The sequence below is a fragment of the Prevotella sp. C0026C3 genome (genome assembly GCF_056590795.1).
The window spans coordinates 1-44,800 of sequence record NZ_JBWPWW010000018.1 but is presented as its reverse complement, the minus strand read 5'-3'; the positions used below and the strand labels follow the sequence as shown (position 1 = coordinate 44,800).

30 protein-coding genes and 1 tRNA gene are annotated in these 44,800 nt (G+C 43.1%); 12 read left to right on the top strand and 19 right to left on the bottom strand.

Annotated elements, in window-relative coordinates; all coding sequences use genetic code 11:
- Positions 1–455: 455 nt before the first annotated feature.
- From AC1EK4_RS10230 to AC1EK4_RS10185, 10 genes are all read right to left on the bottom strand, one after another.
- Complete coding sequence (locus tag AC1EK4_RS10230) at positions 456–1,259, bottom strand: gluconate 5-dehydrogenase (protein WP_036897328.1); 804 nt, start codon at positions 1,257–1,259, stop codon at positions 456–458.
- Positions 1,260–1,299: 40 nt separating this feature from the next.
- Positions 1,300–2,211: a 5-dehydro-4-deoxy-D-glucuronate isomerase gene (kduI, locus tag AC1EK4_RS10225; RefSeq protein WP_036897324.1), complete on the bottom strand. Its 912-nt coding sequence runs from the start codon at positions 2,209–2,211 to the stop codon at positions 1,300–1,302.
- Between the two features lie 14 nt (positions 2,212–2,225).
- A complete protein-coding gene (locus AC1EK4_RS10220) occupies positions 2,226–3,611 on the bottom strand; it encodes a PTS galactitol transporter subunit IIC (RefSeq protein WP_036897322.1) in 1,386 nt (461 codons plus the stop codon).
- Positions 3,612–3,629: 18 nt separating this feature from the next.
- Positions 3,630–4,424: a hypothetical protein gene (locus AC1EK4_RS10215; RefSeq protein WP_156431022.1), complete on the bottom strand. Its 795-nt coding sequence runs from the start codon at positions 4,422–4,424 to the stop codon at positions 3,630–3,632.
- Between the two features lie 61 nt (positions 4,425–4,485).
- Entirely contained in the window at positions 4,486–6,432 is a 1,947-nt protein-coding gene (locus AC1EK4_RS10210; protein WP_480358164.1) for a heparinase II/III domain-containing protein, read from the bottom strand.
- Between the two features lie 50 nt (positions 6,433–6,482).
- A complete protein-coding gene (locus AC1EK4_RS10205) occupies positions 6,483–8,294 on the bottom strand; it encodes a DUF4955 domain-containing protein (RefSeq protein WP_480358162.1) in 1,812 nt (603 codons plus the stop codon).
- Between the two features lie 17 nt (positions 8,295–8,311).
- Entirely contained in the window at positions 8,312–9,523 is a 1,212-nt protein-coding gene (locus AC1EK4_RS10200) for a glycoside hydrolase family 88 protein (RefSeq protein WP_480358161.1), read from the bottom strand.
- Between the two features lie 14 nt (positions 9,524–9,537).
- A complete protein-coding gene (locus AC1EK4_RS10195; protein WP_480358159.1) occupies positions 9,538–12,555 on the bottom strand; it encodes a chondroitinase family polysaccharide lyase in 3,018 nt (1,005 codons plus the stop codon).
- Between the two features lie 210 nt (positions 12,556–12,765).
- Positions 12,766–16,749: a hybrid sensor histidine kinase/response regulator gene (locus tag AC1EK4_RS10190; protein ID WP_480358157.1), complete on the bottom strand. Its 3,984-nt coding sequence runs from the start codon at positions 16,747–16,749 to the stop codon at positions 12,766–12,768.
- A 16-nt stretch (positions 16,750–16,765) separates the two neighbouring features.
- The gene (locus AC1EK4_RS10185; protein ID WP_062432983.1) at positions 16,766–17,986 is read right to left on the bottom strand and encodes a DUF4861 domain-containing protein; all 1,221 of its coding nucleotides are present in this window, start codon (positions 17,984–17,986) and stop codon (positions 16,766–16,768) included.
- A gap of 296 nt (positions 17,987–18,282) precedes the next feature.
- Between AC1EK4_RS10185 and AC1EK4_RS10180 the strand changes: the two genes are divergently transcribed.
- Positions 18,283–18,353, top strand: a tRNA-Gln gene (locus AC1EK4_RS10180).
- A gap of 121 nt (positions 18,354–18,474) precedes the next feature.
- Here the strand turns inward: AC1EK4_RS10180 and AC1EK4_RS10175 are convergent.
- The 3 genes from AC1EK4_RS10175 to AC1EK4_RS10165 are packed head-to-tail and all read right to left on the bottom strand — an operon-like array spanning position 18,475 to position 25,934.
- Positions 18,475–19,344 (bottom strand): 4-hydroxy-3-methylbut-2-enyl diphosphate reductase, encoded by an 870-nt coding sequence (locus tag AC1EK4_RS10175; protein WP_480358155.1) that lies wholly within the window; start codon positions 19,342–19,344, stop codon positions 18,475–18,477.
- 11 nt (positions 19,345–19,355) lie between these two features.
- The gene (locus AC1EK4_RS10170) at positions 19,356–20,423 is read right to left on the bottom strand and encodes a DUF1573 domain-containing protein (RefSeq protein ID WP_480358153.1); all 1,068 of its coding nucleotides are present in this window, start codon (positions 20,421–20,423) and stop codon (positions 19,356–19,358) included.
- 12 nt (positions 20,424–20,435) lie between these two features.
- Complete coding sequence (locus tag AC1EK4_RS10165) at positions 20,436–25,934, bottom strand: alpha-2-macroglobulin family protein (protein WP_480358151.1); 5,499 nt, start codon at positions 25,932–25,934, stop codon at positions 20,436–20,438.
- Positions 25,935–26,191: 257 nt separating this feature from the next.
- Here AC1EK4_RS10165 and AC1EK4_RS10160 point away from each other — a divergent pair, with 257 nt between their 5' ends.
- From AC1EK4_RS10160 to AC1EK4_RS10140, 5 genes are all read left to right on the top strand, one after another.
- A complete protein-coding gene (locus tag AC1EK4_RS10160; RefSeq protein ID WP_156431021.1) occupies positions 26,192–26,986 on the top strand; it encodes a hypothetical protein in 795 nt (264 codons plus the stop codon).
- 465 nt (positions 26,987–27,451) lie between these two features.
- On the top strand, positions 27,452–28,468 hold the full coding sequence (locus tag AC1EK4_RS10155; protein ID WP_036897293.1) for a branched-chain amino acid aminotransferase: 1,017 nt from the start codon (positions 27,452–27,454) through the stop codon (positions 28,466–28,468).
- A 74-nt stretch (positions 28,469–28,542) separates the two neighbouring features.
- On the top strand, positions 28,543–29,175 hold the full coding sequence (locus AC1EK4_RS10150; RefSeq protein ID WP_082721672.1) for a DUF975 family protein: 633 nt from the start codon (positions 28,543–28,545) through the stop codon (positions 29,173–29,175).
- A 103-nt stretch (positions 29,176–29,278) separates the two neighbouring features.
- Entirely contained in the window at positions 29,279–30,049 is a 771-nt protein-coding gene (trmB, locus tag AC1EK4_RS10145) for a tRNA (guanosine(46)-N7)-methyltransferase TrmB (RefSeq protein ID WP_036897286.1), read from the top strand.
- Between the two features lie 17 nt (positions 30,050–30,066).
- Entirely contained in the window at positions 30,067–31,164 is a 1,098-nt protein-coding gene (locus AC1EK4_RS10140) for an Mrp/NBP35 family ATP-binding protein (protein WP_062432968.1), read from the top strand.
- 258 nt (positions 31,165–31,422) lie between these two features.
- Here the strand turns inward: AC1EK4_RS10140 and AC1EK4_RS10135 are convergent, their stop codons facing one another.
- The 6 genes from AC1EK4_RS10135 to AC1EK4_RS10110 form a co-directional block, all read right to left on the bottom strand.
- Entirely contained in the window at positions 31,423–31,899 is a 477-nt protein-coding gene (locus AC1EK4_RS10135) for a MarR family winged helix-turn-helix transcriptional regulator (RefSeq protein WP_036897279.1), read from the bottom strand.
- A gap of 108 nt (positions 31,900–32,007) precedes the next feature.
- Complete coding sequence (locus AC1EK4_RS10130) at positions 32,008–33,108, bottom strand: metallophosphoesterase (RefSeq protein WP_036897276.1); 1,101 nt, start codon at positions 33,106–33,108, stop codon at positions 32,008–32,010.
- A gap of 573 nt (positions 33,109–33,681) precedes the next feature.
- Entirely contained in the window at positions 33,682–34,365 is a 684-nt protein-coding gene (locus AC1EK4_RS10125; protein ID WP_036897376.1) for a peptidylprolyl isomerase, read from the bottom strand.
- Between the two features lie 141 nt (positions 34,366–34,506).
- Positions 34,507–35,649: a cytochrome d ubiquinol oxidase subunit II gene (locus tag AC1EK4_RS10120; protein ID WP_036897274.1), complete on the bottom strand. Its 1,143-nt coding sequence runs from the start codon at positions 35,647–35,649 to the stop codon at positions 34,507–34,509.
- A gap of 11 nt (positions 35,650–35,660) precedes the next feature.
- On the bottom strand, positions 35,661–37,238 hold the full coding sequence (locus AC1EK4_RS10115) for a cytochrome ubiquinol oxidase subunit I (RefSeq protein ID WP_036897272.1): 1,578 nt from the start codon (positions 37,236–37,238) through the stop codon (positions 35,661–35,663).
- A 28-nt stretch (positions 37,239–37,266) separates the two neighbouring features.
- A complete protein-coding gene (locus AC1EK4_RS10110) occupies positions 37,267–37,488 on the bottom strand; it encodes a DUF4492 domain-containing protein (protein ID WP_036897268.1) in 222 nt (73 codons plus the stop codon).
- A 238-nt stretch (positions 37,489–37,726) separates the two neighbouring features.
- On the opposite strand from AC1EK4_RS10110, the gene AC1EK4_RS10105 reads away from it, so the two are divergent.
- Genes AC1EK4_RS10105 through AC1EK4_RS10080 form a run of 6 tightly spaced genes read left to right on the top strand, consistent with a single transcriptional unit; the run spans position 37,727 to position 44,530 of the window.
- Positions 37,727–38,596: a hypothetical protein gene (locus tag AC1EK4_RS10105; RefSeq protein WP_062432965.1), complete on the top strand. Its 870-nt coding sequence runs from the start codon at positions 37,727–37,729 to the stop codon at positions 38,594–38,596.
- Positions 38,596–40,083, top strand: a complete 1,488-nt coding sequence (locus AC1EK4_RS10100) for a TolC family protein (protein ID WP_036897264.1) — start codon at positions 38,596–38,598, stop codon at positions 40,081–40,083. Before AC1EK4_RS10105 ends, AC1EK4_RS10100 begins: the two co-directional genes overlap by 1 nt.
- A gap of 14 nt (positions 40,084–40,097) precedes the next feature.
- Positions 40,098–41,084: an HlyD family secretion protein gene (locus tag AC1EK4_RS10095; RefSeq protein WP_036897261.1), complete on the top strand. Its 987-nt coding sequence runs from the start codon at positions 40,098–40,100 to the stop codon at positions 41,082–41,084.
- A gap of 40 nt (positions 41,085–41,124) precedes the next feature.
- Complete coding sequence (locus AC1EK4_RS10090; RefSeq protein WP_480358145.1) at positions 41,125–42,294, top strand: ABC transporter permease; 1,170 nt, start codon at positions 41,125–41,127, stop codon at positions 42,292–42,294.
- 5 nt (positions 42,295–42,299) lie between these two features.
- A complete protein-coding gene (locus AC1EK4_RS10085; protein ID WP_036897254.1) occupies positions 42,300–43,553 on the top strand; it encodes an ABC transporter permease in 1,254 nt (417 codons plus the stop codon).
- A 38-nt stretch (positions 43,554–43,591) separates the two neighbouring features.
- A complete protein-coding gene (locus AC1EK4_RS10080) occupies positions 43,592–44,530 on the top strand; it encodes a cation diffusion facilitator family transporter (protein WP_036897251.1) in 939 nt (312 codons plus the stop codon).
- Positions 44,531–44,800 lie beyond the last annotated feature (270 nt).

Below are 44,800 nucleotides of genomic sequence, written 5' to 3'. Positions count from 1 at the left end.
AAAGAATGCGGAATTACCTGTATAAAGGCAATTCCGCAAGGATTTATAGGCTATTTAAGTTTTACCAGACAGCAATAATATTTAATATATGGTATCATCTTGATATGGGGAGTCTTTCAGACTCAGACATGTATTTTGTCCTTTTTCCGGAGGTTTATGCTATCGCTTTAACCACCGGCTATGTATGGGTTGTCCTTCGGACAGATCTTGATTGTAGGGATACACATGTCGGATTCACAAGCAAATCGTATTCTTGATACATGATGATGAGTCGATGGTTGAGGCGGAGTGTATAGCCAACAGGAAAAAGCGAGGAAAAGAGATATTAGATGGCAATCGGGCTTTTTGATACCATTGTCTTAGGAGACCGGAAAATAATAAGGGCTGACTCTATATCACATAGAATCAGCCCTCTCAATTGTATACCTAATCTTAAAAAAACGTTGATGACAATTTTATGGTTGCTTACCGATGTAAGCGAGGATGCCACCGTCTACATACAAAATGTGTCCATTGACGAAGTCGCTGGCGTTGGATGCAAGGAAGACAGCGGGACCCATGAGGTCTTCGGGAGTTCCCCAGCGTGCAGCCGGAGTCTTACTGATGATAAAACTATCAAAAGGATGACGGCTTCCATCAGCTTGGCGTTCGCGCAAAGGTGCTGTCTGTTGGGTGGCGATATAGCCCGGACCGATACCGTTGCATTGGATATTGTGCTCTCCGAACTCCGAACAGATATTGCGGGTAAGCATCTTTAATCCGCCTTTGGCAGCTGCGTAAGCCGATACGGTCTCTCGTCCAAGCTCGCTCATCATTGAACAAATATTGATAATCTTGCCTGCACCTTTCTTCTTCATGCCCGGAATGACGGCTTTACTCACGATGAATGGAGCATTGAGATCGATGTCTACCACTTGTCGGAAGTCTTCTACCGACATCTCTTCCATAGGGATGCGCTTGATGATACCGGCATTGTTGACCAATATATCGATGGTTCCTAGCTCATGTTCAACGTTTGCTACGAGTTCACGTACCTGCTTTTCGTCGGTCACGTCGGCGATATATCCTTTTACTTCGATGCCTTTGGCTGCATAATCGGCCAATGCACGGTCTAGATGTTCTTGACTGCGGCAGTTGAAAGCGATCTTAGCTCCTGCCTTATAATATGCTTCAGCAATGGCAAATCCTATTCCGTAGGCTGCTCCTGTAATCAAAGCTACTTTCCCCTCAAGGGAGAAGTTTTTTGAAAATGTGTCCATATAACGATTGATTGTTAGGTTTCAAATTCTGATAAAACATTTATTTCAGGTCGTTCGTCTTGATTACCTGCATGTCGCCATAGTCAAGATTCTCACCAGCCATACCCCAGATGAAGCTGTAATTACTTGTTCCGGCAGCACAGTGGATACTCCATTGCGGAGAAATAACGGCCTGTTCGTTGCTCAGCCACATAGGACGTGTTTCCTGTGGTTCACCCATGAGATGGCAAATCATTTGGTCTTGAGGTACTTGGAAATACAAGTAGGTCTCCATACGGCGCAAGTGTGTGTGGGCAGGCATGGTGTTCCAAACTGATCCGGTCTTCAATTCTGTGAGTCCCATCTGCAACTGGCAGGTGCGAACTCCGGCTACACCGTCGATAATTAATTGATTGATGACACGGTCGTTTGAACCGGCCAAAGAACCGGCTTTGATAATCTTGGCTTCTTTCAACGTCACTTTACGCACGGGATAAGCTGTGTGGGCAGGTGCACTGTTGATATAGAACTTAGCCGGAGAGGCTGCATTCTTAGAAGTGAGGGTTATTTCTTGAGCGCCACGACCGATATATAGTGCCTCTTTGAAGCCTAGCTGATAGGCCTTTCCGTCGACTGTGACGGTACCTTCGCCACCAATATTGATGATACCCATTTCGCGATTGTCGAGGAAGTGTTGCGTGCGGAGTGGGGCGATAGATTCTAGTTTCAGTGGAGTAGCAGTGGGCTCAGCTCCACCAATAAGGAATCTGTCGTACATAGAGTACACCCAGTTCACCTCGCCGGGAGCAAAAACCTTTTGTATAAGGAACTCCTTGCGTAGGCGTTGAGTATCATAATGCTTGGCATCTTCTGGATGATTGGCATATCTTACCTCATAGTGGGTATAGCTATTTTGCGCCATCAGGGTGATAGCCATGAAAGCGAACGAGAGTAATAGGAATGTTTTCTTCATAATTTTATAATTGATTAATTGGATTTACTGACTGATTCTTTCTCTTCTTGTAGGATTCTACGTCTGTTGATAAACATCAAAACGACAGCAATAATAACTAATATTGCTGCCCCGATATAGGCTGTATGGCATGTAAGTTTGTAGATACACCAGCCAAATAGCGAAGAAGCGAAGTCGAGAGCACCGCCTGCAAAGCCTTCTGGAATTTTGGCTGCGGCATCTTGTGTGGCAGCATATACGGCATTGGCTGCGATGGTGAAGTCGGGTGCCATGTCGGTAACGAAGTATAGACCGACGGTGAGTGCCACCAAACCAATGATGAATGTTTTGACAACATTACCTTTAGTAATAGGTAGAACCATTGGGAATAAGTAGAACATACCGGCTAATGACGCCAAGGGAAGGAATTGATTGCCGGGTAAAATGACTGCGAGGAAGAGTACGGTAGGGATGAGGAGCAAGCTTACAACGAGGGTTGTGGGATGTCCGATGACCAATGCCGGACTCATACCGATATTTACTTGTCTGCCGTTGAACTTCTTTTCTACGAGCGTTTTGGTTTTCTCAGAGATAGGTAAGAGACCATCTATGAACAAGCGAGTGATGCGTGGAATCAACTCCATTACCGCTCCCATGATGATACCTAGTGTGAGGATGCCTTTTACATCGGATTGTGCGAGGTAGCCGATGAGTACTCCGACGATGACTCCGAGTACAAGTGGTTCTCCCAACACACCAAACTTCTTCTTCAATCCCTCGGCATCAATGTCGAGGCGGCTGAATCCCGGTATCTTGTCTAAGAGTTTGTTGATAACCAATGCAAAGGGTACAAAACTCTGACAGAAAGGTTGTGGGATGGAGATACCATCGAGATTGCCATAATACTTTTGGAAGTTATTGGCTGTCAAATCTGCCATAACCATGGTGATGATATAGCAGATGATGGCGGCAAAGTAGCCCCACAACAAGCTCTCGCCCATGACAAAGTAGACCACAGCACCAATAAATGCAAAGTGCCAATAGTTCCAAAGGTCGATATTAACGGTACGGGTGGTCTTAGTGAGTAGCATTAAGAGATTAACGCCTAGGCATACAGGGATGACGAGAGCTCCCACTGCGGTGTTGTAAGCCACGCTGGCTGCTGCCGGCCAACCCATATCGAAGACACCTAACTGGAGGTTGTAGATACTGGCAATCGATTTCAATGGAACGTCGAAATTACTGGTGAGCAGTCCGGTAACGATACCAAGACCAACAAATCCGACTCCCACATAGAGGCCGGATTGTAGAGATTTTCCCGGACGCAAACCGATACAGATGCCTATAATCGTGAAAAGAATAGGCATCATGACGCTTGCGCCAAGGCTGATGATGTAGCTGGAAATTTGTTCGAGAATCATATTGATGATACTTAATAATTATTTTTTAATGACTTTCTTGCCGTATTGTATATATACACCTTGAGGAAGTTTATTTAAATCTGTTCCAACAAACTGTCCATTTAGATTGTAGATATTTTCCGGTCGACCAATTACGGAAGTGCGTAATTGGCTGATGTCGGTTGTAGGTTTCTTGACTTCAACGCTCAACAAAATACTGGTCTTTCCTATAGAGCCAATTAAAACGTTACCATTAACTTTGGAAACACCCTTGTTGAGGACATTATTAGGTTCTATAGTAGATTCAAAACCACTTAAAATCGTAAGGTTTTCTGATGTTAGTCCACGACCATCTTTACCACCGGGACGGCTTACGACGATGACAGTATCGCCCACTGCGACGTTTGGAATAACGAAGAATGCACCTGGCATTTGTGGGTAAATGCCGTAGCCTTTTTTCCCTTTGTAAATACGGAAAGCTTTGTTATTATTTCCTTGGAAGCGTCTACTACCCTCATTTGCAAATCCAAATTTCAATCCTTTAGTCATTTCGAGTTCTACACCGTTAGCTTCGACAGTGCTAGAATATTTGGCTGCAGAATCTGCTACATTGAAGTATGGACTATAGTCTTTACCCTTTTTTGAATAGCGGCCTACGTATATGCCCTTTCCACTAGTGCTTGTGTTATAATAATAGGGATCGGAAAATGACCAATCTGCAGTGAGGTTCGCTTCATCATTTGCTGATAATGTGAGAAAATCCCATTTCTGTTGAGCCATGCTGGCCATACAGATGGATAACAATGTTAGTGTTAACAGGTAGATTTTTTTCATAAGATAGATATATTAAAGATTTGTATAATTGTCATTCATTGTATCAATAAGGTATGATTTATTATTGAGTAATGGTGAAATTATATTTTCCTTTATTCATAACCGTTTTTGCTTTGAGTGTCACTCTAAATATTTCGTTGCCCCAAACATTAGAGAGTCGCTTGTCGGTAAGGGTAACGGTCTCTATTGATGGGCTGAAAATATTGGCATCATAATGCAGAAAAGCCTTTTGTCCTTTGACAGAAACACTTACGATACCGGCTTTAGAAATGTTTACCTGTCCCCATGTCATGAAGTTGATTTCATTAGCTACGGTTGCATTTGACAGCTCAAAAGCATCGGTGATGATTACTTTATCCTTCAGAAGTTTATACGTGCGGTTCCAAGTTTTAACGCCTGCTGTAGCTGGATAAGCTTTAGCAATATCTATATTGAACTGCATTTGTTTGGCATTGAAGACTGTGTTTGTTGCTTTGTATTGAGTGCCATTATGTTGAGGAACACCATTAATCAACGGGAGATTATGGTAGTTGCTCTGCATAGTCCAAATATTGTAGCGCTCGCTACTGAAAGTCTGTTTGGTATAGGTACCCACTCCGGCATCAATAAAAATTGGAGTAGAGTTGATATAGAAAGAGAATGTACCTACATCATTGTGGTTATGACTCTCGTTGTTAAAGCCACCTTTCATGGCAAGGAACATCTTGTTCTTGTTTGTTAGGTAGCAAAATTCGGTTTCGGGATACCACGTATAGGCTGGATGGTTGAGTGTTCCCTCAGTAGCTTTCAACTCTTCCTTGATGGAAAGTGTAGCCAACATGCGGTAAACATCGGTGCCTGAAGAAAGGTAGCGACCTTGTTCTTCGGTCTTTGTGCTCTTCTTATCAAGGTAAGCTGCGAACTTTTCCATGAGCTGGCTGCCTACACCTTTACCATAGCGGAAGGCTGTTGGAATGTAAGCTAAGTCGGCTTTGGCTGATGCATCGGCAAAGTTGACGACATAATCATTACCTACGTAGCTTCGAACGATATACTCGCCCATGTTACGCACCATTGGTTCGTGCGTCACATCTAGCTTTCCACCGGTACTCATACGGAGTAGTTCGATGTAATCAAAGAACTTTCCGGAAGCATGCCCCCAATAAGATGGGCCTTCTTCACAGGCTCCGTCTTGTTTGATATAGTTGAGGAATTTGTCTACAGACTCTATTGTTAAGTATACAGCATTGGCCAGTTTGTCACGGTCGTTTTCTATTAACATGTAGCTTTGGAGCACATTGAAGTTGCACCAAGGGGTCCAATTGTTGAGTAGGCTTCCTTTCTTATAATTACGAGCCATCCACCATAAGTCGTTATTGTGGATGAATGGAAGCAATTGGCGTTGTATAATCTCATACTTCAAGCGTGGGGCTATCGTCTTATCCACCTTATCAAACTCGCTGTGGAAGAAGTGATAAATCCACGACATCATGGCTCCTACCTCGCCACTACCAAGGTCTATAATTTCTTCATCGATGGATGGAAGAGGAGAATGTGACTTTTGTAGACTGCTCAAATGGGCTGAAAGTACCCACGAAGCCCGTTCGCAGGTGAAGTATACACCATTGATGAGTTGGGGTATGAAGCGACCCTTGCCCTCAGCAAGTTCTGCTATCATCAAAGCGGAGATAGCAGAGTTATTGCTAGTGTTTGGTTCTTGCATAGCGCTACGGTTGCCTGTCTTGCTGTATTCTAGGTAATCGGTTGCCTTTATAACTCGCCATTCATAATTGAGATAGCGTTTGCCGCGCTTGATGGCAGCCTCTTTGGATGCACCGAAGAGTTTATCCCATCCTGCTCTATCACTATAAGTTGGATAAGGAACCCACTTTTGGTTCATTACAAGTGCTTCTTTCAATGCTTCTTTAGAGATTTGACGCTCTAGCAAATTCCTTTCTGTATAAGCTTTGCTTGATATACTACAGAGTAGCATCAAGGTAAGAAGCGAATATTTAATAATATTTTTCATGTCAGTTCTTGATTGTTAGAATCATGTATTTATGTAATGCTACACGATTATTAGTGAATTAAGGTCTTCTTTCCATTGATGATATAGATACCCTGTGGTAGTTGTTTGGCATCTACATTCAGTTTTTCTCCCTTCAGTGTGTAGATACCTTTATTCAACTCTTCGGTTGGTCTGAATATTTGAGGTGTCTCTATACCAGTGGTGATTTGCTTCATCCATACGTTGTCTTTACCTAGACGGCGCTCCAATTGAGCTAAGTATAGCGAGCGAGGATTGACAGCTGTGCCATAGCTTTCGTTACATTTCATTTGGTCTTCAGCAAAGGTGATAAGATGTCCATGGAATCCAACGACCATTGGCGGCATTACTTTTACCCATGTTTTACCATAGTTCCACCAATTAAAGGTACCAAAATCCTTGGTCTGAGTTTCCTTTGATTCAAAGTTCCAAATCACTAAATCGTCTAAGTGATTAGGCAATTGGGTCTTATCTCCTCCCATTCTTCTAGGCATAAATCCACCTTTACATACATCAATAAGGGTAGCGCGAGGCTGTGTGGCATGGCTTTCAAAGCAAGCATCTTTACCCCAATCGCAGTTCCAAATTACACATCCAATGCTTTGTTTAGATACGCCGCATGCATGATATTGACCTAAACCATCGTAATGCGTCTGATAATCTTGCTCTACATAATAACCATCAGAGTGGTCATATACGTTTCCTATGAATGCACGTGTACTGTTTTGTGCGCGTACCGCAGAGTGTCCACGATTACCGGAAATCTCAATCTCGTAAGCACTTGTATTGGCACATTGTTCAAAAGTGAGTGCTTCGCTGACACTCTCAAATCTAACTCGTCTTACCCAAGAATCTGTCAAGCGCATCAAATTAAGGGGTTTATAGGCTCCATCGTCCTCCCAAGAGCCATGATGTTTAAACTTATCACGAGCATGTCCAATGAATGTAAGATCCTCAATACCCACTTCTTCATAATGTGGATATTCTTGTAATATCCATCCCCAATTTTCTTTTACCTCGTGCATAATGGGTTCTTTGAACGTTACAACATTGCCGTTGACAGATTCAACAACATGGTATTCATTTACTTGAACACCTATATCGATAAGGTTTTTCATTGAAGGCTCACGCTGGCAGGGATGTAATTCCTCATCAATGACATCATCATTATTATTCACAAGTTTGAGCCAGACCCATTGATTAGGCTTTATTTGACTTACATCGTCTAGAGTAATCGAATGTGACCCTTTCTTTGAATCAGCTATAACATCACCGTATTTAATAATGTCATTATCTTTTTTACCATTGTTTTTTACCTGCAACATCATTTTAGAACTATACATGACTTTTTCGTTTTCAGGTAAATTTGGATCTTTCATCTCAATGAAAGTTTGATCCTTACCATCTCCTCGGATAACAAAACCGCCCATATTTATTATAATAGGTTTGGAATGCATCTTACCAACTTTCTTAAAGTTATCATCTTTATCATGCAGTATATAATGTCCTTTAGGAAAGTAGATGATAACTTTAGCTAGATTTTTTTTCCCAAGTTTCTTGATAAGTGCTTCAAAAGCTGTGCGATCCGACTTCCCATCATCGGGTATTAATCCCTCTTTGGTGACGTCATATTCTGTATATCCTTGGGCTTTGAGTTCTGCAATTGTAGGAGGAACTTTCTCTCCACGTTTATAGCCAGCATAAGAATAGTCCAAGATAGCACTACTTGTAGGATTGGCTTTGAATTCAGTCCAATAGTGATTGTCGTCTTGTGCATAAGCACTAAGCGACAGCCCTAATCCGATAAAGATAGATATATGGTGTTTCAATGAATGGTAATGCATATTGAATAGATTATAAGTTAATGCTTCATGTTATTGCTTGTAGCTTCTACTTTTCTGCTTAATGCTTCCAAGAAGTAGTAATCAGCATAGTTCAAAGGCACATCGATTTCGTTGTTATGAGGTATACTACCAACAGAATGCATCAGTAAGAAGCATCCATTTGCTCCTATGGCAGAGCGATAAGCCGGTGTAGAAAGGCTTTTCATCATCTTATCGGCAATCTTAGCATACCCTTTGTTAGGTGCATATTGCTCCATCTCGTAAAGAGCTGAAGCTATACAAGCGGCTGCAGAGACATCTCTCGGTTCGTTAGGAATCTCCGGAGCATTATAATCCCAGTATGGAATCAAGTCTTTCGGCATGTGCTTATCGTGCAGAACGAAGTTGAGTGTACGCTCTGCTAAGTCGAGATAACGACTGTCTTTGGTGTATCGATAGCAAACGGTGAAACCATAAATGGCCCATGCCTGTCCGCGAGCCCATGCTGATTCGTCGGCATATCCTTGTGCGGTTACACGACGACGCACCTTTCCCGTAGCATCATCATAGTCAACGACATGGTAGCAACTCGCATTCTTACGGAAGTGATTTTTCAATGTTGTATTGGCGTGAGATACGGCAATATTCCAAAAAGTAGAGTCTCCAGATAGTTTGGTAGCTTCGAATAGGAGTTCCAAATTCATCATGTTGTCGATGATGACAGGGCATTTCCAACCGCGTTGTGACTGCCATCCGCGGTCTGTATTCCATGATTGAATGACGCCGGCTTTAGGTCTGAATCTAGTACAAAGCGACTTTGCTGTTTGTACTATGACATCTTTATATTCCTTATGGCCTCCGAGGCGATAGCCATTGAGATAACTTGACCCGATCATGAAGCCCACATCGTGGTGCCATGTCAGATATTTGATGGAGTCAAGGATGAGTGTATACTGTTCTGCGTGGTTCTTCCAACTTGTTTTGTTGGTAAGATTGTACAGATACCACATACATCCTGCTGGGAATCCGGAGCACCAATCGTCGGTAGGAATATACACGACTTGCTGCTTAGAGTAATTATATGTCTTTGGTAGAGCGAGTGGTTGAACCTTTGAAATGTTGTCTACCATGAGTCCATATTGCTTGTCGGCAAATAGAATGTCTTTTTTAATCCACGTGTTATTTGCCTCTCCTGAGAAGACAGAGAGGGAAAAGAAGACTGTTAGTCCAAGTGATAGTAATTTTTGCATGGTTGATTAACTATTTATTGTTTGATGAATTCTAAATCATAGCTTGCACCATCTTGCGTTTCAATAAGAATCGTTGTAGTGTTTTGCTGTATCGTTGTTTTAACTTTGTTCAAAGGTTTTTGAAGTGCCCATTTTCCATTGATGGTTAGTGTTACAGGCACTATTTGGCTTTTGTTTTTTGGCCATGAACGCGAATAGACACTACGTTCTATCCATTTTCCATGTTCATCATATTGCTCATCGCTCTTGCCACGATATAAAGCCAAGTCGGGTTGTGCGATGGTAAGGGTCAGTTGACTAGGCTTTTGAGTGTTGGTCATGAGCAAACATGGGGTGTCAACACTGCGAACCAAGTCTCCCGGAAGTGGGGTAGTAGTCGCTTTCCAAATGACATATGAGTCTGTATGCTGTGCTTTAGAACGAACAATATGGGCAATACTATCTTGCTTCAGCATCTCATAAGTGGGCGCTTTGGCAAAGGTCTCTAGCTTTTGGGGTGTCGTGTTTGGCAATATCACATATTGGTATTGTGCATTCTGTGGTGCCATGCCATGCTCAATAACGAGTGATACCCAGTCGCCTTTCGTCTCCTCGTCTGTATCTTCTGTGCGTGATAGCTGTGGAAAATTCTTTCGTAGGCTTACACTGTTGGGACAATAGTAGCCTGTTGACAAAGCATCAAGATAAGTATGGCCTGCTGTAGAGACTTGATTCCAATAGTCATGTTGGGCAGCTGTAGTTGCGACTTGCTGAAATATAGTGGTCTCTGTTGGATATTCCGCAACCTTATTCTTGATATTTGACCCTACACAGACTATCATTCCGTCAATAAAGTGGAAAGATTTATGAGCCCACAATGTACCATTATACTTCTCATTCTCATGTAGTATCATCCCAAAGTTACCATTTCGCCCTTGTTGTGAGAGTCCGCCTGCGAAGCTTTGGTCGGATAGTAACATCTCTTCTAAGCCTGAGAATCTATCTACATTGTATATTTTGGCTTTCAATAAGTCTAGTGGTAAGATAGTAGTCGTAGTTCCGGGAATATGCGCCCAGTCGAATCCCGCTTCTTGCCAACCACTTGTTGTTGGAGTCACATCGCCTTCTTTACTTGTCAATAGTTGTAGGCTTCCATGCGCCAAATAGCGTCCATAAAGATTCTCTTTGTTGTAATGTTCGGCTGCCCAAAGGTATCTTGAATGGCCTACAGCTACAGCCGCCCATTCTCCTCTGCGATGGATGGAAGCACAAGCGTATGGCATCGACCAGTTGCCTTGTGGAGCTTGTTCTGCTTTGAAGCCTTTAGCTTGAAGTGTTTTCCATATTTGCTTTTCTAAATATGATTTTTTTGGCTGAGTTAATCTCAGATAGGCAGCAGCCATAGTCGTGTCTATTTTTTCGTCGTTCTCAGGATTTCCAACCATTGCCATAAGGGCATAGTGTTCCGGAATCAACTCTCCCAATCCGTCAGGATGGCGACCAGACATGGTTAAAGGAAAGTGACGCTTATTGCAATAGAATCGCATGGCCAGTAGGGCTTGGCGTACGGTGCGATGTGCTTCTGCCCCCATTTTGAACGAGGTTTGTTTCAATATGTAGGCCATTTGAGTAATTCCACTCAATCCACCGATAGCGTATGCGGGATAATGGTGGCAGTGATGATAGGCACTGCCATCTACTTTAAACGCATCTCTTAATCCGTCTGCCGGCAGACAACCATTGCTCAACCAACTACTGAAGGCCTGTAGACGCCCTACTTTCTCCGGACAGTCTTCCATCATCAGTATGCTTGCCATGCAACCAATGGCTTCTGTATTAAATGTATCCATGTCCGAACCGGGGGCTGTAGGTATGTCATAGAGCGAATTGGTCTGTGCATACCATAGCAAAGTTTGCTCGGCTTCATGCGAACGGCCACTTTCTCTGAGTACACCTCTCATGAGATAATAGGCCGGGAACATTTGTCGTAGGCTGTAACCATAATGATGGATGTTTCCCCAACAACTACCATACACAACTCCTTGGTCAGTAATATGGTCGTACATATTGAGGAACATGCCTTTTAATTCGTCTTTTTGTTCTGCTGAAGTGGCATGATGGTAAGCTGTTGCAATCTGATTCATCAACTTGAAATAGTTTCCCATTTCTACTCCGGCTTTGATGAATAGGTTTTTATCCCATTGGGGGAGCAAGCGCTCGTAGGCTTCCGAGTGGCGTACAAAGTAGATAGGTGTACCTACTATATGACCGTTTCTGCGTTCAATGTGGTATTTCTCATATTGTTTCCGCATATGCTCCATAGACTTGGAAGATAGTTTTCCGGGACTGTAGATAATATCCAAGAAACGTTTTTCCATCATTCTAATGTCATTCACTTGCGATGAGGTGAGTGTTGAAAATGATGTTTGAGGCTTTTTGAGAGAGTTATTGTATATCTGTAACCAATGGTTTTTCGTATCCTTATTGACAAAAGGTACTTGTATGTCGGCAGTTTGCTGACGAGCATCTACCTTGGTTGCCAATATCATGTGATCGAAATATAAGTCGCCGGCAGTCTTTGGAGCTTCTACACGTAGTTCGTTCATCCCTATTTGAGGAGTTCCTTCCATATCGCGTTCGTAGCATACCCATACACCACGCCATCCCTTAAAATTGATGTTCATAGGAAAAGAACAACATGACTTACCTTCTTTCAGAAATGAAAAGCGAATCAGTGTATTCTGTGGTTTCTCATTATAAACCCATACAATGAATGCCGAGAGGTAGGTGTCTTTGCCGGTTACGTCCTTAGGTTGAAACTCGATATTCTTTGAGAGGCTCAGTACACCATTCGCTTTAAACTTCCAGTGCATGGAGTTAGCACCATGCTTGAAGTGGTTAGATGAAATTTCGACCTTTGATTTTGAGGTTTGAATATCACTTAAGTCTTTCTTGTTCTCAAACGACAATAATTGTCTCACCTCCACATCCTTTGCCATAGACGGGGTGGAATTGATAATGAATGCCAACAAGATAATTAGACTCCGAATCATTACAGAATGATATTTTGATACGATTATTTGATAGTGGTAGGTTATCAATCCTCGTATTAGGTTTTAATATTTTTAAGACATAGCCTATATATTGGCTAGAATCTATGCGTGAAGTTATTATGGTTATCGCAAATTTACTTCTTTATTCGCGCGTATCAAAAAATATCTGTGACGAAAAAGTACAAAAAGACTCAAAATTAATACAATTGCCTAATTATCAGTATCTTCTGTTCTATACTTCGAAGGCATAATGTGGTAGAAGTCTTTGAAGCATTTACAGAAATAACGAGCAGATGAAAAGCCGTTTTTATCGCTTACTTCTGCAATGGAAAGGTTGGATCTTGTCTTCAACATGTTGGCGGCTTTCTTCAGGCGGTAAGACTGTATGAAACTCATCGGAGTGTCTGAGGTAAGGCTTTTCCACTTGTTGAATAAGGCTGTTCTCGACATACCAATCTCGCGTGCAAATTTGTCTACATTGAAACTTGGATCGGTGTAGTTTTCCTCTATCAACTTGAGTGCACGCTCTAATAGCTGCTTATCTATTTCGTTGGTGGCTAGCATATCGGGCTGTTGTTCTGCTGATTTAGAGAAGCGTTGCTGTAACATTCTACGATTATTGATGAGATTATTGCATCGCGCCAATAAGATACTAGCTACGAAAGGTTTGGTGATATAGTCATCGGCGCCTATCTTGAGGCTCTCTACTTGGTTGTCGACAGATGTACGAGCCGTTAACAGCACCACAGGGATATGGCATATCTCCGGATTACGCTTGATAGAGCGACAAAGTTCGGTACCCAGCATTTTGGGCATGACCAAATCTGTCAATACAATATCAGGCATCGTCTCTTTGACTGCGACTAATCCTTGTTCGCCATCTTGTGCCGTCACCACTTTATAATAAGGACGGAATAAGTCTAGAAGCATTGTGAGGAGAGTTTCGTTGTCTTCAACAATAAGGATAGTGGCAGTCTCTTCGGGCTTTTCTACGATTTGCTCTACTTCCTTATCGGCTATCATGGTGGTCTCTACAGGGAGTGTCTGAACCATTAATTGCTGTTGTCCGGTAACCTCTCCTTTTGGAATTTCTATGATAAAAGAGGTACCGTTGGCTTTGTCACTTGTTACATGTATCTTTCCTTGATGCAATTCTACGATACCTTTGACAAGTGCCAGTCCGATACCGGTGCCTAGTTCGCGTGATGATAATTCCAATTGTTCTACCTGATAGAAACGGTCGAATATCTTTTCTATTTGTTCGGTAGGAATAGGATTGCCCGGATTATTCACAGATAGGGTGAAAGTTGTTTCGTTGGCAGATAGTGCTATCGACACCTCTCCGCCTTGTGGAGTGTGCTTGATGGCGTTGGCCAACAGATTGTTGATTACTTTTTTCATTTGTAGCAAGTCGAGCTTAGCAATAATATGTTCCGCATCGCATTGCAATTTCACTTCGATACCCTTGGCTACGCCATATTCCCGATAGATGAGGAAGGTCTCGTAAATAAGTGAGGTTAAGTCCAATTCCACGGGATGTATCACCATCTTGCCTTGTTCCTGCTTTCTGAAGTCGAGCAATTCCGTGATAAAGTCTCTTAGTTGCATGCTACTTTTGTGTATGCTGAGGAGTTTTGAATACACTCTAGGACTGAACGTGTCCATACCAAGCATACTTTCCGACAACCCGATAATGACCGTAAGCGGGTTTCGTATCTCGTGTGAGATGTTCGTAAAGAATCGCAGTTTTGACTGATTCATCTCTTCTATGTCCGACGCTCGTTTACGTTCGTACTTCAAAGAGGCGTATAGCTTGACACGTTCTAGATAGTTGCTGGTGAGATACCAGATGATAAAAAAGAGAATAAATGAATATGCCAAATAGGCCCACCATGTCTTATACCATGGCGGTAGAATACGAATCTCAAGTTTTGCCGCTTGTATCTCCGGTCTCGACGATTTACAGATTAAGGTATAGCTGCCCGGATTCAAGTTGGTGAAGCTTACTACCGATTGTCCCTCATGCAGTTCATTCCATGTCTTAGAGTAACCTTCTAGCTGATAGACTAGCCGTGCACGGTTGTCTTCTATGTGGTTTGAATTGGCTATCTCGATAGCGAACATTTTCACATTATTCTTCAGTATAAGTTTAGAAGTGTATTCCAATGCATGCTCTAACAATCCTGTTTCGTCTTGAGGGCTCACCTCTTTGCCATTGACGAAGAGTTTGCCAAATTCTATATTGTATTTTTTTGAAATATTGTGCAACAGTTTCTCGTTGAAGAATAGCATTCCATTGACACCACCCAAGAATACTTGGCCGTCTCTACTTACATAGAGTGCACGCTCATTGACGGCCGATAAGGGGAATCCGTTATCTCTTCCGAAGTTTTGGAAATGTTTTTCTTTGAGATTGAGTTCGGAGTAACCTTGATTGGTAATGACCAACATCTTGTTGGTGGATACCGACGATTCGCAGATGGAATAGACACAATCACTTGCCAATCCGTTCTTATTAGAATCATAATTTTCAAAGTTGTTGGTCTGCGCAATGTATCTGTCTATACCTGTACCTGATGTGCATATCCACACGTTTCCCTGTCGGTCGGTGTAGATTTTATTGATGTTGTTGCTACTGAGCGAATGTTGATTATGCTCATTGTGTCGATACCAATACAACATTTGCTTCCTCATGTCATAGCAGAACACACCGTCTCGTTCTGTTCCTATCCAAAGTTGCTGCTTCTTATCAATGGTAATACACGGTATAACCGATATATGCTTACTGAATTTATTTCGTTTCAGCAGTGGTGTACACTTGCCAGTCTCCGGCGTAAAGAGGCAAACTCCATTCTGTGTGGCGAGTATCAGCTTGTTGCCATAGGGCACGATGTCTCTTACGATGTTAGAGGGTAGGGAGTGAGAGTCACCCTCTCGGCGACTATAGTTGGTTATTTTGCCTGAATTCAAGTCCATTCTGTTAAGACCGCCCAAGTGTGTTCCTGTCCACAGGCATTGTCTTTTTCTGTCGTAGTATATGGATTTGAGGTTATTATGTGCAATGTTATTGGGGGTAGAAGGTAGCGAGAACCATTTTATCTTTCCGGTATTTCGATCGTACATGTTAAGACCGCCACCTTCCGTACATATCCATATGTGGTTTTGGTCATCTTCTGTCATACTTCCTACGATAGGACTACTTAGTCCGTCAGCAGGGCTTTTGCCCTCTCTGAAGTAGTTGTATATTTCATATTCCGGGTTGAAATAGTTCACTCCACCGAAGTATGTACCCATCCATAGTGTACCTTGTGAGTCTTTGGCTATACTCCAAATAGAAGCATTTGTCAGGCTCCCGGCCTTGTCATCGGCATTATAGAGTAGGAAAGTACCATTGCCTTTATCAAATCGCTGTAGTCCCCTGAATGTACCAATCCATACATATCCTAAGTTATCTTGGCAGAATGTACGTACAAAATTGCTCTGCAAGCCGGTATGGTCTTCTGCTCTTATATTTCTGATGCGCCCGTCAGCGCTTATCCGATACATGCCGTCGGCCCAACTACCAATCCACGTCTCACGTTCTTTGTCGGTATAAATATCAATGATACTTCCCCTTTGGATGATGTGTTCTAGCTTTCCACGCTTTGTTCTGCGGTATACCCCTCTGTTTTTTGTGCCAATCAGCATATTGCCTTGGCCGTCGAATCCGATGTTGCTGATGGTGGTATTATCGGGAAGAACGGTAAATATAGTATGCTGGAGATCATGATCATAGGTATAGACGGTATTCTCTATGCCTACATATAATTGTTTGTTGAATTTGATAGCACTTACAGGTGCGTGATTGATGGTCTTAAATCGTCGGGTAGAAATGTCCATCATGGCCAGTCCTTCGGTACATTGCAGATATAGTCTTCTGTGTCCGTCGGATATAACCCGGCTTACGGTGTTACAAAAAAGCGAATGTGGCTCCCCTTTCTTTTTGCGATATACGGTGATGGTCTTACCATTATAGTAATTCAATCCCTCGCGTGTTGCAATCCATATCATGCCCAATGAGTCTACACAGACACTATTTACAGATACTTGCGACAAACCGTTCTCAGGCATCAAATGCTTGAAAGTGATGTTTTGAGCTGATAGCGATGTTGCTAATAGGAGTATTGATAGGAATAGGAGAGAGAGTCTTTTCATGTAGTGAACTGCGTAATTAGTGAATGACAACCTTGAGTGGGCTCTTTAAAGCGGCCATATATTCCTCACTTCTGAGTTGCCATTCGGTTTGTGTACGGACATCGTAGTTACTCCATGCACTACCGAAATAGTAGGTATAACGTGCATTGTTCTGCAATTTCTTCACGATACCTACTACATGGCCTTCATATCCTTTGTCGCTATTGGTCTTGGGGAGATACTTTGTTTGGGCACTTTGAGGGAACAGGATGCCTGTATAGATCTGGAAGTTATGCTTCTCCGGTGCATCCGTAGGGTCTACATATAATAGGTAGTCCTTACCTAACATCATGTCGTGTTTGTCGGTAGAGTGCACTACAATGCCGGCTGCCATGTCCATAGGCTTTTGTAGACCGTCGTACCACACTGTCATCTTATTATAGTTGGAGCCCTTGTCAAGGCTGATGATGCGATGTTCGGTCACTTGGTCGTTGTCACCGATCTTCTTGGTCTCGTATGTGAGAGCCAGTGTAAAGCGCAATGGACCGTTGTCTAGTATATCGTAGTCTTTGAAACAATAGGGGAAGATGAGTTCGCCTTTGCTCATAAGAGCCGGGGTGCCACATCCTAATGTCGGACCAACATTGTAACAATCCATACCGTTTCCTTGGTCTAAGTGGAACGTTGTAGCCAATCTGATAGCCTCGGCTTGTTCCTTTTTCCCCTCTCTGAGGAGTTTTTGTTGGCGGGTCGTACCGTCTAAGGCCTGCGTGTAGCGGTCTTTGACGACAAGCTCAGATGTATTTTTCGTCCAAACATCAATACCGAAAGCGCGTTCGCCGGTCTTTTGTAGTGCCGGTCCGTATACGCGATAGATACCTCTATCGTTTTCCCATGTAATGTCATCTACTCGCTCGCGGTAGAATTTCCCATATACCCATGCTTTCATGGGGTGGGGAATACCTTTCTCAACCGTGAATATGGCTTTGCCAAGAGGCAAGATTTCTACATCAAAAAGGAGTTTCCTGTCATGTGTAATTTGGTATGTTATCTGCTGTCCAAATGCATTTTTTACGATGATAGACTCGTATTGTCCGGGAGTGATGTGCTTGACGATGCTGTCGTAAGATACTTCCACGAGCTCTTGTCGTTGTGTAGGTAATTCGTTTGTGACGGTAACGGTTACTTTTTGAGCATGTCCAGCCAATGGTAACAAGTAAAAAGCTGATATGATGCTGGCGATTTTTAGTTTTTTCATGATATATTGTGTTTACTATTTTAAATGAATTGCAGTTGTGTCAGGGCTTTTTTGAACTACAAAAATACGTAAATATCTCTTTTTTACAAGCTTTTTTGTATTTGTTTAACAAAGTGCTTCTATGAGTAGATTTGCGATATGTTAGTTCGTTGGTGAATATGATGCTGGTTGACTCTGCGTTTGACTCTACCCCAAACAAACTGAATGAAAAAGTTGAATGAAAATTTTGCGGATTCAAAAAAAACGCATACCTTTGCATCGCAATTCGGAAATGGACTTTTGAGTTGCGAATAAATTGGGATATGGTGTAATGGTAACACTACAGATTCTGGTCCTGTCATTCTTGGTTCGAGTCCGAGTATCCCAACAAGAAAGAGGTTAACAAGTTGTCAATACAACGAGTTAACCTCTTTTCTTTTATACATAATATCGACAAATGAGGAAAGAGCGAGATATAGTTTGATAGGCTATATCTCGCTCTTTTGTGTTTATTTCGTTTCTAAGTGTCGTAGAATATAGTCCCTACATTCTTCCATCAGCCACTTCGGTGTGCTTGTTGCACCACATATACCGACAGTTTTGATACCTTCAAACCAACTCATTTCAATCTCTTCGGCTCGTTCTATTTGATGGCTGTTGGGATTGATATTCTGGCATTGCTTGAATAATACTTTGCCGTTGGAGCTCTTTCGCCCACTGACAAAGAGGATAACATCGTGGCGTGTGGCAAATGTGGCGATGTTGGGCATGCGATTGGCCACCTGCCGGCAGATGGTGTCGAAGCTCTTAAAGGTTGCTCCATCTTGCATGTGAGTCTGTAGGTAGTCGATGATTCGGTGAAATTCGTCGAGACTCTTTGTTGTTTGTGAGTACAGATAGATGTCGCGTGAGAAGTCCAACTTTTTCACATCTTCAAACTTCTCTATCACAATGGCCTTGTCATGGGTTTGTCCAACAAGTCCCAAAACTTCGGCATGACCATTTTTTCCAAAGATAACAGTCTGCGCATTGTCTTCGTTGTTATCGTGTTGTCTCTTGATTCGGCGCTGTAATTGTAGTACCACGGGACAGGTAGCATCTATGATTTCGATGTTGTTACGCCGTGCTATCTCATAGGTTTCGGGCGGTTCTCCGTGGGCACGGAGTAGCACTTTTACATCATGAAGGTTGCTCAACTGGTCGTGATCAATTGTAATGAGGCCACGCTCGTGCAAGCGTTCCACTTCCATCCCATTGTGTACAATATCGCCAAGACAGTAAAGTGTCTTGCCGGAAGCCAGCTCTTCTTCGGCTTTTTGGATGGCTGTGGTGACTCCAAAACAGAATCCACTGCCATTATCTATTTCTATTTGTAACATGTAACTTCTTTCTATAGTTTGTAATCAATATTGATAATCACCTTCGAATGTTTTGGGTCGTTGGTTATCATCAATACGCGTGGTTTGGTACGAACCTTTCGTAACAGGCCAGCCACGCCTGTAATCTTGAGTTTCGTCTTCTCTCCGGGAGCAATCTTGGTTTTGTTCAGCGCCACTTCTATGCCGGCGGTGAACATTTGTAACTGCCGAATGTCGAGTACAGCTTTTCCCTTATTCTCAATTTCGATGACTCCTTTCAAACGCTTCCGTCCTTGGAAACTACCCAAATTAAGTGTTGTGGCAGAGGCTGAGAAGACTGGATTGCCTTTCTTGAAGACCGAATTTAGTTGGTTAAAGTCAGGCAATAACACTGTAGAAACAGATATTGCTTTGTTTTCAGACACCTTATCACCGGGCATAAAGCCTAGGTAAATAGTTGTCTGATTAAGTCCTAAATCGCGCACCAAACGTGAATTGAGTGTCACGGTAGCCACTCCAGTATGTCCCGGAGCAATGCGCGATGGAGCAATCTCGGCTTTCAGATAGTTCGGTAAATGCATCATGACCGGCTCAGCCGTGCGATCGGTGCTATTATAAATATGTATCTTCTGAATCGGGGTATCCCCTCTATTCACGTCGTCGAACTCTATATCGCCAATGTCGGTGTGCAATTGGCCGAGTTCAATGGGATATGTTCCGGCAAAAGAGGTCAATTGTGCCACCACGACACCCTTTAAAGTGAGCATGGTAGGAGTCGTTCCACCAGCTGCATAGATACCAATCTGTTTTTGGAAATGTCCCAGTTGCTTGGCATCGTAAGTAGCTTTTACACTGAATGCTGCACCGGGTGCGATGCCGTTGATTGGGAATTTTACTTGTGTACAACCACAATCCGACAGTACTTTTTCTATTCGTAATTCTGTCGTTCCTGTATTCTTTAGTTTGAATTCCACTGTTGAGGGAGTACGAAAGAGCACCTGTCCCATGTTCAACTCATTACGATCAGCGGTAATCTGTTGTGCCTGAAGACCTAAAGAGGCTATCATGAACAACGCTGTTATCATTGTTTTTTTATTCATTCGCTTGTTTTCTTATTTAATATGTAGGGATTTGTCCGTAGCTCGTCCGCTATATTCGGGAGCATAAGCACATTGTACAGTGCACAGCCCTGTTTGGTATTCGCCGGCACGGTCGATGTAGTATTCGGTTTCTACGATGTGTGTGCCTTTAGCCAATTGGTCAAAATAATAGTTCGTAGTATTGTCGCGTGGGGCACAATAATAGCCCCAACGATAGCCACTAAGTTGTTTGACAGGCTCTAGGCAGGCGGCACGCTTATCTTGTACTTGTACAAAGTCATAGTCACGATCGGCAATTATCGTGATACGAATCTTTATCTTGTCGCCTACTTTCAATGGGGTAGACCGGGGAGCAACGATTTCTCGTTTCACCTGAATACCCATACTTGCAGCTTGGATGTCTATTGTGTTTTGGGTAAATTGGGCGTATAGTGCACCCCAACTAGTGCCTTCGCCCTGCTTTTCAACCGTGAATGTCTTCATCGTTTTGCCCTCTTTCATCATTTTCACATATCCGGTTGCAGTCGAAGGCTTTGCTTCGAGCGCTGTACCATCAATGGAGAGTGTGGCAGGTGTAGCGTCTATCTTGAATGCGGATAGCCCTTTGGCAGGATTAGAGCCAAGTGTAAATGCGTAAATAGCATTAACAGCATTGATGGGAGTGTCCCAACTTTGGGTACGTTTGCATTGCAAGAGCCAGCGTTGCATGTCGTTGATAGTCTGCTTTTCAGTGGGATGAAGCAAATGGAAAGCTTCTATGGCAGCTACCTCTGTAGGAATCTTGTAGTCGAACCAGCTGTAGTAAGCATTTCTAGAGTCGTAATATCGTCCCATTTCTTCCTTATAAACACTGTATTCATTCAGGCTCTTGAGATTGGTCTCTGCCTGTTTCTTATATCCGTTTCGAGCCAAAATGACGGCTGTGTTGGCCTTTCCATAGATGGTATAATCGGCCGATGAGGCGGCAATCTGCTTCAACATGTAAGCTTGTGCTTCTCCTCCTTGGCGTCCAAGGTTTTTCAACAGCGACTTGATATAGAGTGTCTCTATTGTCATTTCGCTCGGCTCATCTATCTTAACACCGCGTTTTCGTTCCGCCATCATATAGTCGTATTCTTCTTGGAGCTTTTTATCCAAATACGTAATAGACTTTGTGATAAGCCTAAAAGCCTCTTGGTCGAGTGTCACAGTGCAGAGACGAGCCAGCATCTTGGTCACTTCGGCCGTCACATAACGACTCCCTCGCATGCCGGGCCACCAACTCCATGAGCCATCGGGGTTCTGCAGACCGCTTAATTTTTTCAATACGATGGTCTGGCGTTTCTCCAATTGCGACTCATCCAAGTAGTCAGCAAGCAACTGTTGTTGCTCCGTCTCGTTCTTAGCATCTGTCAACCATGGCGTTTCATCCAATGCCAGCGTCTTTAATTCTTCATTCTGCATCAGCTTACTCTTCTGTTGGCTGTTGTTTTCTATCTTCCATTGCTTGATGACGTGGCTGATAGCAGAGTCTGAATATACAATATTTGTTGCTAAACTATTGGCATAATAGGCAGCCGCTAAACTGATAGCGTCGTCGTCACGTGTGTTGCTGACGGTGGGTAATGCCTGTATCATCAACCATTCTGGATTGTTGGTATACTCTATAGTCAACTTCACATCCTTGTCGATAGGTGCTAATTTCGTCAAATCCACGTTTTTTACACCTGCTCCTATTTGTGAGAAAGCGTACGTATTGGTAACTATTTCCTGCTCAGGCATGATGAGTAGATAGTGCTGTTCGCCATCGCTGAAGCCACGACCTTCTACCATTGTACGGCAAATCAACAATGAAGAGTTGAGGCCTCGACCTTCCATGAAATTCTTAGGAGTTACGATGAAGTTAACGTTAGCTGTCTTTTTAGCCTCCACATTGAAGTCTTTTACCACTTCGGTAAGCACTTTCTCCGTCTCTGGATCGATAATTTGCAGCGTCGCTTTGCCCTTTACAGCCTTATCAGAAGTATTAGACAGACGTGCATTGATTTCTCCCTTATCGCCTTGACGCAAAAATCTTGGCATGTTAGGTTGTACCATTACGGTCTTTTGAGCTACCGCCTCGTCCTCCAATATGCCATATTTAATATCGGAATCGTGTGCTAATCCTATGAACTTCCACGTGGTTACGCTCTCCGGAAGGGTGAATTTTACGTTTACATTTCCGTTCTTATCGGCCGTTAAAGCAGGATAGAAAAAAGCTGTTTCGTTGAGGTTCTCGCGTAGTTGAGTCGTAGTCTTCGCGGTTTTTTCCTCTTCCTGAGCCTTTGGCGTCTCAAGGATTTGAATTCCGGCAACCTGACCTTCAAGTGCATCATTGCTCTTCATCAACCTTTCTGCCTTTGTTATGGCAGAGCCGACCATCACCGATCGTGTTTTTGTTGCGGCAAAAGCGTAGTAAGGCATGGTTGCCCTAAAACCATAATCTAAATTAAACACCCCATTATCGAAGTGCGAGAAGTTGAACTCTTTCTCCGGTAATGCCCGCATGGGTAGCTCCCCATACATCGATATGTCGTTGAAATCGATTGTCTGCCAACGTGTGTTAGGCAGGTTCAGATACAGTAATGGTGAGAAATTCCACTTGTTTTTACGTATTTGGTCAAGGCTTTTGTCGTACATCGTTGCCATTAATTGTGCATTTGCAGCCTTGCCATCGGGGTGCTTGATGGTCAATGTCCATTCCTCATTTTGCCCCGGAATCAAACGGTTACGGAATGTTTTCCACTCCACCTGTAAGCGTTTGTCGGGTAAAGCTCGGCTAATTTCTGCTCTATGTGTATGGCATTGACCGTCTTTCACCCATGCGTAAGTAAGTAAAATGCCATCTCCCCATTCCTTTTGATAGCGGAAGGCGCGTGTGTTCAGCGCCTCACTTTGCTTGATAACGCCACTTTCCAACACTTTCTCATCACTCAACATGGTGTACAATATATATTGGTCGGGATCGCTCGACCCTATCTGCACATATACCGGTTTACCATCTTTAGGGAATGTATTGGCACTCTGATAGAACCAATCGTGAGTAGGTATAACGGGGTTCCTGTCTTTCACAGAGAAGACCACGAACTTTTGTTCCAATGTGTCTTCATTACATATAGCCTTCAACACGTGCAAACCCGACTTCAATTTCGTCATACGTGAATCGCTGATAGGCTCGTTAGCCTGCCCCGACATCGACATGTCATCAATCTTGAAGTATACTTTCCCAGCCACAGGTTCGCCCGATATATTCAAGTAACTGAAAGTAATGGCTTTTAAACTGTCGCTTTCTATCTTCTGTGGGAGATTATTTGTGAATATCGACGTGCGATTACTGAGTGGCAAACGTGTCTCGCCCGTATGGCTTTCACCGTTCAGGTCGGTTACCTTCGCCTGTATTTCGTACGAGTAATAGCGTGGTGTGTTTATGTCGCCTTCTTCAGGCAACTGCATCGGAACCTCTATTTTGAAAGTTCCATCGTCCGTTGTTACAGTAGTATCGCTCTTGATAGTCTGATCTGAACGTTCTGACCGATACCACCTGAAAGCCGAACGACGTACCACAGAGTATGCCACTTGAGCTCCTTGTACGGATATTCCTGCATACGTATGTGCCTTCCCTTGTACACTCACCGTGTCTCCGCTGTGGTAAACTTGTTTTACCTTATCGAATGAAACTTCAAATGTGGGGCGCTTATATTCTTCTACCGAGAAATCTGTATAGGCATAATCTACGTTTGCACGCACCGAGAATCGCCCGGTCAAACCTGTAGATGGCAACGTAAATTCGGTCGAGGCGGTACCGAAGGCATCGGTCTTCACGTCGCGCGAAGCCACTTTCTTGCTATTGGCATCGTACAAAGAGAGTGTCACTTGTTTGTCGGCGATAGCCTTTGTCTCTGTATGAGCGATGTTGTTATACACGATTGCGGCCACATGCACCGTTTGCCCGGGACGATAAATCTTTCTGTCGGTGAGCAATTGAGCCGTCTCGCTTGTTCCCTTATGATTGGTATAGTTGAAGTAACCGTTAAATTTTGTCTCCGGACAGTACTTGTCTTCATCGGTATAAGCGTGAATCCAGTCGGGCATGCGCTTCGAATAAGAGACCATTGCCTCTCCCTTCTCGTTGCAAACAACCGTTTGTATATCAGTCTTTTCTTCGAAATCCGGATGAGTAACTAGTTTCACCTTTGCCCCCGGAATTGGTTGACCGGTAGTAGCACTTACCACGGCAAGCCTGATTTGATGGTTGGGTAATACCTCGGACATCACATGTATATCGCTCACATGGAGTAAGGCACGCTCGACAGCGATGTTAGTATTGTCAGTTGTAAACTCTATCAAGTACACGCCTTTTGTTAGTCCCTCTATCGTCATAGAGTCGCTTGTCACCTTATAAGCAGGCAGTCCGATGTATCTATGAGTAATAGTCTTCTGTGTATCTAGCTGTAGATGCTTACGCAATTCGGTATAATCGTCTTCGTCATCAGCCTCTAACTCTACATAGCCGGTATAATCCAATCGCGTTACCGTCATCCTCAACTGCTGTACATTGGTGATACTGCGGATGGCAACCGTACGTTTCTTATCGGGTATCTGAACTCCTTTTCCCATATCTACCAAGAAGCAGGGTAGGGTGAGACGTGTTTTGGCATTGCGTAATATATTCATACGTGGCCAAGTTCCCCAGCGGCTGAGTGCATAGTTGATGTAGTTGATTTTCTCTTTTACCGATGTGTCTATTGCCTTATCCATGAAATTATAGCGCTCAATAGCCACTTCGCCGGCCATGGGTAGGTCATGGTATTCGTAGATAAGAGAGTCGAGGGTTTGTAGATAGTGCGATTTACGTGCTAATGCCACGTCTTCCCGACGGTCTTTTTGGGTGATGAGATAGGCACAGATACACGCTGCGGCCCTGTTTCCATGCGCTTTATAATAATCGTGTAGCTGTTGATAAGCCTCAGCTTCCATGCCAATGACATGTAATAGATCTTCATAGAAGATGTTGCTATCGTAACCTTTTACCACGAGCGGTTCGTAGTTTTTCGCCAATTGATGAGCCAACAAGTCCGGATGGCGCATAGATTTCTCGTAATACTCTTTGCTGATACGCTCATGTTCTTCCTGTGTTTCATAGTTTTTATAGATATGTCCCAGCACCGAGGCATAGACATCGGCTAGCACCTGATTCTTCCTTTCTGCTTTCTTTTGCTTTGTTTCTAGCAGTACGATGTGTTTCTTTAGGGAATCGGGCGATATAGATGTCTCGGCATCAGCCATTTTCAACTGTGCCTTGATGAGTTGTCCGTAGTCTCCGGCAGCCGTAGCTTTATCCACAATTACATTGAGTATCGAGATTTGCGTCTTGGGTAAATCCTTCTTTTCAGCCGCAGCCACTTTCTTCCAAAGCGACACATAACTCTCTGACATTCCTACAAAGGGAAATAAAGTAATCATCGTGATGAGAGCTAACAAATATTTCTTCATATCGTGATGCTTAAAAATCGATTCCCAATAAGTCTTGATTGAATGTGGAAACCGAATAATATTTTATTCAGAAGTGTATAATATATTATGCAAAGATACAAGAAATCTGTAGCGAAGCAAAAGAAAAGAGGCTTTTACTATGTGAAAAACTGCTATATTATATTTTATTTCATGAATAGAACGACAAAATATCAGACAGATTTTATACTTTTGCAACATACGAAAGAATATGATAATATCAAAACACTAACTAACCAATGAGACATGGAATCGGTAAAAAAAACTTACACAAAAAACTCTTTAATTTGCTAGTAATGCTCGTTTGCAGTCTGTTATTGACTGCTTGTCACGAGGAAGAGGAAGACAATGGTTTTCCTGATGAGAAGAATGCGGTGGTCTTCAACGGGCGTATAGTCAATTCAGAAGGTATCGGTATCAAAGACGTTAAGCTGCAAGCTTACTTCATCGATAGATATTATCTATATAGCAAGACTCGTAAAAAGGGTGAAACCAAGACCGATCAAAATGGTAATTATCGGCTGAAAATCTATGTAAGAGCTGATGAAGACTCACTTCTTAAGAAGAGAAGTGAGTCCTTTTATCAATTGACAGCCGATGTAAGTTGTCTCCCAAAAGATAAGTACCTGATACCGGAAGACGAGAAATATAGTATAGAGTTGTATGGAGAACGTCCGGATCCTGTAGAGCAATTAGCGTGTTTGGTTCCAGAATATCGTAAGATAGACGTGACTCTGACTGGATTCAGTGCGAAAGACGATACCCAAAACAAATTTAGAATCACTGTAAGGCCGTCCGCGGGATTCTATGTGAAAGACAAGAATGGCAAACGTCAATTCTTATATAAACCCGATAAGAGCTACGAAGCCACTCAGGCCAATGCCCGGTATACGATTCCTTTTGCCATCAACGACAGTACGGAAGTTGCGGTACTTCGCGAGAAAGATGGAAGGATAAACTATGTGTGGAAGAAAGTTTTCATCGGTAAGACGTCGCCAACTAGCTTGACGTTCGACTACAATGCAGCGGATTAATAGCTTCAATCTCTGAAATCTCATCCCCAAGAAGCTTCTCTTTTAAGAGGAAAAGTCCCATCCCTTCTTTCCCCAAAAGGGGAATGAGGGGGAAAAAGAGATAAGGAAAAGCTAGTAAACTGATGAACTTAAAGGCTTATTCAATTACTTATTAACTCAACAACTTATGGACTTATCTTGCTGCACCGGCTCGCCAGCATCGCTGCCTAGGCTAGTCAGCATGGCTGAATGGGCTTTGCAACATTGCTGGCGAAGCCCTGCAGTGAGTTAATTGTTGAGTAGCTGAATAGACTATTTGGTAAGATTGCAGCCATATATGTCGTTACTTGATGATGAAAGTCCCCTTTTCTATGCCTCATAAGTATCGATATTGTAGAAAAAAGGAGAGTGTGTTGTTGCGAATGAAAGATAATATTGTTACTTTTGTGGAAAGTTATAACATAATATATTAAATTCGTTGACATTATGAAAGATTTGGATTGGTCTAATCTGTCTTTTGGTTATATACCAACAGACTACAATGTCCGCTGCAATTATCGTAACGGCAAGTGGGGTGAAGTGGAAGTTTGCTCCGATGAATATCTGAAACTTCACATGGCTGCCACCTGTTTACATTATGGTCAAGAAGCTTTCGAGGGCTTGAAAGCCTATCGTTGTCCCGATGGTAAAGTGCGTGTTTTCCGCATGGAAGAGAATGCCGCTCGCTTGCAAAGTACTTGTCGTGGTATCATGATGCCGGAGGTTCCGACCGAGCTTTTTGAAGAAATGGTGAAGAAGGTTGTACGTCTTAATCAAGAGTATATACCTACCTACGAGAGTGGGGCAACGCTTTATATTCGCCCATTGCTCATTGGTACGAGTGCACAAGTGGGTGTACATCCTGCCGACGAATATATGTTCTTGATATTTGTAACGCCTGTAGGGCCTTATTTCAAGGGTGGTTTTGCCAGCAATCCATACGTGATTATTCGTGATTATGACCGTGCTGCGCCTCTGGGTACAGGTATTTATAAAGTAGGTGGAAACTATGCTGCGTCATTGAAAGCCAACCAGATAGCACATCAAAAAGGCTATGCCAGCGAATTTTACCTAGACTCTAAGGAGAAGAAATATGTGGATGAGTGTGGTGCAGCCAATTTCTTTGGAATCAAGAACAATACATATGTCACTCCAAAATCGACTTCGATACTGCCTTCCATCACCAATAAGAGCTTGATGCAGATAGCAGAAGACTTGGGATTAAAGGTGGAAAGGCGTCCTATTCCGGAAGAGGAACTCGATACATTTGAGGAAGCTGGAGCTTGTGGAACGGCTGCTGTCATCTCGCCAATATCGCATCTTGATGATCTCGATACAGGTAAAGTATATAACTTCGGTGACCAACCGGGACCGTGGTCTAAGAAACTTTACGATACACTTCGCGGTATCCAGTATGGTACGGTGGAGGATAAGCACGGTTGGACAACCGTGGTCATTGAATAAAGAAATAGATTTAAAGGCATGTTGAGCAGAGCTTGGCATGCCATTCTTTGTTATACTAATTAATAATTAAATTCATGGATTCACTCAGTAATTATCGCAATCGAGCCTTGGCTTCGCTCGAAAACAATTGGGGAAAAGCTGTTATTGTAACGATTGTTGTCTTGCTCATCTCTTTGCTGTTTCAAGGTGGGATACAGATTGCATTTTCGTTTGGTGGTAAATTGTCAAAGCTTACTAGCAATATTTTTGCTGCTTTGATATTAATCCCTATATCGTGGGCATTCAAGGTGTTCTTCTTGAGAATGCTAAGAGGTGAAAATTTAGGTGTAAAAAATCTATTTGATGGCTTTTCTGATTATGGGCGTATACTCCTTGCTATCGTATTAAAGAATGTATACATATTCTTATGGACCTTGCTTTTGATAGTACCGGGAATCTACAAGTCTTTTTCTTACGCTTTGACGGAATTCGTACTTCTAGACCATCCGGAAATGAATGGAGAGCAGGCTATCAAAGAAAGTATGCGCTTGATGGATGGTAGAAAGATGGCATTGTTTCTACTTCTTCTCTCATTTATAGGATGGTTGATACTTTCTTTTATAACACTTGGTTTGGGATTTATATTTTTATTCCCTTATGTGCAGACGGCTATGGCTCATTTTTATGAAGATGCCGTAAAGGAAGATGGAGCAAGTATCAGCGATTAAATAGCTAGAACTGTCTTTTTGTTGTTTGGTTTGAGGGGGCTTCTTTGCACTCTCAAAATAATTATTGTACCTTTGTGTCCTAAATAAAAAGAGGATATTACAAATGGGAAAAGGGAAATTAGCAAAGTTTGCAGAGATGAAGGAGATGGCTAACGTCTTTGAATATCCATTCTCTGTGGTCGATAATGTGCCGTTTACCATGAAAGGTCATTGGCGCGAAGAGTATTTCCACAACGACAATCCTATCGTCTTGGAGTTGGGGTGTGGCAAAGGTGAGTATACCGTAGGACTGGGTAAACTCTTTCCGAACGTCAATTTTATCGGTGTAGACATTAAAGGTTCGCGCATGTGGACAGGTGCAAAGCTAGCTCTCGAACAGCAATTGCCTAATGTTGCATTTCTCCGTACCAGCATCGAAATCATTGATCGATTCTTCGACCAAGACGAAGTGCAAGAGATATGGCTTACTTTTTCTGACCCTCAAATGAAGAATCCACACAAGCGATTGACCTCTACCTTCTTTATGGAGCGATACCGTCGTTTCCTCGTAGATGGAGGATTGATTCACTTAAAGACCGATTCCAACTTCCTCTTTACTTATACCAAGTATATGGTGGAGCGCAATCAACTGCCCGTAGAAGTATGTACGGAAGACTTATACCATGATACTCCTGCTTATTTGGTGGGTCAGCCTATCCTTACGATACAGACTTATTACGAGTCGATGTGGATAGAGCGAGGACTTAATATCCGTTATCTCCAATTCCATTTGCCCCATACAGTCCCACTCGTTGAGCCAGATATAGAGATTCCGCTTGATGAGTATCGTAGCTATCATCGCACGAAGCGCAGTAGCAAAGATATGGCAAAGTAAACAAAAACATTAGAATGATGACATTATATCCTAAATTAATAACAGATGCATTGGCTACCGTGGTTTATCCCGGAACCAAAAAGAATCTGATAGAAAGTGAAATGTTGGCCGATGATGTGCGCATCAACGGCATGAAAGTCGAATTTACACTCGTGTTTCCACGCGAAACCGACCCTTTCTTAAAGTCTACAGTGAAAGCTGCCGAAGCTGCTATACACTATCATGTGGATAAGGATGTGGAGGTAACAATCAAGACTGAGTTTAAGAACGCAGCCCGTCCGGAGGTGGGAAAATTGCTCCCTCAAGTTAAGAATATTATTGCTGTGAGTTCTGGTAAAGGCGGGGTGGGCAAGAGTACGGTGTCATCTAACCTTGCCATTTCGCTTGCTCGACTCGGCTATAAAGTCGGTTTGCTCGATGCCGACATCTTCGGTCCGTCGGCACCTAAGATGTTTGGTGTTGAAGATGCGCGTCCGTATTCGGTTCAGAAAGACGGTCGTACGCTCATAGAGCCCATTGAGAAGTATGGCGTGAAGCTGTTGAGTATCGGCTTTTTCATCGATCCTGATACGGCAACGCTATGGCGTGGCGGTATGGCGACGTCGGCTTTGAAGCAGTTGATAGCTGATGCCGACTGGGGAGAACTAGACTATTTTATCCTCGATACGCCACCGGGGACCAGCGATATACATCTTACGCTACTGCAAACACTGTCTATTACCGGTGCAGTGATAGTCAGTTCGCCTCAGAAGGTAGCGTTGGCCGATGCGCGTAAAGGCATCGATATGTATCGCAATGACAAAGTGAATGTGCCAATCTTGGGTTTGGTGGAGAACATGGCATGGTTCACGCCGGCCGAATTACCGCAAAACAAATATTATATATTTGGCAAAGATGGATGTAAGAATCTCGCCGAAGAGATGCAATGTCCACTGTTGGCGCAGATTCCTATCGTACAAAGTATCTGCGAGAGTGGCGACGCGGGGAAGCCAGCTGCTTGTAATATCGATACCATGACGGGACAAGCATTTATCAATTTGGCTCAAGCTGTGGTGACAGTAACCAATCGTCGCAATAAAGAGCAGGCACCCACGAAGATTGTAAAAGTAGATTGATGCGAGTTTCGCATGTATGCTCAAGTTGGGAGTTAGCAGGAGTTAAAAGGAAGTTAACAGGATGTAGCGGACAAATGGCTATTATCTTCCATTATCTCCTACTAACTTCTGTTAACTCCCAAATATAATATTCCACTGTGAAGTTAGCAGGATTAAAAGGGAGTTAATAGGAGGTGGCGGACAAATGTCTATTATCTTCCATTATCTCCTACTAACTTCTGTTAACTCCCAAATATACATTTACCTAAGAAAATTATTTTATTTAGTCTTCTCCTCTGCCAATTCGCTTTTGCGATGGTCGAGAATTGGATTGATGAATCGGTCTAGCTGGTCGCCTAATTTCATCAATTCGTCCATGCTAATGTCGTAGTTATTGAAGATATTGATAAGGCATCCGGGGAAATCCTTACATTCATCTTGCATTGTTTTTCCTTTCTTGGTGAGAGACACTATCTTCTGTCTACGATCCACCGGACCGACGTTGCGGACTACCAAATCAAGTTTTTCCATGCGCTGGATGAGTGGAGTTACCGTGTTGGTCTCTAATACTAGTTTCTTAGCAATGTCATTTACCGGTTGGTTATCCTGTTCCCAAAGAACCATCAATACCAAATATTGTGTGTACGTGATGCCTAATTGTTTGAAGAATGGTTCGTAAGCTTGAATGATGAGTCGACTAGCTGTATAGAGTCTGAAGCAGACCTGATTCTTTAACTTTAATTGTTCGTATGCCATAAACAAAATCTTTTTATTCGCTATATTTATTCTTTTCAATTGAGAAATTAGAATGCAAAGATAAAGATTTGTTTTTGTATCGAAGACGATAAGGATGTTTTTTTCTTATCATTTAACCGATGTTAAGGTCAAAACGACATATTCCGACCTCGTTCCGATGCGAAATTTACCTCCCCAAATGCCCATGCCGCTACTTACATAGTATTTGGTTTTACCTTTTGTCAATGGGCCGAAAGCATCTTCATAAATGATATCTTCTATCCAACTGATAGGCCAAACCTGCCCGTAGTGGGTGTGTCCACTGAATTGAAAATCTATTCCTGCCTGTTCGGCTTCCTCTAAATGATAGGGCTGATGGTCGAGTAGGATGGTGTAGGTAGACTGGTTGGTTGTGGCAACAAGAGCTTTCAACGCCTTTCTATGCTTGTTGGTACGGTCGTCACGACCAATAATTGTTAGTTCGTTTTTGAAGACAATGCTGCTATCTTGTAGCAAATGAATGTTGGCATCGCGATAGAATTGCTCGCTCTTTAGTTCGCCTGCATAGTAATCGTGGTTGCCCAATGCCGCATAGACAGGCGCTTGGAGTCGGCGAAATTCCTCGGCCATGTTGGCTCGGAGCAGTGGTTCGACACTGATGTCGACTATATCGCCGGCAATTAAGACTAGGTCGGCGTGCTCGGAATTCACCTTATTCACCCAGTTGGCTAAGTCTGTCCGTGTATTATGATAGCCCAAGTGTAGATCGCTCATTAATACAATCTTCAAAGGTCGCTGCAATGGCTTCTCGGTAGTGACGTTCAGAGGCACACGCACCTTGTGATAATAGTTCAAATTGCCATAAATGAAAATTGCCGACATGATGATTAGTACTGTTAACGAACCTTGTATGCTATTCTGAATGAATGATGCCGGGACGAGATGGACGGCTCGTCCGAGGTCGAGTACCAGAAAAATCATCACCAGATAGAGGAGTACGAAGAGCGACGAAGTGCCTATTTCGTACATGAAGCGTGCCACGGTCGGTGGCATTTTATCCAGCCCTATGAGGATATTAAGAAAGAGTAGGGAGAAGCACAATATCATACAGGTGATGATGATACTCTTTAGCAGATTACTATAAGGCAGCATCATCCACACATGCCATCCCACATAACTGCATCCTATGATTGGAAGCAATAAGAAAAGTAAAGCCCACATTTTATTCATATCTTTTGTGTGGTAAAGATAGGGGGAGTTTCTTAAATAGCGAAACTTTCTTTGTCTTTTTGTTTTCTACTCGCTTTAACACCTTATTTTATAAACTTGTCAACTCATATCTTGTCTACTTATTATCTTGTATCTTGTCTACTTGTTAACTCAAATAACCTTCTTCACATAACTCACTTCTTACTCTCCGCTTACTGCAATGGCTTGGCAAGCTTGCTGCCTCGCTTTTGCAGCAATCTTGTTTGGCTTCTGCAGCATTGCTGCGAAACCCTTGCAGCAGAATACAATAAGTTCTTTAGTATTAAGTTTGTGAGTTGTTGGGATTTGAAAATGGCGGAATAAGGAAAGCATATCTTTTTAGATTATCAGGAGGTAAGGAGTTAATGGGAGATTAAGGCAAATGCTTATAACTTTTTATGTGCTTCCGTTCTTCGGTATAAATCTGTAAAGCCCAAAGTACCAATAGGTACTCTGGGCTTTACGTAGTCCCTTATCCCGATAGTTATACGCTTTGCTCTAACTATCGGCTATTAATACTGCAGCGGTTTCACTGCTAAGATAGTATCTCTATCTCTACTTTACTACTGTGGCACGAACGATGGCGATGTCTTGTAAGGGGCGGTCGTTCTTGTCGGTTTCTGTGTTTTGAATCTCTTCAACGATGTTGAGTCCTTCCACGACTTCACCGAATACGGTGTATTGTCCATCGAGATGGGGCGTGCCACCTTTGCGGAAATATGCCTCACGGAGTTCGGACGGAATGATGATTTTGCCTTTAGTGGATTGGTCAAGGCGTGCTTGTACTTGGTCAATCATATCTTCGTTGTAACGTCGCCCGAAGACAATGTAGAACTGACTGGCTGATGAACGGTGTTCGGGATTTACGTCGTCTCCCTCACGAGCAGCAGCCACTGCTCCCCGTTTATGATATAATTGTGGGTAATGTATCTCTGCCGGTAAGGTGTAGTCGGGTGAATAAAGTCCTAATTCGGCTCCCGGTTCAGCGTGACGCGATGTGGAATCGCCCGTTTGAATCATGAATCGGTTGATGACGCGATGGAATAAATTACCGTCGTAGTAGCCTCCTTTCACAAGCTTCAAGAAGTTGTCGCGATGAATAGGAGTTTCATTGTAGAGTACGATGCGAATATTACCCTTGGTCGTTTCTAAAAGCACTTCATGGCGTAGAGTATCATTCTGCGCCATGAGTGATAGGGGAAGCAATAGAAGTACTATTGCATAAATAAGTCGTTTCATATATTTATGAATAATACTAAAAGGAGTGATGGAGTTAAGGAGTTGAAGTTGCGAAGCCAAATGTGGAAAGAACATTTCCTGACAAAGCATATGGCATCACTTCTTGATTCCCCTTTAACTCCATCACTTTTTGTGTCTCAATTAATAAGCGTCACCTTGTGATACCTCATCTTTTGTGATTTCTTTCTTGTCGAGTGCTCTCCATGCCACTACGATATAAGCTAATACAAATGGGATGAAGAGTGAAACGATAGACATGGTTTTGAGTGTGAACGGACTACTGCTGCTATTGGCAATGGTCAGCGAACTCTGTAGGTCGACATTAGAAGGATAGTAAGCTGTGTTGTTCCAACCTGCCATGAGGAAAAGAACCAGTACAACGAGTACGACACCGATGCCGGTTGGCCAAATACCGCGAATAAAATCTTTTTTCAAAAGAGTAACGATGACACCGCCAAGTACCAATACCACGCCCACTAAGAAGATAATGGTGAGATACCACATGTCCACAAAGTTGTGTAGATATTTATAAGGTTCCATGGCAATGATGCCTGTAGCAGGGTCGTAAGCAAAACCGTCTTTGCACAGTGTGCGGCCTAAGAACGATAGGAAAAACACGAGGAAGGGGACGGTGGCATACAATAATTGCTTGCGAGCATTGGTACGAATGTTCTCATCGTTCACATTATTAATAATATAAAGCGTGCCGAGCATACGAGCAAGGAAGAAGACCGCAAAGCCAAGAATAAGATTCCATGGGTCGAGCAATGCATCTAATCCGTGGCTGAGATTAGCCCAACGGCTGATGACCGGTTGTAATTCTTGGGTGATATTCATCTTGTCGACAATGAAATTGCTACCATCGAAGAAGGTTGCTACAGCACCACCAAGCAATAGCGGAGCCAAGATACCGTTGATGACAAGCAGCCATTGGAATGTACGAATACCGAGCAAGTTGCCCAGTTTGTTTTGGAATTCGTAGCTGACAGCCTGCATGACAAAGGTGAAGAGAATAATCATCCATAGCCAATAAGCGCCACCGAAACTGGTGCTATAGAACAATGGGAATGAAGCAAAGAAGCCTCCACCGAATGTTACCAGTGTAGTGAAAGTGAGTTCCCACTTGCGTCCGGTAGAATTGATGACCATACGACGCTCTTCAGGGGTCTTGCCGAGGCTGAATATCAGCGAATTTGCCCCTTGTACAAAGAGTAAAAAAACGAGCAGTGCTCCCAATAATGAAACAAGGAACCACCAATAATGTTGTAATATGCTATAGTCCATAATTGTTCAGTTTAGATAGTTGTTGATGTTGCAGATTCTTCTGTAGCAGTGATACTATGCTCAGGTCCTTTCTTAATCTCTTTGATGAGAATGCTGATTTCTACTGCCAACATAGTGGTGAAGAGACCAAGGAAGATGAAGAAAGTGAGGGCTATGCTACCCGAATTGATGTCGCTGACTGCGGCCCATGTAGGAAGCATGTCTTGAATAGTCCAAGGTTGGCGTCCCATCTCGGCAACAATCCATCCCGATTCGCTGGCAATGTAAGCGAGTGGGAGAGTTGCGACGGTAGCCCATAGCAACCATTTGGCTTTGCTGATGTCCTTGCGATAGACAAAGAACAGGGTTACGGCGAAGAGTAGGATGAACAAACTACCCAAACCAACCATAATGCGGAATGCCCAGAAATTGATAGGAATGAATGGTACTACTTGGTCGGCTGACTTCACATAGCCATATCCGAAGTAGCGCATGTTGTCGGCTAGAAGTTTTTTAGTACCCTCGTCTTTCTTGCCGGCACGATATTGTTGTAAAGCTGCAATAGCCATTTTGCCTCTGGCAATTTTCTCTTTGACAGACGGTTCGCGTGTTCCGTCGGGTTTCGTATAGCCGTTGATGAGCTCGTTAACACCGGGAACAAAGCCGTGGAAGTCGCGTGTAGCCATGAAAGACAGAGCATTTGGTACGGCAATACGGAGAGGCGGTTCTTGTAGAGTCGTGTAATCGGGCTGTTGGAATGGATTTACCCATGCAGCTACGGTCAGACTTTGGTCGTTTCCACCATTATATAATGCTTCCATTGCAGCCAGTTTCATGGGTTGAACCTTACTGATTTGGTAAGCACTGCTATCTCCGGTAAGTGCAGCGAGTAGCGAAGCTATGAGTCCAACACAAGCACCTATCTTGATACTTTCGATGGCTAACTTCTGTTCACGTTTTTTTAAGAGGTACCAAGCACTCACTGCGACGGTGAAAGCTGCACCGATAATCCATGACGAAGTGACGGTATGGCAAAACTTATCGACTGCAAATGGAGACAAGGCTACGTCGATGAACGAGTTCATCTCGAAGCGCATGGTGTCGGGATTGAAAGTTTGTCCGATGGGATATTGCATCCAAGCGTTGGCAACCAGTATCCACCATGCGGAGATAGTGGCTCCAAGACCGGTAAGCCATGTCGATGCGAGATGGAATCCCGGTGACACTTTCTTCCATCCGAAGAACATCACAGCAACGAAAGTCGATTCCATGAAGAAGGCGATGATACCTTCGATGGCCAATGGTGCGCCGAAGATGTCGCCTACGAACCAAGAGTAGTTACTCCAGTTGGTACCGAATTCGAACTCAAGAATGATACCGGTGGCAACACCCATGGCAAAGTTGATACCGAATAACTTCTGCCAAAAGCGAGCCGCATCGCGCCAAAAACGCTTTCTGGTTCGATAATAACAGGTCTCGACAATGCCCATGATGACAGCCAAGCCCAATGTTAATGGAACAAATAACCAGTGATAAATTGCCGTCAAGGCAAATTGTGCTCGTGACCAATCGATGGTTGCGGCAGAGATGTCTAAAAGTTGATTTACCATACTTTGTATATAAATATTGTGTTATTAACTATTTGGCTCTATTGATTAATTGTTCAGAGACGAATTGACTCTTTTGACCTTTGGGTGCTTTCTTGCCTAGGAAGTTGGGAAAGAAAAATACCTTGAGAATGGCAAACATGATAAATAGTTTGATGAGGATGACAGCCCAAAGTGTTTTCCCCAACGTCATGTGGCGAAAACCGTCGTAGTATAGGTCGTAAACTCTATATAAGAAACTATCTCTTTTCATGATATTTTTGTATAAAATATAGTTAGACAATGCCTTGTCAGACTCATTTGAATGTGTAAAATAGTAATGATTACAATTTTCGCCGGTAAAAGTACAAAATAAAATTTAATGTAGTTGTCTTTTTTCCATAAAAATGCTAATTTTTAATATATTATGGGATTGAATAGCTAGAATCCTTGGAAAGTTAAGATAAAAACTCTAAATTTGCATAACTGTTGAATTGAAATCGAATTTCAAAATGAAAAAGATATTCTATCCTTTGATTATTATAGCTTTGTTGCTTGTGGCAGGTATCGTGTATTTGGGTATTAATTTGCACAACCAACAACAGCAAAATAAGGAGATGCAGGAGCTGGCTGAGTTGGATAAACAGGAAATGGAAAACGAATACCAACAGTTTGCCAACCAGTATAGTGAGATGAAATCACAGATTTCCAATGATTCTATTGTGGCTCAACTGACCGCCGAGCAAGAGAAAACCCAACGCTTATTAGATGAGTTGAAGAGTGTGAAGAGCTCTGATGCTCGTGAGATTGCTCGTTTGAAACGCGAATTAGCCACAGTAAGACAGGTGTTGCGGAGCTATGTAATGGAGATAGATTCACTGAATAGACTGAATCAAAACCTTACAGCAGAGAACACTCATATCAGAGGACAGTACGAAGAAGCGACACGACAGATAGAAGGACTGAGTACCGAGAAGGCTTCGCTGTCGGAGAAAGTCGCTATTGCTGCACAGCTGGATGCTACAGGAATTAACATGATATTGAAAAACCGTCGTGGAAAGACTACTGATAAGGTGAGCAAATGTACCGTTGTTCAGGTGAATTTCAGCTTGGCCAAGAATGTGACTGCGGCTAGTGGGACGAAGACTGTTTATGTGAAAATCGTCTCACCAACAGGTTCTACACTTGGAGAAGGTGGAAACTTCAACTATGAGAATCGGACATTGACGAGTACGATGAGAAAAACTATAGAGTATGGTGGGCAGGAAACGCCGATTACTCTTTATTGGAATGTGTCTCAAGCACTCGAAGGTGGAACTTATGCAGTAAGTATCTTTGCCGATGGAAATATGATAGGATCGAGGAACTTTACATTTAAATAATGAAGAAGTTACTAACTTTATTTTTATGGGTTGGTATTCTTGCGCCGGCCGAAGCGCAGAGAATATTGAGCTTGGATAGTTGTCGTGCCTTGGCATTGCGCAACAATAAGCAGCTTAATGTCTCGAAGTTGAAGCAACAGGTGGCCGCGAATATCAAGAAAGCAGCGCGTACTAAGTATCTACCGAAGGTGGATGCGCTAGGTGGTTATGAGTATACCAGTCGCGAAGTGTCTCTATTGAATAAAGACCAGAAGTCTGCCTTGGGCAATTTAGGAACTACTGTAACTGCGGGGGTAGGAGGTAATCTCACAAACTTAGCAACGACATTGGTGCAGCAAGGTGTTATTTCACCGGCCGTAGCTCAACAGCTCTCTGGTGTCTTGGGGCAACTGTCGCCTGCTTTAGCGCAAATGGGAAACCAGTTGGGAAGCAGTATTCGAGATGCTTTTGAAACTAATACGCACAATATTTTTGCCGGTGCGGTGATGGTTCGTCAACCTCTTTATATGGGTGGAGCTATCGTTGCGGCTAACAATATGGCTCGTATTAGTGAGCAATTGGCACTCAATAATACTGATGTTGTCACCCAATCTACCTTATATAATATAGATCAGGCTTATTGGACAGTGGTGTCTCTCCGTCAAAAGCACAAATTGGCGAAGAGCTATCATGAGCTTGTTTCAAAGCTTGATTCCGATGTCCACAAGATGATCAAGGCAGGGGTAGCAACCAAGGCTGATGGATTGAAGGTCGATGTTCGTGAGAATGAAGCCGATATGCAGGTGATGCAGGTAGAAGACGGGCTGTCTTTGGCTAAGATGTTGCTATGCCAACTCTGTGGTATTCCATTGGATGAGGAAATCGTTTTGGCCGATGAAGGCAAGGAAAGCTTGAGTGTTGACGAGTTTGCGCCGACAATGGAGAAGGAACAACTCGACCAATCTCGTCCAGAATTACGCATGCTTCAGAATTCAATAGATTTGAGTAAGGAAGCTACGAAGGTGATTCGTGCCGCTTATTTGCCGCAGGTTCTCTTGACCGGTGGTTATCTCATATCTAATCCAAATGTCTTCAATGGCTTTGAAAATAAATTCTCAGGCATGTGGACGTTGGGAGTCATGGTGCGAGTACCGGTTTGGAACTGGTTTGAAGGCAGCTATAAAGTGCGAGCATCGCGTATAGCTACCGATATGGCTACACTGGAATTAAGTGATGCCCGCGATAAGATTGGATTGCAAGTTGCACAGAGTCAATTCCGCGTAAAGGAAGCACAGAAGAAGCTAAACATGGCTAGAAAGAATATAAAGAGTGCAGAAGAAAATCTACGTTGTGCCAATTTGGGATTCAAGGAAGGGGTAATGGAGTCGACGGATGTCATGGCTGCTCAGACAGCATGGCAACAAGCGCAGAGTCAAAAGATTGATGCGGAGGTCGATGTCAAGCTTACACTCGTTAATCTAAAGAAAGCTCTTGGTATATTACAATAATCGAATAGAATATCATGTCAGTAAAATCTCAACATAATAACATTCTGTTAGCCGTCATAGGATTTGCGGCTGCCGTCATCATAGTGGCTCTTATAGGTTTCTTTACGTTAGGAAAAACCGAAGAAATCATTCAAGGTGAGGTAGATGTATCGGAATATCGAGTATCCTGCAAGCTACCCGGGCGAGTGGTAGAACTCTGTGTAAAAGAGGGAGACTACGTACATGTGGGTGACACGTTGGCACTATTGGAGGTTCCGGAAGTCGATGCACAGAAGCAAGTAGCTGAGGCTACACAGGGAGCGGCGGCTGCCATGCGCGATATGGCGGACAATGGGGCACGCAAGGAACAGATACAAGGAGCTTATCAGTTGTGGCAACAGGCTCTTGCAGCGAGTGATATAGCTCAGAAATCCTACACTCGTGTACAGCGTTTATATGATGAAGGAGTATTGAGTGGACAGAAACGAGACGAAGCTTTCGCCGCTTATAAGGCTGCACAAGCGCAGGTGAAGGCTGCTGAGAGCCAATATGAGATGGCTAAGAATGGAGCTCGTGCCGAAGAAAAGCAAGCAGCTACTAAGCAGGTTCAGGCTGCTAAAGGAGCTGTGAATGTAGTAAAGGCTCTGTTAAAAGAGACTGTTCAGATTGCCCAAGTAGAGGGTGAGGTGAGCGATGTATATCCTAAAGTGGGAGAACTTGTAGGAATTGGTTCGCCCATTATGAGCATCTCGGTGATGAAAGACATGTGGGGAACATTCAATATACGTGAAGATCAGTTGAATGGAATGAAGGTTGGTGATATCATTACAGCCTATTCTCCAGCATTCAATAGAGACCTCAAGATGAAAGTCTACTACATCAAAGACGAAGGTTCGTATGCTGTTTGGAAAGCAACCAAGTCGAACGGACAGTACGATATGAAGACATTTGAAGTCAAAGCGCGTCCTATTAAGCCTTTTGAGGGGCTTCGTCCCGGCATGTCATTGATTGTTAAGAAATAATTTATCTATTCGGTTATCGTAAAAACTAGTCATTCTTAGAATGCACACCATTAAACAGATATATCATATTGCCCTTCGCGAGTGTGGCATCTTGTCTCACAACCCTATTTATCTGTTTTGTATGGTGGTGTTCCCTATTATTGTCGTAGTCTTTTTTACGTCGTTGATGAGTGCCGGTCAACCCACAGACATGCCTGTAGGTGTAGTTGATTTAGACCGCACATCGACTACTCGGCAACTTGTTCGTAAGTTGGATGCATTCCAGAGTACGCAGGTGGTGGCTCATTATGAAAACGTGAACGAAGCACGCACGGCCATTCAGCGCAATCAGATATACGCATTTCTGTATATCCCACATGGTACTACCGATGGTTTGATGACAGGTAGCCAACCCAAAATTTCTTTTTATTATAGCAATACGTCGTTGACGGCAGGCGCATTGTTGTTTCGCGACCTCAAGACCATATCCACATTAGGTTCGGCCTCGGTTGGTATGAAAAAGTTGTCTGCCATCGGTAAGACCGGAAATGAGATTCGTACCTATCTCCAGCCCATCGCTGTCGATCTCCATACTATTAATAATCCATGGGTAAGTTACAATGTTTATCTGAGTAACATGCTCATTCCCGGTTGCTTGATGGTGTTTATTTTCCTGATTACGGCTTATTCTTTGGGTACGGAATTGAAGTTTAATCGTTCCAAAGAACTTATGCAGATGGGCGATAACAACATTTTCCTTGTTGTTTGCGGTAAGTTCTTACCCCAAACACTCATCTTTCTTGGCATCGTATATGGCTATATGGGCTATGTCTACGGTGTCTATGGATTCCCACACCCCGGTGGTATTATCCCCATGTTGTTGCTAGGACTGCTCATGGTTTTGGCTTCCCAATGTTTTGGTATCTTTATTTTCGGCCTCATACCCTCCATGCGTATGTCGATGAGTGTGTGTTCGTTGTGGGCTGTATTGAGTTTCTCCATGGTTGGAGCAGCTTATCCAGCCTTTGCCATGTCACCGGCTTTGGAGATGTTGGCAAACCTTTTCCCTTTACGACATTATTATATGATTTATCAGTTATGCATTTTCAACGGTTATCCGTTGCTTGAAGCATGGCCTTATATATTGGCTTTGATGGTATTCATTGGGCTGCCTTTATTTATAATTCGTCGACTCTACATCGTTCTGTTGACTTATGATTATGTATCATAGAGAGTATGGAAAAAGATAGTTTGATATATAAAATAAGCCATGGATTACGCGATATGTGCTATATCTGCATGCGTGAGTTGCGTCAGACGGTCACCGATGAGGGAGTACTTATCTTCTTTATCCTCGTGCCTTTGCTCTATCCGCTGGCCTATTCTTGGATTTATAACAACGAGGTCGTGCGCGAAGTGCCGGTAGCAGTGGTCGACTTCTCGCACAGTCATGCTAGTCGTGAGTTTACTCGCTTGCTTGATGGTACGCCCGATACCAAGGTTGCTTATCATTGTAACAGCTTGGATGAGGCCAAAGACTTGGTGGGTAAGCAAGTAGTAAATGGCGTGATTTATTTTCCAAAGCAATTTCAGAACAAACTTTATCGACAAGAACAAACGCATGTCGGAGTATATTGCGACATGAGCCTGATGCTTACTTATAAAGCCATCTACCAGTCGGCACAGGCTGTAGCTTCGCAAATGAATACGAAGATACAATTGTCTCTATCCAAGAATTTTACTTCGCGCGACGAAGAGGTGAGCAGTAAACCGCTTGATTTCGATGAAGTTCCCATTTTCAATACTACCGGTGGATATGGTAATTTCATTATTCCGGGTGTCCTTATGTTAATTATTCAGCAGACGCTTTTGCTGGGAATAGGATTATCGGCCGGTACTGCGCGTGAGACAAATCGCAATCATGAATTAGTCCCCATCAGCCGTTATCATGCCGGAATATTCCGTATTGTGTTGGGTAAGTTCATGTGCTATTTTATGATTTATATGGTCTTGGCAGCTTATCTCACATTGATTGTGCCACGATTGTTTGGCTTCATCTCGTTAGTATATGCCTACGATCTCACCATGTTCATGCTACCTTATCTGTTATCGTGTATTTTCTTCGGCATGACTATGTCGTGTTTGGTTCGCCTTCGTGAGAATGTTATGCTGTTGGTAGTGTTCACATCGGTACCATTCCTCTTTATGTCCGGTGTCTCATGGCCGCAAAACGACATACCCGGAGTATGGCAAGGCATAGCTTGGTTGTTCCCCTCGACATTCGGTATTCGTGGATTTGTACGTATGGGTAGCATGGGTGCGCGTCTCTCTGATATTCATCCGGAGTACATCGCTCTATGGATTCAAACGCTTGTATATTTCTTTTTGACTTGCATAGTCTATCGCAATCAGATGCGTAGGGCACGAGCTAGCTCGTCAGAGTCGCCCATGATGGTCGATTCATCCAATTCTTCTGAAGTGGCGGATTAGGCTACTTTTTTGTTTTTTCAATTGTAAATTCATATCTCATGAAAGAGAAATCTCATGGAATGGCAAGTGTGTTGGCTGCCCTTGCTGCGAATATACTTGTTGCAATATCCAAGTTTGTAGGTTTTGCTTTATCCGGTTCTACTGCCATGTTGAACGAGTCTATCCACAGTGTGGTAGATTGTGGCAATGAAATCCTTTTGCTGGTAGGCGACAAGCGTGCCAAGGGAATGGTCAGCGAGAATCATCCTTTTGGTGAATCGCGTGCCAAATATTTCTTTAGTATAGTGGTAGTCATGATGTTATTCTTTGCCGGTGGTGCTTTAGGTATCATGGAAGCCTCTGAGAAACTATTCCATCCTGAACATTCGGTTGAAAATACTTGGTTGGTAATGGGCATCTTGGTATTTGGTTTGATAGTGGAATGTTTTAGCTTACGGGTTGCTTTGAAAGAGATAGCCGAGTTGAACACGGAGAACTTACCGCTATTCCGCTTTCTACGTGAGAGCCGACATAGCGAGGTCCTTATTATCTTTGCTGAAGACGCATGTGCTGTTGTGGGATTACTCTTGGCCATGCTTGGTACCATATTGGTGGCTGTTACCGGTCTAGCATTCTTCGATGCTTTGTCTGGATTACTGATTGGACTCATGCTTTGTTTGGCTGCTTTGTTCCTCGCCCGCGAATTTTACGGTCTCATCATTGGAGAGTCTATGACCTCTAATGACCGTCGGTTGATGAACAGAGCTTTTGAACGTGAAGAGATAAAACACCTCATCAGTCTTAAAACCATCCATTTAAGTTCGACAAATATACTGGTGGCGGCGAAAGTAGAGATGCAAGATGCATATCGGGCAGAGTCGGCCGGTGTCATTAATAGAATAGAGGAAGAGATAAGAAAGAGCTTCTCACATTATAAGATATACATCTATATAGAGACTGATGTATATCAATCTGATTATCAAGTAAAGTCGGAGTAGTTGACTGCAGTGGCTTTGCAGTAATTCTGAAACGCCCAAACAGCATTACTGAACAGTTGATACAGCAATGTTGTCTCAACCTTGCAGATCGGGAATAGATAAGTTGATGAGTACCTTGCTATATGCAAAAAGCTCCCTCCCTATTCGTTTTTAAAACGATAATCTCATTGGAAATGCCTTTTACTAATTTTTTATTATTACTGTCCGGTAAACCTTTTCCACATATAAAAGTTAAGGGCTAAAATCCGTATTTGGATTTCAGCCCTTTTT

What these genes read in the sequence shown, in the direction of transcription:
- AC1EK4_RS10230 (WP_036897328.1), bottom strand. Translation starts at nt 1,259, where the DNA reads ATGGACACATTTTCAAAAAACTTCTCCCTTGAGGGGAAAGTAGCTTTG.
- kduI (WP_036897324.1), bottom strand. Translation starts at nt 2,211, where the DNA reads ATGAAGAAAACATTCCTATTACTCTCGTTCGCTTTCATGGCTATCACC.
- AC1EK4_RS10220 (WP_036897322.1), bottom strand. Translation starts at nt 3,611, where the DNA reads ATGATTCTCGAACAAATTTCCAGCTACATCATCAGCCTTGGCGCAAGC.
- AC1EK4_RS10215 (WP_156431022.1), bottom strand. Translation starts at nt 4,424, where the DNA reads ATGAAAAAAATCTACCTGTTAACACTAACATTGTTATCCATCTGTATG.
- AC1EK4_RS10210 (WP_480358164.1), bottom strand. Translation starts at nt 6,432, where the DNA reads ATGAAAAATATTATTAAATATTCGCTTCTTACCTTGATGCTACTCTGT.
- AC1EK4_RS10205 (WP_480358162.1), bottom strand. Translation starts at nt 8,294, where the DNA reads ATGCATTACCATTCATTGAAACACCATATATCTATCTTTATCGGATTA.
- AC1EK4_RS10200 (WP_480358161.1), bottom strand. Translation starts at nt 9,523, where the DNA reads ATGCAAAAATTACTATCACTTGGACTAACAGTCTTCTTTTCCCTCTCT.
- AC1EK4_RS10195 (WP_480358159.1), bottom strand. Translation starts at nt 12,555, where the DNA reads ATGATTCGGAGTCTAATTATCTTGTTGGCATTCATTATCAATTCCACC.
- AC1EK4_RS10190 (WP_480358157.1), bottom strand. Translation starts at nt 16,749, where the DNA reads ATGAAAAGACTCTCTCTCCTATTCCTATCAATACTCCTATTAGCAACA.
- AC1EK4_RS10185 (WP_062432983.1), bottom strand. Translation starts at nt 17,986, where the DNA reads ATGAAAAAACTAAAAATCGCCAGCATCATATCAGCTTTTTACTTGTTA.
- AC1EK4_RS10175 (WP_480358155.1), bottom strand. Translation starts at nt 19,344, where the DNA reads ATGTTACAAATAGAAATAGATAATGGCAGTGGATTCTGTTTTGGAGTC.
- AC1EK4_RS10170 (WP_480358153.1), bottom strand. Translation starts at nt 20,423, where the DNA reads ATGAATAAAAAAACAATGATAACAGCGTTGTTCATGATAGCCTCTTTA.
- AC1EK4_RS10165 (WP_480358151.1), bottom strand. Translation starts at nt 25,934, where the DNA reads ATGAAGAAATATTTGTTAGCTCTCATCACGATGATTACTTTATTTCCC.
- AC1EK4_RS10160 (WP_156431021.1), top strand. Translation starts at nt 26,192, where the DNA reads ATGAGACATGGAATCGGTAAAAAAAACTTACACAAAAAACTCTTTAAT.
- AC1EK4_RS10155 (WP_036897293.1), top strand. Translation starts at nt 27,452, where the DNA reads ATGAAAGATTTGGATTGGTCTAATCTGTCTTTTGGTTATATACCAACA.
- AC1EK4_RS10150 (WP_082721672.1), top strand. Translation starts at nt 28,543, where the DNA reads ATGGATTCACTCAGTAATTATCGCAATCGAGCCTTGGCTTCGCTCGAA.
- trmB (WP_036897286.1), top strand. Translation starts at nt 29,279, where the DNA reads ATGGGAAAAGGGAAATTAGCAAAGTTTGCAGAGATGAAGGAGATGGCT.
- AC1EK4_RS10140 (WP_062432968.1), top strand. Translation starts at nt 30,067, where the DNA reads ATGACATTATATCCTAAATTAATAACAGATGCATTGGCTACCGTGGTT.
- AC1EK4_RS10135 (WP_036897279.1), bottom strand. Translation starts at nt 31,899, where the DNA reads ATGGCATACGAACAATTAAAGTTAAAGAATCAGGTCTGCTTCAGACTC.
- AC1EK4_RS10130 (WP_036897276.1), bottom strand. Translation starts at nt 33,108, where the DNA reads ATGAATAAAATGTGGGCTTTACTTTTCTTATTGCTTCCAATCATAGGA.
- AC1EK4_RS10125 (WP_036897376.1), bottom strand. Translation starts at nt 34,365, where the DNA reads ATGAAACGACTTATTTATGCAATAGTACTTCTATTGCTTCCCCTATCA.
- AC1EK4_RS10120 (WP_036897274.1), bottom strand. Translation starts at nt 35,649, where the DNA reads ATGGACTATAGCATATTACAACATTATTGGTGGTTCCTTGTTTCATTA.
- AC1EK4_RS10115 (WP_036897272.1), bottom strand. Translation starts at nt 37,238, where the DNA reads ATGGTAAATCAACTTTTAGACATCTCTGCCGCAACCATCGATTGGTCA.
- AC1EK4_RS10110 (WP_036897268.1), bottom strand. Translation starts at nt 37,488, where the DNA reads ATGAAAAGAGATAGTTTCTTATATAGAGTTTACGACCTATACTACGAC.
- AC1EK4_RS10105 (WP_062432965.1), top strand. Translation starts at nt 37,727, where the DNA reads ATGAAAAAGATATTCTATCCTTTGATTATTATAGCTTTGTTGCTTGTG.
- AC1EK4_RS10100 (WP_036897264.1), top strand. Translation starts at nt 38,596, where the DNA reads ATGAAGAAGTTACTAACTTTATTTTTATGGGTTGGTATTCTTGCGCCG.
- AC1EK4_RS10095 (WP_036897261.1), top strand. Translation starts at nt 40,098, where the DNA reads ATGTCAGTAAAATCTCAACATAATAACATTCTGTTAGCCGTCATAGGA.
- AC1EK4_RS10090 (WP_480358145.1), top strand. Translation starts at nt 41,125, where the DNA reads ATGCACACCATTAAACAGATATATCATATTGCCCTTCGCGAGTGTGGC.
- AC1EK4_RS10085 (WP_036897254.1), top strand. Translation starts at nt 42,300, where the DNA reads ATGGAAAAAGATAGTTTGATATATAAAATAAGCCATGGATTACGCGAT.
- AC1EK4_RS10080 (WP_036897251.1), top strand. Translation starts at nt 43,592, where the DNA reads ATGAAAGAGAAATCTCATGGAATGGCAAGTGTGTTGGCTGCCCTTGCT.